The 57671-nt window shown below is 43.9% G+C and carries 55 protein-coding genes, 8 tRNA genes and 1 riboswitch (1 of these 64 running past the window's edge); of the genes, 22 read left to right on the plus strand and 41 right to left on the minus strand.

Translation table 11 applies throughout. The features are described from left to right. Window positions 1-353: 353 nt before the first annotated feature. Window positions 354-1301 (minus strand): Tsr25 family tyrosine-type DNA invertase, encoded by a 948-nt coding sequence (locus JZY04_RS09825; protein ID WP_122142172.1) that lies wholly within the window; start codon window positions 1299-1301, stop codon window positions 354-356. 206 nt (window positions 1302-1507) lie between these two features. Between JZY04_RS09825 and JZY04_RS09830 the strand changes: the two genes are divergently transcribed. Continuing rightward, window positions 1508-1882 (plus strand): hypothetical protein, encoded by a 375-nt coding sequence (locus JZY04_RS09830; RefSeq protein WP_122142173.1) that lies wholly within the window; start codon window positions 1508-1510, stop codon window positions 1880-1882. Between the two features lie 112 nt (window positions 1883-1994). Here JZY04_RS09830 and JZY04_RS09835 read toward each other — a convergent pair whose 3' ends face one another. The 4 genes from JZY04_RS09835 to JZY04_RS09850 form a co-directional block, all read right to left on the minus strand. Beyond that, a complete protein-coding gene (locus tag JZY04_RS09835; protein ID WP_032539245.1) occupies window positions 1995-2561 on the minus strand; it encodes a hypothetical protein in 567 nt (188 codons plus the stop codon). A gap of 257 nt (window positions 2562-2818) precedes the next feature. Then, window positions 2819-4402 (minus strand): ATP-binding protein, encoded by a 1584-nt coding sequence (locus JZY04_RS09840; protein WP_122142174.1) that lies wholly within the window; start codon window positions 4400-4402, stop codon window positions 2819-2821. Between the two features lie 154 nt (window positions 4403-4556). Then, window positions 4557-6110 carry an ATP-binding protein gene (locus JZY04_RS09845; RefSeq protein WP_005778021.1) on the minus strand — a complete coding sequence of 518 codons (1554 nt, stop codon included), beginning with the start codon at window positions 6108-6110 and terminating at the stop codon, window positions 4557-4559. A gap of 234 nt (window positions 6111-6344) precedes the next feature. Beyond that, on the minus strand, window positions 6345-7553 hold the full coding sequence (locus tag JZY04_RS09850) for a hexokinase (protein WP_122142176.1): 1209 nt from the start codon (window positions 7551-7553) through the stop codon (window positions 6345-6347). Between the two features lie 349 nt (window positions 7554-7902). Between JZY04_RS09850 and JZY04_RS09855 the strand changes: the two genes are divergently transcribed. The 5 genes from JZY04_RS09855 (at window position 7903) to JZY04_RS09875 (ending at window position 11958) form a co-directional block, all read left to right on the plus strand. Further along, window positions 7903-8214, plus strand: a complete 312-nt coding sequence (locus JZY04_RS09855; RefSeq protein WP_005778027.1) for a DUF4248 domain-containing protein — start codon at window positions 7903-7905, stop codon at window positions 8212-8214. A 364-nt stretch (window positions 8215-8578) separates the two neighbouring features. Then, window positions 8579-9199 (plus strand): hypothetical protein, encoded by a 621-nt coding sequence (locus JZY04_RS09860; RefSeq protein ID WP_122142178.1) that lies wholly within the window; start codon window positions 8579-8581, stop codon window positions 9197-9199. Between the two features lie 133 nt (window positions 9200-9332). After that, window positions 9333-10697 (plus strand): replicative DNA helicase, encoded by a 1365-nt coding sequence (dnaB, locus tag JZY04_RS09865; RefSeq protein ID WP_122142179.1) that lies wholly within the window; start codon window positions 9333-9335, stop codon window positions 10695-10697. 129 nt (window positions 10698-10826) lie between these two features. Then, a complete protein-coding gene (locus tag JZY04_RS09870) occupies window positions 10827-11306 on the plus strand; it encodes an HU family DNA-binding protein (protein WP_122142180.1) in 480 nt (159 codons plus the stop codon). 208 nt (window positions 11307-11514) lie between these two features. Beyond that, window positions 11515-11958, plus strand: a complete 444-nt coding sequence (locus tag JZY04_RS09875; RefSeq protein ID WP_122142181.1) for an N-acetylmuramoyl-L-alanine amidase — start codon at window positions 11515-11517, stop codon at window positions 11956-11958. Window positions 11959-12138: 180 nt separating this feature from the next. On the opposite strand, the gene JZY04_RS09880 is transcribed toward JZY04_RS09875, so the two are convergent. The 12 genes from JZY04_RS09880 to JZY04_RS09935 form a co-directional block, all read right to left on the minus strand. Further along, window positions 12139-12450 carry a helix-turn-helix domain-containing protein gene (locus tag JZY04_RS09880; protein WP_122142182.1) on the minus strand — a complete coding sequence of 104 codons (312 nt, stop codon included), beginning with the start codon at window positions 12448-12450 and terminating at the stop codon, window positions 12139-12141. After that, window positions 12447-12812 (minus strand): type II toxin-antitoxin system RelE/ParE family toxin, encoded by a 366-nt coding sequence (locus tag JZY04_RS09885; RefSeq protein ID WP_005778040.1) that lies wholly within the window; start codon window positions 12810-12812, stop codon window positions 12447-12449. The genes JZY04_RS09880 and JZY04_RS09885 overlap by 4 nt, the downstream gene beginning before the upstream one ends. Window positions 12813-12959: 147 nt before the next feature. After that, window positions 12960-13032 (minus strand) — tRNA-Gly (locus JZY04_RS09890). 7 nt (window positions 13033-13039) lie between these two features. Continuing rightward, window positions 13040-13121: transfer RNA gene (locus tag JZY04_RS09895), tRNA-Leu, on the minus strand. A gap of 25 nt (window positions 13122-13146) precedes the next feature. Next, window positions 13147-13219, minus strand: a tRNA-Gly gene (locus JZY04_RS09900). Window positions 13220-13226: 7 nt separating this feature from the next. Beyond that, a tRNA-Leu gene (locus tag JZY04_RS09905) sits at window positions 13227-13308 on the minus strand. Between the two features lie 61 nt (window positions 13309-13369). Beyond that, window positions 13370-13442, minus strand: a tRNA-Gly gene (locus tag JZY04_RS09910). Between the two features lie 22 nt (window positions 13443-13464). Further along, window positions 13465-13548: transfer RNA gene (locus tag JZY04_RS09915), tRNA-Leu, on the minus strand. A gap of 156 nt (window positions 13549-13704) precedes the next feature. Next, window positions 13705-13786: transfer RNA gene (locus tag JZY04_RS09920), tRNA-Leu, on the minus strand. 25 nt (window positions 13787-13811) lie between these two features. Next, a tRNA-Gly gene (locus JZY04_RS09925) sits at window positions 13812-13884 on the minus strand. 130 nt (window positions 13885-14014) lie between these two features. Further along, complete coding sequence (gene nspC, locus JZY04_RS09930) at window positions 14015-15154, minus strand: carboxynorspermidine decarboxylase (RefSeq protein ID WP_032537980.1); 1140 nt, start codon at window positions 15152-15154, stop codon at window positions 14015-14017. Between the two features lie 118 nt (window positions 15155-15272). Beyond that, complete coding sequence (locus JZY04_RS09935; protein WP_122142183.1) at window positions 15273-17633, minus strand: ATP-dependent helicase; 2361 nt, start codon at window positions 17631-17633, stop codon at window positions 15273-15275. A 121-nt stretch (window positions 17634-17754) separates the two neighbouring features. On the opposite strand from JZY04_RS09935, the gene JZY04_RS09940 reads away from it, so the two are divergent. The 9 genes from JZY04_RS09940 to JZY04_RS09980 all read left to right on the plus strand — a co-directional run bounded on the left by JZY04_RS09940 (window position 17755) and on the right by JZY04_RS09980 (window position 25228). Next, complete coding sequence (locus JZY04_RS09940; RefSeq protein WP_005778049.1) at window positions 17755-18372, plus strand: superoxide dismutase; 618 nt, start codon at window positions 17755-17757, stop codon at window positions 18370-18372. Between the two features lie 182 nt (window positions 18373-18554). Further along, window positions 18555-18647, plus strand: a riboswitch (TPP riboswitch). Between the two features lie 65 nt (window positions 18648-18712). Beyond that, a complete protein-coding gene (gene thiS, locus JZY04_RS09945; RefSeq protein WP_032530986.1) occupies window positions 18713-18910 on the plus strand; it encodes a sulfur carrier protein ThiS in 198 nt (65 codons plus the stop codon). 3 nt (window positions 18911-18913) lie between these two features. Continuing rightward, the gene (locus JZY04_RS09950) at window positions 18914-19528 is read left to right on the plus strand and encodes a thiamine phosphate synthase (RefSeq protein ID WP_122142184.1); all 615 of its coding nucleotides are present in this window, start codon (window positions 18914-18916) and stop codon (window positions 19526-19528) included. A 128-nt stretch (window positions 19529-19656) separates the two neighbouring features. Beyond that, window positions 19657-20433: a thiazole synthase gene (locus tag JZY04_RS09955; RefSeq protein ID WP_122142185.1), complete on the plus strand. Its 777-nt coding sequence runs from the start codon at window positions 19657-19659 to the stop codon at window positions 20431-20433. Window positions 20434-20463: 30 nt separating this feature from the next. After that, a complete protein-coding gene (thiC, locus tag JZY04_RS09960) occupies window positions 20464-22158 on the plus strand; it encodes a phosphomethylpyrimidine synthase ThiC (protein ID WP_032530984.1) in 1695 nt (564 codons plus the stop codon). An 11-nt stretch (window positions 22159-22169) separates the two neighbouring features. Beyond that, window positions 22170-22715, plus strand: coding sequence for a hypothetical protein (locus JZY04_RS09965; RefSeq protein WP_032530983.1), 546 nt, complete (start codon window positions 22170-22172; stop codon window positions 22713-22715). A 1-nt stretch (window position 22716) separates the two neighbouring features. Next, entirely contained in the window at window positions 22717-23841 is a 1125-nt protein-coding gene (gene thiH, locus JZY04_RS09970) for a 2-iminoacetate synthase ThiH (RefSeq protein ID WP_044300181.1), read from the plus strand. A 15-nt stretch (window positions 23842-23856) separates the two neighbouring features. Continuing rightward, the gene (locus JZY04_RS09975) at window positions 23857-24558 is read left to right on the plus strand and encodes a HesA/MoeB/ThiF family protein (protein ID WP_005806426.1); all 702 of its coding nucleotides are present in this window, start codon (window positions 23857-23859) and stop codon (window positions 24556-24558) included. A gap of 61 nt (window positions 24559-24619) precedes the next feature. Beyond that, a complete protein-coding gene (locus tag JZY04_RS09980; protein ID WP_005778065.1) occupies window positions 24620-25228 on the plus strand; it encodes a thiamine phosphate synthase in 609 nt (202 codons plus the stop codon). A gap of 80 nt (window positions 25229-25308) precedes the next feature. On the opposite strand, the gene JZY04_RS09985 is transcribed toward JZY04_RS09980, so the two are convergent. The 3 genes from JZY04_RS09985 to ppdK all read right to left on the minus strand — a co-directional run bounded on the left by JZY04_RS09985 (window position 25309) and on the right by ppdK (window position 29515). After that, window positions 25309-25824: an outer membrane beta-barrel protein gene (locus tag JZY04_RS09985; RefSeq protein ID WP_005778068.1), complete on the minus strand. Its 516-nt coding sequence runs from the start codon at window positions 25822-25824 to the stop codon at window positions 25309-25311. Window positions 25825-26023: 199 nt separating this feature from the next. Continuing rightward, the gene (locus JZY04_RS09990) at window positions 26024-26593 is read right to left on the minus strand and encodes a porin family protein (protein ID WP_022012391.1); all 570 of its coding nucleotides are present in this window, start codon (window positions 26591-26593) and stop codon (window positions 26024-26026) included. A gap of 201 nt (window positions 26594-26794) precedes the next feature. Further along, on the minus strand, window positions 26795-29515 hold the full coding sequence (gene ppdK, locus JZY04_RS09995; RefSeq protein ID WP_122142186.1) for a pyruvate, phosphate dikinase: 2721 nt from the start codon (window positions 29513-29515) through the stop codon (window positions 26795-26797). 266 nt (window positions 29516-29781) lie between these two features. Between ppdK and rlmD the strand changes: the two genes are divergently transcribed. Both rlmD and JZY04_RS10005 read left to right on the plus strand, forming a co-directional pair. After that, the gene (gene rlmD, locus JZY04_RS10000) at window positions 29782-31200 is read left to right on the plus strand and encodes a 23S rRNA (uracil(1939)-C(5))-methyltransferase RlmD (protein WP_005806432.1); all 1419 of its coding nucleotides are present in this window, start codon (window positions 29782-29784) and stop codon (window positions 31198-31200) included. A 10-nt stretch (window positions 31201-31210) separates the two neighbouring features. Continuing rightward, window positions 31211-32128: an RluA family pseudouridine synthase gene (locus JZY04_RS10005; protein ID WP_122142187.1), complete on the plus strand. Its 918-nt coding sequence runs from the start codon at window positions 31211-31213 to the stop codon at window positions 32126-32128. A 68-nt stretch (window positions 32129-32196) separates the two neighbouring features. Here the strand turns inward: JZY04_RS10005 and JZY04_RS10010 are convergent, their stop codons facing one another. Both JZY04_RS10010 and JZY04_RS10015 read right to left on the minus strand, forming a co-directional pair. Continuing rightward, on the minus strand, window positions 32197-32601 hold the full coding sequence (locus JZY04_RS10010) for a hypothetical protein (RefSeq protein WP_005778083.1): 405 nt from the start codon (window positions 32599-32601) through the stop codon (window positions 32197-32199). 21 nt (window positions 32602-32622) lie between these two features. Continuing rightward, window positions 32623-33066: a hypothetical protein gene (locus tag JZY04_RS10015; RefSeq protein ID WP_005806437.1), complete on the minus strand. Its 444-nt coding sequence runs from the start codon at window positions 33064-33066 to the stop codon at window positions 32623-32625. Window positions 33067-33896: 830 nt separating this feature from the next. Between JZY04_RS10015 and map the strand changes: the two genes are divergently transcribed. Genes map through JZY04_RS10030 form a run of 3 tightly spaced genes read left to right on the plus strand, consistent with a single transcriptional unit; the run spans window position 33897 to window position 36760 of the window. After that, on the plus strand, window positions 33897-34751 hold the full coding sequence (gene map / locus JZY04_RS10020; protein WP_005806458.1) for a type I methionyl aminopeptidase: 855 nt from the start codon (window positions 33897-33899) through the stop codon (window positions 34749-34751). Then, window positions 34752-35978 carry a DNA recombination protein RmuC gene (locus tag JZY04_RS10025; protein WP_122142188.1) on the plus strand — a complete coding sequence of 409 codons (1227 nt, stop codon included), beginning with the start codon at window positions 34752-34754 and terminating at the stop codon, window positions 35976-35978. It abuts the gene before it with no gap. 26 nt (window positions 35979-36004) lie between these two features. Next, complete coding sequence (locus JZY04_RS10030) at window positions 36005-36760, plus strand: DUF169 domain-containing protein (RefSeq protein ID WP_122142189.1); 756 nt, start codon at window positions 36005-36007, stop codon at window positions 36758-36760. Between the two features lie 70 nt (window positions 36761-36830). Here the strand turns inward: JZY04_RS10030 and JZY04_RS10035 are convergent, their stop codons facing one another. The 7 genes from JZY04_RS10035 to JZY04_RS10065 all read right to left on the minus strand — a co-directional run bounded on the left by JZY04_RS10035 (window position 36831) and on the right by JZY04_RS10065 (window position 44396). Beyond that, window positions 36831-38477, minus strand: coding sequence for a M56 family metallopeptidase (locus JZY04_RS10035; RefSeq protein ID WP_250706930.1), 1647 nt, complete (start codon window positions 38475-38477; stop codon window positions 36831-36833). Window positions 38478-38481: 4 nt separating this feature from the next. Beyond that, window positions 38482-38847, minus strand: a complete 366-nt coding sequence (locus JZY04_RS10040; protein WP_005778094.1) for a BlaI/MecI/CopY family transcriptional regulator — start codon at window positions 38845-38847, stop codon at window positions 38482-38484. Window positions 38848-38996: 149 nt separating this feature from the next. Next, window positions 38997-40310, minus strand: a complete 1314-nt coding sequence (gene nhaA / locus JZY04_RS10045; RefSeq protein ID WP_005820467.1) for a Na+/H+ antiporter NhaA — start codon at window positions 40308-40310, stop codon at window positions 38997-38999. A 44-nt stretch (window positions 40311-40354) separates the two neighbouring features. Further along, complete coding sequence (locus tag JZY04_RS10050; protein WP_005778097.1) at window positions 40355-41533, minus strand: sodium:proton antiporter; 1179 nt, start codon at window positions 41531-41533, stop codon at window positions 40355-40357. A gap of 144 nt (window positions 41534-41677) precedes the next feature. After that, window positions 41678-43459, minus strand: a complete 1782-nt coding sequence (gene lepA / locus JZY04_RS10055; RefSeq protein ID WP_005778101.1) for a translation elongation factor 4 — start codon at window positions 43457-43459, stop codon at window positions 41678-41680. Between the two features lie 125 nt (window positions 43460-43584). Continuing rightward, window positions 43585-43785 (minus strand): winged helix-turn-helix domain-containing protein, encoded by a 201-nt coding sequence (locus JZY04_RS10060; protein WP_005778103.1) that lies wholly within the window; start codon window positions 43783-43785, stop codon window positions 43585-43587. Window positions 43786-43931: 146 nt separating this feature from the next. After that, entirely contained in the window at window positions 43932-44396 is a 465-nt protein-coding gene (locus JZY04_RS10065; protein WP_122142190.1) for a C-GCAxxG-C-C family protein, read from the minus strand. A 70-nt stretch (window positions 44397-44466) separates the two neighbouring features. Here JZY04_RS10065 and JZY04_RS10070 point away from each other — a divergent pair, with 70 nt between their 5' ends. Next, window positions 44467-44877: a secondary thiamine-phosphate synthase enzyme YjbQ gene (locus JZY04_RS10070; protein WP_181996321.1), complete on the plus strand. Its 411-nt coding sequence runs from the start codon at window positions 44467-44469 to the stop codon at window positions 44875-44877. Window position 44878: 1 nt separating this feature from the next. On the opposite strand, the gene JZY04_RS10075 is transcribed toward JZY04_RS10070, so the two are convergent. Next, the gene (locus JZY04_RS10075) at window positions 44879-45640 is read right to left on the minus strand and encodes an exodeoxyribonuclease III (RefSeq protein WP_005778108.1); all 762 of its coding nucleotides are present in this window, start codon (window positions 45638-45640) and stop codon (window positions 44879-44881) included. Between the two features lie 10 nt (window positions 45641-45650). Further along, the gene (locus tag JZY04_RS10080) at window positions 45651-46904 is read right to left on the minus strand and encodes an Nramp family divalent metal transporter (protein ID WP_005778109.1); all 1254 of its coding nucleotides are present in this window, start codon (window positions 46902-46904) and stop codon (window positions 45651-45653) included. 142 nt (window positions 46905-47046) lie between these two features. On the opposite strand from JZY04_RS10080, the gene JZY04_RS10085 reads away from it, so the two are divergent. Then, window positions 47047-47439, plus strand: coding sequence for a hypothetical protein (locus JZY04_RS10085; RefSeq protein ID WP_005778111.1), 393 nt, complete (start codon window positions 47047-47049; stop codon window positions 47437-47439). Window positions 47440-47587: 148 nt separating this feature from the next. On the opposite strand, the gene JZY04_RS10090 is transcribed toward JZY04_RS10085, so the two are convergent. From JZY04_RS10090 to JZY04_RS10135, 10 genes are all read right to left on the minus strand, one after another. After that, the gene (locus tag JZY04_RS10090) at window positions 47588-47833 is read right to left on the minus strand and encodes a TIGR03905 family TSCPD domain-containing protein (protein ID WP_005778113.1); all 246 of its coding nucleotides are present in this window, start codon (window positions 47831-47833) and stop codon (window positions 47588-47590) included. Further along, window positions 47833-48570, minus strand: coding sequence for a YebC/PmpR family DNA-binding transcriptional regulator (locus tag JZY04_RS10095; protein ID WP_005778114.1), 738 nt, complete (start codon window positions 48568-48570; stop codon window positions 47833-47835). The genes JZY04_RS10090 and JZY04_RS10095 overlap by 1 nt, the downstream gene beginning before the upstream one ends. Window positions 48571-48668: 98 nt before the next feature. Then, window positions 48669-51131 carry a phenylalanine--tRNA ligase subunit beta gene (gene pheT / locus JZY04_RS10100; RefSeq protein WP_122142192.1) on the minus strand — a complete coding sequence of 821 codons (2463 nt, stop codon included), beginning with the start codon at window positions 51129-51131 and terminating at the stop codon, window positions 48669-48671. A 150-nt stretch (window positions 51132-51281) separates the two neighbouring features. Then, window positions 51282-52235 (minus strand): glycosyltransferase family 4 protein, encoded by a 954-nt coding sequence (locus tag JZY04_RS10105; protein ID WP_122142193.1) that lies wholly within the window; start codon window positions 52233-52235, stop codon window positions 51282-51284. A gap of 116 nt (window positions 52236-52351) precedes the next feature. Further along, a complete protein-coding gene (locus JZY04_RS10110; protein ID WP_122142194.1) occupies window positions 52352-53248 on the minus strand; it encodes an NAD(P)-dependent oxidoreductase in 897 nt (298 codons plus the stop codon). 8 nt (window positions 53249-53256) lie between these two features. Next, window positions 53257-54009: a glycosyltransferase family 2 protein gene (locus JZY04_RS10115; protein WP_122142209.1), complete on the minus strand. Its 753-nt coding sequence runs from the start codon at window positions 54007-54009 to the stop codon at window positions 53257-53259. Beyond that, window positions 54006-55079, minus strand: coding sequence for a glycosyltransferase family 1 protein (locus JZY04_RS10120; protein WP_122142195.1), 1074 nt, complete (start codon window positions 55077-55079; stop codon window positions 54006-54008). Before JZY04_RS10120 ends, JZY04_RS10115 begins: the two co-directional genes overlap by 4 nt. A 9-nt stretch (window positions 55080-55088) precedes the next feature. Beyond that, entirely contained in the window at window positions 55089-56219 is a 1131-nt protein-coding gene (locus tag JZY04_RS10125) for an O-antigen polymerase (protein WP_220575416.1), read from the minus strand. Window positions 56220-56350: 131 nt separating this feature from the next. After that, window positions 56351-57424: a glycosyltransferase gene (locus tag JZY04_RS10130; RefSeq protein ID WP_122143142.1), complete on the minus strand. Its 1074-nt coding sequence runs from the start codon at window positions 57422-57424 to the stop codon at window positions 56351-56353. Between the two features lie 8 nt (window positions 57425-57432). After that, window positions 57433-57671, minus strand: partial view of a lipopolysaccharide biosynthesis protein gene (locus tag JZY04_RS10135; RefSeq protein ID WP_014299012.1) — the 3' portion only. It continues 1180 nt past the right edge of the window; 239 of the gene's 1419 nt are visible here — the last part of the coding sequence; its start codon lies off the right edge, out of view; it ends in the stop codon at window positions 57433-57435.

The following is a 57671-nucleotide window of genomic DNA, read 5'->3' on the forward strand; positions in this document are numbered from 1 at the left end:
ACTTTTATCGCTATGTTCCTAATTTTCAAATAAATAATTCTAACCCTTATATCGAACTCACGTTAAATAATAAAAAACATCTGATGATGGCAATAGAATATTCATCCGCGTTAAATAACAGTAAACGTGGCCAACCCCTCTTATAGTTTTTTTAGGAGAAAATAGGGAAAACTAATGCAAAGCATGCATCTTTTTTAAAATTAATTGCCTTTTTTATAAAAAACTTGTCTTTTTATTTGTTTGTGTGAAAAATAATATCCAATTTTGCAGCAATAATTCATTGCCGTTACCTACAAAGTAACGGTCTATATACTTCTCTGATTACAAGCATAATACACTCTATTTTTCGTTTTTCAAACCGCATTCAGCACATACCGGATTATCTTCCTGTTTGTCCGATCTACTTCCCTATCCCCGAAAGGCTTCAGGTAAGTTTCGGTCACCTTCACCGAGGAGTGTCCCAACGCACGGCTGATAACTCCTACGGGAGTCTCCTGATGAAAAGCAACCGTGGCCCACGTATGGCGGGCCGAATATGAACTGAGCCTGCCTCCCAGTTTCAACTCCACCGAAACCCGTTCCAACTGCCGGTTCAGGTTACGCAGGGCACATTGATATTCCTGATAAGGAGTGGGATTTTTCTTTGTATGCCGCTTTCGGGTACGGGGTTGCCCCAGGATAGGCAGCAGATAGCTCGGATGGCAGTTCTCAGCCATCCTCCTGTTGATAATTTCCATCGCCTCATGCGGTACGGTGATGGTCACCTCCTGCCCCGTCTTGTGGCGGCAGTAGGTCAGCACTCCTTTATCGAGATTATTCCTGCGCAAGTGAGCCAGATCGACAAACGGGATTCCCCGAAGCATAAACATCAGCACAAACCAGTCGACGGCTTTCCCTGAAGCGTTTCCATTCGGATGTCCTGCCATCCGGATCATCCGCCCCACTGTCCCCGGACTGACAGCACGTTTCACGTCGGAGCGCGTACCGGTGTATACCTTATCGAAAAGCCCGGTCACATATCCCGGGCGGCCTTTCATCCCTCTGTTGTAGCCCGCACGCAAGGCACGCATGTAAGTCGATACCGTGTTCCAGCTCAACCGTTTTCCCAGCAGCCAATGTTCATACTTGTCCAGAAACACCGGACTCACCTCTTCGAATCCGATCTCCTCTTTTCCTGCACTCTCCCTAAGCGTACGCAGCATATTATGGTAGATACGCCGGGCCGGTTCACGCCCCTCTTCTTTGAGCCTTTCGATCTCCGAAATCATAAATACTGTTAATGTTTCATTCATCTTATCCATTGTTTTTAATTTACAAGTCTCCTTTAGATATAAATTGTGTAAATAGCCGGATAACAGAATCTATATCTTTACAAAAAACATCTAAAGAGACTTTGCAGAACAATCCCCGGGACGATATGCTATACTCTTTTTGTATATCTTTGCCGATCCTAACGTCGTTTTAACAAACATTGGCATCCGCCATCCCATACAAACCTCAAAGTAAAATGAAAAAGAGCATCCAGGACCTGAAAGAGTCATTAAGAAAGAAGGAAGAGAAACAACAGCGACTGCGTGAAAAAGAAGAATTGATAGAAAAAGACATCCGTGTGCTGCGCTACCTGATAGTTAGGGAGGAACAAGCCGCCTCACCACAAGCCCCCCGGAAACGAAAAATCACCCGAAAACAGGTAGGCAGCTTTTTCAGCCGGATCGCCCTATTTTATGAAGACCTGCAACGACGCCTGAACCTCCGCATCACTTACCGCTGCTTCTGCCGCTGGCTCTGCACCCGCTACGAGTTTGAGTCACGCTATCGCGACCGCCACAAGCTGTCGCCTTGCACGGTACTGGGATATTTTAAGAGAGAAAGGGGTGGATGAAGGGGAAGTAGCCTCTGCTCTTTAAAAGAGTAATGTGTTGTTGGGGAGTATATAAAAAAACGACCCGCCTATTTGAGCATTGTTACTTCTACACACGACGTATGAAAAGAGTTTATTTTTTAGGAAGGACATCAATATCTACTTTATCTTTCCCCTTTCCGGCCCATTGTCGACAATTTAAGCATCGAGTAAATGCATCTCCTACTTTTATTTTAGGACTATCCCAAGGATCTTTTCCTTTAACTATCGCTGGATATATGGTCGCTTGATTGATAAACCTAATGGCAGGCCCCATACGACTTATAGCTTTAGCCAATGCTTTAGGCTCAGCACAAGAATATGGAGTTCTAAATTTCTGATTTGTGTACTGATTAGTTACATTTTCAAAATTAGTACTAAACGGACTATTTTTAATTCTTCGTTCTGCCCAATGTGTAGCAGTATCTACATTAGTTGTTTCTGCATTTGCTCTATATTTATTGGATCTAACTTCTGCCTTACATGATAATTTAACAAACTGTAATATAGGATTATTACCTTTTCGTTGAACACTTTGCATAGACGCTATTAACTGAACCTGTGGATTTATACGATTATCCACCATATTCATAGTATGCGAAGTTCTTTTCACGCATGAACTATTATTCTGTTTTTGTATTTTTATTTGCTTTGCCTCCATAAATAATACGATTTTATTTTATAATTTCAGCATATCATTATTGTTTAGTCCATTGGTATTCGATATAAATATACAAAGAATTTTCAAAAGAAAAAATATTCATATAGAAAAAAACATCAATATACCCACCCTCCTATAGTTTATCCCTGCTTATCTTGCAGTTCACGAATCACTTCATCCACAACGTAAAGATCTCCATAAAGCCCGGTATCAGGATCATAAAAAGGTCCAAACCAATCATTTCCGGTAAAGAAGCATCATCCTCCTATCACCCACTCCCCAATATTCCGTTCTTCCTTCTCGAAGGCTACACCCACCTTCACTACTTTCCGCCCGTCCGCCTGATAGGGCAGCAGATATCCCTTTTCATCAATCTGCCTCAAGGCAGCCTCGGCGCTGTCGTTCAGCTTGAACTCAAACACGTAGATGTAGTCCAGTGTCTTCACCACCGCATCGGCACGCCCCCGGGCACTCCGGACCTCCGTCTCCGTAAACTGCCCCATAAGCTGGAAGACGAGGTAGAACACCGTCTGATAATGCCGCTCCGTGCGGTCGTTCAGGTCGTAGGGGATACCGGCAAAGAAGCAGCGCAGGCGCGTGAGGAAAGCGTCCACATCGCCGCTCTCCAACTCGCGGATGAACTTGCCGATATAGAACGAGGTGTCTGTCTGGGCTATAGGAGTGTAGAAGGGACTGACGAAGTTGAGGAAACCATATTTCACCTCCTCGTTGGGGAACCCCAGCGTGTACATCCGGAAGCGCTCGTCGTAGTCCTTAATCGTCAGATATCCGCTCTGATAAATCATGGGTATCGGATTGTTTATATCCGCGCGGTCGTCGCTCAGCGAAGCCTCATTCACCTCAATGCCCTCCATCTCCCTCAGGTCGAAATCGGTCTTCTGCAGCATCTCCACCAGGAAGGTGGGCGTGCCGCTCGCAAACCAGTAATTGCCATACGAACGCTTCTGCAAGGCACTCAACACGCTGAAGGGATTGTACATGGAGGTGAATTCCTCGTCTTTGGTGAACCGGTATCCGTCATATTGGCGAGTCAGCCGGTCCATCACCTGCCGGCAGGTCGCATTACTTTTCACTGCCAGGGCTTCCAATTCGGGAGGGAAGGTAGCTTCTATCTCCGCACGGGTCATGCCGCAGAGGGTGTTATAGTCGAGGTCGAAACTGATATCGTTCAGTTGGTTCAGATTACTGAAAATGCCCATTTGCGCGAATTTGGTCACTCCGGTGATGAAGACGAACTGCAACCAGGGGTCAGCACTTTTAAGCACGGTATAGAAAGCGGTCAGCGTCTCCCTGAAATCGTGTTGCAACTCCTGATTGTCGAACGAACGCAGCAAGGGTTTGTCATATTCGTCGATAAGCACCACCACGCGGCGCCCCGTCTGTTCGCAGGCGCGCCGGATGACGGTCATGAAACGTCCGGAGTGCGTAATGCCTTCCCCTCCCGTCCGGTATAACTCTTCCCACTGCCGCAACTGCCGCTCAAGTATATCGACCAGCCCCTCACGACTGTCATACTTCTCCGCATTGAGATCAAGATGCAGCACGGGATATTGCAGCCACTCTTTTTCCAATTTCTCGATAGCCAATCCGCGGAAGAGTTCCTTCTTACCTTGAAAGTACGCCTCGAAAGAAGAAAGCAACAGGCTCTTGCCAAAGCGGCGGGGACGGTTCAGGAAACAGGGATTGCCCGCTTGAGCCAGTCGGTAAATCAATGCGGTCTTATCTACATAAAGGAAATTTTCGGAGCGCAGTTTCTCAAAACTCTGTATCCCTATCGGGAGTTTTCTAAGCGGGGCATTGATCAGTGTATCATGGGGCATTGAAGTTAGTCTTTTGCAAATGTACACAATTATTTTTTAGATTCTCACACGTGGTTACAAGAATGTAAGGGATGCCACAATTGTCCCTTCTTTATTATCCTTATACCCATGAATACAAAGATAACATTTTCTTTTGTATTTTACGTATTGTGTCTTAAAATTCAACAATCCACTTTTCAATGTTGCGGGTTTTGGCACTGAAGTTTACACCAATCTTAAAAAGTTTACGGCTGTCTGCCGCAAAAGGTTGCGCATAATGTTTCTCGTTGATCTGGCGGAGAGCTTCTTCAGCGGTACCATCCAGTTTGAATTCCATCACATAAATAAATTTATCTGTTTGCAAAACGAGATCGATGCGCCCTTCACTTGTGCGATATTCCACATTGGTATAGAACCCCATTAACTTGAAGACAACGAAAAGCACATTCTGGTAATGGAGTTCCTGCTCGCGAATTATCTCGTAAGTGGTATCCGCAAAGAAACTTTGCAAACGGCGGAAGAAAGAGTCATAGTCTCCGGCGCGAATCTCACGGACAAACTTCTGAACTTCAAACGGAGCTTCTACCTTATCGGTATTCGCATAGTAGGGAAGCAGGAATTTCATGAACCCCTCCTCCACTTCACGGTTCGGGAATCCCAAACGGTAAATTCCAAATTCACGGTCATACCCCTTAATGGTAAGGTAACCGCTTTGATAAATCACAGGAATAGGATTGGTAGAGGAAGAGTCGATGCTGTTCAATACATCCGCATCGGTTTCCACATGCGCCATTTTATGAAGATCATAGTGATGCATCTGCAACAGTTCTACCAAATAGGTAGGAGTACCCGTTTCAAACCAATAATTTCCAAATTTCATTTTATAGAACGTATTCAGCAGGCTGAAAGGATTGTAAATGCCGATCGAATCTTCCACAAAATGATACCCGTCATAGCATTCCTTCAATTCACGGCACACCTCTTCATAACCCATCCTCTGCCTGTCGGCAAGTTCGTACAATTCTTGCTCCAGATTAGTCCGTATTTCCTCTTCAGTGATGCCGCACAATGCCACGTAACGTTCGTCCATCGACAAATCAATCAGATTGTTCAAAGCACTGAACACACTCACTTTACCAAACTTAGTGACACCGGTCAGAAAAGCAAACCGGATGTATCCATCCATTGTTTTGATGGCTCCATAAAAGGCTTGCAACGTCTTGCGAAACTCCTTTTGCAATTCTTCATCCCCGATGGATTGCAGCATAGGCTTATCATATTCGTCGACCAGAATGACTACACGATGCCCCGCCTGCTTGCAAGCACGCTCTATGACACCGGCAAAGCGCAGAGACAAAGAGCGCTCCGAAGGTTCAGCTCCATAGAGTTTCTCCCATGCCACAATTGCTTTCTCCAATATATCCTCAAGACTTTGCAGTGAGTCATATTTCTCTATATTCAAATCCAGATGCAATATCGGGTGTTTTATCCATTCTTTCTCGAGCTTTTCCATCGCCAGCCCTTCAAAGAGCTCCTTTTTTCCCTGAAAATAGGCTTCGAGGGTAGAAACAAGCAAACTTTTTCCAAAGCGACGGGGACGGCTCAGAAAATAATAACTCCCGGTCTTTACCATTTGATAAACCAATGCTGTTTTATCAATATAGAAAAGGCCCTCTTTACGGATTTTCTCAAAATTCTGTATCCCGATAGGATAGATTTTATTGCTCATATTCTTTTATTCCGGATAAATAACAGACAAACTTATAAATACAAAGATAACATTTTCTTTTGTATTTTACGTGTTGTGTCTTAAAAGAATGGTTTTGAGTTCACCACAGATTACACGGATTCTCACAGATTAATAATTTATTTTACTGAGAGTTAAATTAAAATATCTGTGTTAATCTGTGTAATCTGTGGTGAGTTATATTCATTTCTGTTCCGTAAAATAACCCAAATACAATCAAGTCAGTGCTGCAATACCGGTTCCTATCAGGTTGGCATTGCTCATGTTATTGATATGAACTTCCACATCTTCCAGTTGGAGTTCGCGAAGAAGTTCCTGCAATTTCTCCATCACAAGAATGTTGTAACTTTTATCTTTCCGGCTCCCACTCCAGAAGAGGCTTCCTTCGGCTATCAGACAAATCCGATGAATATCTTTGTTGTATGATTTCAGCAATGCGATCAGTCCGGCAAGGGACGCGGCAACCAGTTGGGCCGATCTGCTATAGATCCAACGAGCCACCTGCACATAGATATCTTTGTGGATATCCGGATAGTTCATGATGGCAGTCAGCTTCCGGGCATCGAACTTTTCTTCAAATTCATCCAACGGAAAGGCCGCTTTCAAGATATCCCCTAAATACATGCCGGACACCGCTTTCTCAAAACGCTGTTTGCCCATGCTGTCGGACATTGCATCCACCGTATCATCCACCGCTGTCAAGAATGGCGGATGAAAGTTGCCCGACTCCAGATTGACAGGAATCAAACCCTCTACGCTGTATGCCGGATCCAGTTTCTTTATCTTGTCAGCGGGAATAAAAGTGGCCATATTCGTACCGGTCCCGACAATCAGGCCGATATAGGCGTCGTAACTCTTGTCGGTAAGCCCGGCAAACAAACTGGCGATCGTGTCATTCAGAACTTTGATGCCTGTAAACTTTATTTCATTCTTTTCATTCAGATAGTCGAGTAAAGGTTTCCCCACAAACTGCCCGACCATTTTCCGGATATCCACTCCTTTGGTCCAACGAAGCAGCTTTGCATCTCCTCCGGGCACTGATTCGGCGGGATAAGAAAAACAATAGCCAATAGGCATTTCCTCTTCCCGTTTTATCTCCACAATCAGATCGGCCAGTTCTTTGAACAGTTCTTCGCGCGTATAGCCGGGCGACTTCATGACGGACATGTCTTTCTTCCAGCCATTATTCGGGTAGATGACCGGCTTTTCTTGCGTGAAATCGACAATCGCCACCCGGTAGTTGGTACCTCCCAGATCGAGGACTAAGGCCTTCCCTTTGACATCGGCCGCCTTGGGCAGAATAAAGGTAGGAATACATTGTATCTCTGCATTTTTTTTACTTAATCCTTCTTCCACTTTCTCCCGGAATGCATAGGCAATCCCTTTGAGTTGTTCGTTGTCCAGTTTGAAAATATTCTTTTCCATGGTGTTGGTTTTATGTATGGATGATCTTTATTTCTGTAAATAACAACTGAGGAGGATTTTTGCTCAAAACCGGGATAAAAACGATTTCACCACAGAGGTGCACAGAGTCTCACAGAGATTTTTTAGACAGATGAACAAAAGAACAGATGATTTCTTTATTGGTTCATCTGTTCTTTCGTCTGAAAACAAATAGGGCGCAGCTAATTAATCTCTGTGAGACTCTGTGTACCTCTGTGGTGAAAGAACAGAACAAAATCCATGCAAGCATTCAGTTCCGTTACATAGTAAAAAAGTCTTTCTCGATAAGCAGAGAATATGCTACTTTGCCACGTAAACAAAAACAACAAGAATGAAAGACTTAAATTTTGACTGGCTGCTGAGTGGAAGCTGCCTGCTGTCGGACGTGGCGATGGCGTATTTTACAACTTGTGTTTATCCCCGCTCGGCGGGCAGACAGATGCGTGAGCAGATAGAACGATATCCGGATTTGCATGCCGAACTACTGGAAGCAGGATACAAACGCTCCAATACACTGCTGACACCCCGGCAAATCTGTATCGTGATACAGCATTGGGGAATGCCCGACACGGTGTACCAATGGCTACGCGAACATCCGGAGGATCGGGTCCAAAAACTGTTCGCCGATCGCAAATTCGACTGATATATGTTAATATATCTTTTTGCTTATTATTTATTTATGTGCAGGTCTGCATGTTGGCGGCTTCCGGAACAGCCTCCGTAAACAGCTGACGGACAACGGACTACAAGCCTGAAAGCATGTTGGTGTCCGTGTTGGTGATTTGGAGGCTCTGAATGACGGCAACAGAGGGTCTGAAAGGGTGAAAACAAGGCTCGGTTTCACCCCGGCAGAGTGTGCGTAGGACGGCAATAGGGATCGCCGTACACTTTTGCACCAATCTGCACCAATCTGCACCAATCTTTTGCATCCTTGCCCTTCTATGCGTAGCTTTGTCATGCCGTTCGGGAAAGGACGGCACATTCAATAACCTTTAAAACGAAATTCCATGAACGCACCGACCGAGACAATTCTGAAAAAAGGATATATCCTGATTCCCAAATCCATGATCGAAGATTTCTTCAAAACCGGATCGCAAACCGAGGGCTATCTGGAAGCATGGATACAGGTATTGACGCGGGTCAACTACTCCGATACGGAGGTTTGTGTACAAGGCAACCGGATCGTTTGCCGGCGGGGTGAAACCGTATATACCTACAAACAGTGGGAAAAGACACTGGGATGGAGCCGATACCGCACCCGCCACTTCTTCGAAACGTTGTTCAAATCCGGAATCATGGAGGCGGTAGAGAATCCCGCCGGAATCACCCTGCTCCGGGTAACAGACTATGACCTCTGGACCGGACATAAAAAAGCCGCCACCACCCGGGACAGCCATGCGACGGAAGGCTTTGCCGGCTTCTGGGATCTTTATCACCGGGTCACCCAAAAAGATAAGATAAACATAGCCCGTGCCCGGAAAGAATGGAAAAAACTGACGGTAACGGAAAAGAAACTGGCACTGGAAAACATCGAGGAGTATTACACCCACCAAAAGGACATACGCTTCTGTAAACAGGCAGCCACATATCTGGAAGATAAGGCGTTTCTGAACGAATACGAATTTTAAGATTATTCACCACAGAGGGCACAGAGGGCACAGATTACAAAGTTATTCTGTTGATATTTAAAATTTAAAAATCTGTGAAAATCCGTGTAATCTGTGGTGAACTATACCCCAAACCATATACCATCCAAACATTATGTTACAACCCCAAGCACCCGAACTCGAGGAAACCATCCTCGGAGCCTGCCTGATTGAAAAAGAAGGCATGGCACTGATTGACGAACTGCTGAAACCGGAAATGTTCTATGTCACCCGTCATCAACTGATTTACGCCGCATTGCAGGCGATGTTCCACGCCGGTACGAACATCGACATCCTCACCGCCACCGAGGAACTTCGCAAACGTGGAAAGCTGGACGATGCCGGAGGGCCGTTCTACATCACCCAACTGAGCAGCCGGGTGGCAAGTTCGGCACACCTGGAATATCACGCACGCATCGTTCACCAAAAGTACATCCGAAGGGAAATGATCGTGGGATTCAGCAAACTGCTGACACTCTCCGGCGACGAAACCATCGACCTGACAGACACGTTAGTGGATGGACACAACCTGCTGGACAGGCTGGAAGGGGCATGTGGGCACAACAGGCAGTTGCGCGATATGGACACGCTGATGCAGGCAACCCTGACGGAAGCGGAAGGACGCATGCAGAAAAATAAGGACGGAGTGACCGGAATCCCCACCGGACTGGCCGAACTGGACAAGATGACAGGAGGATGGCAAAACAGCGATCTGATCACCATCGCTGCCCGTCCGGCAGTGGGAAAAACCGCTTTTGCACTCCATCTGGCAAAAGCTGCGGCAGCGGCCGGACACCACACGGTGGTGTACAGCCTCGAGATGCAAGCCGAGCGGTTGGGCGACCGCTGGCTCCTATCGGCAGGAGAAATGGACCCATACCTCTGGCGAAGCGGAAAGCTATCACAGGAAACATGGCTACAGGCCCGGCAAACGGCCGGAGAACTGGCAAGGCTCCCCATCTGCGTAAACGATAACCCGGATATGAGCATGGACCGTGTACGCTCGAGCGCCCGGTTGCTGCAAAGCAAAGGGAAGTGTGACTTTATCATTATCGACTACCTGCAACTGTGTGACATGCGCACCGAACAAACCAACCGGAACCGGGAACAAGAGGTGGCACAGGCAAGCCGTAAAGCAAAATTGCTGGCCAAAGAGCTGCACATCCCGGTCATCTTGCTAAGCCAACTCAACCGTGGCTCCGAAAACAGGGCGTACGGACGTCTGGAATTAGCCGACCTGCGTGAGAGTGGAGCCATCGAACAGGATTCCGACCTGGTGCTCCTCCTCTATCGTCCGGCACTGGCACATCTGGCAACAGACAAACAAAGCGGATATCCGACGGAGGGACTGGGAGTAGCCATCATCGCCAAACACCGCAACGGGGAAACGGGAAACGTATACTTCGGACACAACAAGAGCATGACAAAAATCGGCGACTACGTTCCGCCCATGGAATGGATAAAAAAGAATGCCAGATAGAGGCTCCGTTTTCTTAACCTACACATCGTTATTTTCATCATTTTACTTGACTTTACCTGTTTGATTTCGTATCTTTACGTAGTGATTGAGACAAGAAATTTATTAACCTAAACCTTAACTTTTTATTGTATGGAAGTATCAGTGGAGCGCTATCAGCGCAAGAAGTATGTCAATCAGGAGAACTCTCCCATGTTGTATTACATCCGCCAAAAAGCGGGAACAACCAAAGTTATGGATATCGATGCACTGGCGGAAGATATCCAGACCAATTGCGCCCTGACAACGGGCGATGTGAAACACACCATAGAGGCACTGGTGGAACAGCTGCGAAAGGTGCTGACGCAGGGAAACAAAGTGAAAATAGAAGGGCTGGGAACCTTCCACATGACGCTGACCTGCCTGCCGGGCGAAACCGAGAAGGAGTGCACGGTGAAGAATATCAAGCGGGTGAACGTGCGGTTCATACCCGATAAGGCAATGAAGCTGGTGAACGCCAGCCGGAGCATGACCCGAAGCCCGAACAACGTGACGTTTGCCATGGCTTCGGCAGGCGCTCCGGAAGGCGGAGGAAGCGGAGACGGGGGCATTGTGGACGACCCGACGGCATAAATCCGCACCACAGATTACTCAGATTTACACAGATTTAAATTTTAAGTTCGATTGCAGAGAAAATAAATCTTTATCTGTGAAATCTGTGGTGAAACAACGAAACTTAATACAGCAAAAACAATGAAGAAAATACAAAAAATACTGGAATGTCTACTGGCATTCCTGATGTTTCTCCGCGGGGGGAACACCGAAAAATAGAACCGGAACTATGAGAGAAATCAATCTGATTGTTATTCACTGCTCCGCAACCAGAGAAGACCGCTGCCTCACGGAGCATGACCTGGAGGAGTGTCACCGAAGACGGGGATTCGAAGGAGCGGGCTATCACTTCTACATACGCAAGGACGGGAAGATCATCACTACCCGACCGGTGGAACGGGCCGGGGCACATGCCAAGGGATTCAACGCACACTCCATAGGCATCTGCTACGAAGGAGGGCTGGACTGCAACGGACGACCCAAAGACACCCGGACAGAATGGCAAAAACATTCGATGCGGGTACTGGTGAGAGTATTGCTGAAGGAGTATCCCGGAAGCAGGGTATGCGGACACAGGGATCTGAGTCCGGACCTAAACGGAAACGGAGAGATAGAACCCGAAGAGTGGATCAAGGCATGCCCGTGCTTTGAGGTAAAAGAGGAAAGCTTTTAAATTCACCACAGAGATTCACAGAGTCTCACGGAGTTTTTAATGCTAATGACGAGGGCTCACCACAGATTACACGGATTAACACAGATTGAGAAATAGATAAATCCGTGATAATCTGAGTAATCTGTGGTGAAAAACATTAAAACTCTGTGTGACTCTGTACCCTCTGTGGTGAGCTCCCAATCATAAAAACGTAGGAGTAAACTCTATCCCAAGAGCACGAGCTATGCGGAAAAAACTTGAAATTTGAATATCCGTCTCTCCTTTTTCCACACGGGCAATATAACTTCTTGCAGTACCAACCTTTTCAGCCAGTTCCTGTTGAGTTATCTTTAATTGCTTTCGGCGATCACGTAATATCTCGCCGTAGTACCATGCTATTGACTTCTCATGAAAAGTTGTGCGAGACTCAGTTCCGACCTCCCCATATTTGTTGTCCAGTAGTTCACCTGCCGTATGCAATCTGGCTAATTTATTTTCATCTAACTTTCTCATAGCTCAAAGTCTTTTAATATTCGTTCTGCAATCTTTATTTGTTTACTATAATCCTTTGTGGACTTCTTTAAGAAACCATTCAGAAGTAGTACTTTTTTTGAAAGAATGATATTATCATTATCAACAGCAAAAAGAATAGTTCTGTATTCATTGGTATTTACAGACACCCGCATCTCGTATAAATTTTTATTTTCCAAGTGCTTCACAAACTTCGTGCTAAGTACATACTCAGTTCTAATAATATCCATCGTATGCTCAAATTTAACCTTTACTTTATCCTGTAACATACTATAGAATTCAACAAATTCATCCGAGAAATAAAGTTCACGTATATCGTTACCTTTCTTATCTGTTGCTTTCATACCACAAATGTAACCAATTAGATACAATTAAACAAGCAAAATATAAACTCTTGCGAATATTTAACGCTGACTGTTATCTTAAAGCAACGGTAAACGGTAAACAAAAAAAGGAAGCTGAATCAAATGATTCAACTTCCTTTTTCTTTGAGCGGAAAACGAGACTCGAACTCGCGACCCTAACCTTGGCAAGGTTATGCTCTACCAACTGAGCTATTTCCGCAATGTAGTGCCCAGAACAGGACTCGAACCTGCATGCCTCTCGACACACGCACCTGAAACGTGCGCGTCTACCAATTCCGCCACCTGGGCAAAAGGTTTCCAACATTTCCAAGAGAGCGGAAAACCAGACTCGAACTCGCGACCCTAACCTTGGCAAGGTTATGCTCTACCAACTGAGCTATTTCCGCAATGTAGTGCCCAGAACAGGACTCGAACCTGCATGCCTCTCGACACACGCACCTGAAACGTGCGCGTCTACCAATTCCGCCACCTGGGCATTGACTAATCAGGAATCTGCTGTTTAAATGGAGAGGAACAGATAACCGACGTTCTTGTTGAGCGGAAAACGAGACTCGAACTCGCGACCCTAACCTTGGCAAGGTTATGCTCTACCAACTGAGCTATTTCCGCAAAACAACTTTAATAAAGAATGTGAAGAGAAGGAGACTCGAACTCCCACGACAGTAATGTCACTACCCCCTCAAAGTAGCGCGTCTACCAATTCCGCCACCTCTCCAATCTCGATTAAAGCTTTGAACTATTCTCACCTTTTGTGCCCAGAACAGGACTCGAACCTGCATGCCTCTCGACACACGCACCTGAAACGTGCGCGTCTACCAATTCCGCCACCTCTCCAATCTCGATTAAAGCTTTGAACTATTCTCACCTTTTGTGCCCAGAACAGGACTCGAACCTGCATGCCTCTCGACACACGCACCTGAAACGTGCGCGTCTACCAATTCCGCCACCTGGGCAAAAGGTTTCCAACATTTCAAAGAGAGCGGAAAACGAGACTCGAACTCGCGACCCTAACCTTGGCAAGGTTATGCTCTACCAACTGAGCTATTTCCGCATTTGCAACCGTTGTTTCTCGATTGCGGTTGCAAAGGTAGGCATTTTCTTGATATCTGCAAGCATTCGGGATACTTTTTTCTCAGGAAAATGTGCATTTTGTTTTTGCCAAACGACAAATGTTTTGATTATCAACTCATTCTATTGCGATAATCTTCATAGGAAAATTGCTTGAAGATTTCAGCATTTCCACTCGCCGTCCACAAAGCGATGGCAGGATGGTGGATCCCGTTGAACATATTTGTTTTTACCATCGTATAATGTATCATATCTTCAAAAACAATACGTTCGCCGATCTGCAATTCATGATCGAAACTCCAGGAACCCATATAGTCTCCGCTCAGGCAGGAATTACCTCCGAGCCGATAGACAAACGGTCCCTCCTCTCCCATCACCGCCCCGCGAACGGCCGGTTGATAAGGCATTTCCAGACAGTCGGGCATGTGACAGGTAAAGCTGACGTTAAGAATGGCGGTACGGATACCACGGCTCTCGACAATATCTACCACCTCGGAAGTCAGTACCCCGGTTTGCCAGGTAAAAGCCGAACCGGGCTCAAGGATGATGCGCAAATGCGGATAACGTTTCTTTAAGCCCTGCAACAAGCCTATCAGGTGCCCGGTATCATAATCTTTACGGGTCATCAGATGTCCGCCTCCCAGGTTGAGCCACTTTATCTGAGAGAACCACGGGGAGAACTTCTCTTCAAGATGTTGCAAAGTACGCTCGAGTTCGAACGAAGATGATTCACAATGGCAATGGCAATGAAAACCCTCGATCCCCTGCGGCAACTGTTCGGGCAGCAGATCGGCAGTGATGCCGAAACGGGTGCCGGGAGCGCACGGATTATAGAGTTCGGTCTCCACTTCGGAATATTCGGGATTGATGCGAATGCCGCAAGAAATGTCACTGCCTCCGGCTACGGTCATCGGGTAGAACCGGTGGAACTGCGCCATGGAATTGAACGTGATATGACTGCTGCAACGCATGATTTCCGGAAAGTCGGCTTCGGTATAAGCCGGAGAATAAGTGTGTGCCTTACTGCCGAACTCTTCGAGTGCCAGGCGCGCCTCGTAGACGGAGCTTGCCGTGGAATGTCCGATGTATTCCCTGAAAATAGGGAATGAACGCCACATGGCAAAAGACTTGAAAGCAAGGATGATTTCAACTCCGGCCCGGTCGGCCACACTCTTTATCAGACTGAGGTTCTTTCTCAGCAATTCTTCCTCCATGATATAGCACGGAGAGGGAAATTGGGTAAAATCTATCATAGTCAACTACAAAGTTCACCACAGAGGACACAGAGGACACGGAGTTTTTATTTTCCAGGTTTATAGAAAGATCTTAAATTCTTCCTCTGTGAACTCTGTGTTACTCTGTGGTGAATAATTATTCTATTACTTTAAATCTCGCAAAACGCAGCAGCAACTGTTTATCGCCCGCATTACGGAAATGGATCGTTGCTTTGGCATTGTCGCCCGAACCTTCGACACGAATCACCTGACCTATGCCGAAACGCTCGTGTTCAATGGTCTGCCCGGGTTGTACACCTGTAATGCCGGCTCCGGGAGCTGCCGATGGGGATACCGTGGTACCGCTCACCCTCTTCAAGTTACGGGGGACGGTCGGGGCAATGATCTGCTCCTTCGGACGTTCACGCTGCGGACGGTCGGCAGACGGACGGGCAGAAAAACGCTCGGCAGACGGACGGCGGGAGTATCCCTCCTCCATTTCGCGGCGGAAACGGCCGGCTCCTTCGTCAACGCTACGGCCTAAAGCTGCCTCCTGCGGAAGTTGCAGGAAGCGGGTGTCGATATCCCTCAGGAACCGACTGGGACTGCCGAACTCCATCTTTCCGTAACGGAAACGGGTTTTGGCAAACGAGAGGAAACAGTGTTCCTCGGCACGGGTGATGGCGACGTAGAACAGGCGGCGTTCTTCTTCCATCGCGCGCGGTGAATCGCCCGCCATGCCACTGGGGAAGAGATTCTCTTCCAACCCTACCACAAATACATTGCGGAACTCCAGCCCTTTGGCAGAATGCACCGTCATCAAAGTCACCTTCTCACCATCTCCCTCCTTATCGGAATCCTGATCGGTGAGCAGGGATACTTCGGAGAGAAAGTCGATCAGTGAAACATTTGTGTTCCCCTCTTCCTGACGCATAGCACAGAAATCATTCATACCGTTCACCAGTTCCTCGATGTTCTCTTTGCGGCTCAGGTTTTCGGGCGAGTTGTCCTGACAGACGTCATTGATAATGCCGGACTGGCGGATGATTGCCGTACCTATTTCATAGGCATTCTTCTCCGCCACCTCGGTCATGAACTGTTCGATCAGTTCACGAAAGCCTTGCAACCTGGTGTGTGTATTTTTATTAATAGTAAGTCCGTAAGTGATGGGTTCGCACAGCACAGTCCACAGGCTGACATTGTTGTCGGTGGCGGCTTTGATAATCTTCCCCACCGTAGTATCACCGATGCCGCGTGCCGGATAATTGATAATCCGCTTGAACGCCTCTTCATCGTTGGGATTGACCACCAGACGGAAATAAGCTATGATGTCTTTTATTTCCTTACGCTGATAGAAAGAGAGGCCGCCGTAAATCTTATAAGGCATGCTCCGCTTACGCAAGGCCTCCTCGAAGACACGGCTCTGGGCATTGGTGCGGTAAAGGATCGCAAAATCAGAATAGCCATAATCGTGTTCGCGACGCAGCTGGGCGATTTTATTGGTCACGATATCACCCTCTTCCACATCGCTGTAGGCTTGGAATACACCGATGGCTTCCCCCCGTTCTTTCTCGGAGAAAACCTCTTTGGGGATCTGCCGCTCGTTCTTTTCGATCAAGCTGTTGGCTGCACGGACGATGGTCTGGGTAGAACGGTAATTCTGCTCCAGCTTGAAGACTTTTGTGTCGGGATATATCTTGGTGAAATACAAAATATTGTCGATGTCGGCTCCCCGGAAAGAGTAGATGCTCTGCGCATCGTCACCCACCACACAAACACGCTGATTCTCCTTAGTGAGCTGCAACACAATGCTGTGCTGCGCATAGTTGGTGTCCTGATACTCGTCGACAAGCACATAACGGAACTGCTCACGATAGCGCGCCAGCACTTCGGGAAAATCGCGGAAAAGAATATAGGTATAGACCAGCAAATCATCGAAATCCATTGCTCCGGCTTGCCGGCAACGCTCCCAGTAACGGCTGTAAATGTCGCGTATGGCAGGCATCTTGGCCGCAGCATCTGCCTCGTAAGCCTCCTTGTTGGCAGCATAGCCCGAAGGAGACACCAAATGGTTCTTAGCATTGGAAATGCGAGCCTGTACACTGCCGGGTTTATAGGTCTTTTCGTCAAGCCCCATCTCCTTGATGATGGAACGGAGCAGGCTCTTGCTGTCCGCCGAGTCGTAGATGGTGAACTGTGACGTAAACCCGATGTGGGATGCCTCGGCACGAAGAATACGGGAGAACACCGAATGGAATGTACCCATCCAGAGATACCGTGCACGCTGTTCGCCCACCTGCCGGGCAATGCGCTCTTTCATCTCACGGGCGGCTTTGTTGGTAAAAGTCAGTGCCAGGATGTTCCAAGGATTGTAACCGTTCTCGAGCAGATAGGCTATCTTATAAGTAAGTACGCGTGTCTTTCCGGAACCGGCACCGGCAATGACCAGTGAAGGACCATCACCGTAGAGCACCGCTGCACGCTGGCTTTCATTAAGTTCTTCGATATAGTCGGGCATAAAATTTATCTGTTAAATCTCTATTCACTGGCAAAGATAGAGGAAAGTTTGGACAACTCCGAACATTTAGGCCCTATATCCCGTTATATATTTATAGAAATGAAATAAAAGATTTGAATTTATGAATACATTATTAATGTCTTTAATATTTACAACCATGACTTACGAAATGCCTAAACTTCCGTACGCAAACAATGCGCTGGAACCTGTAATCAGTCAGCAGACCATTGATTACCATTATGGTAAACATCTTCAAACATATGTAAACAATCTCAATAGCCTCGTTCCAGGCACCGAATTTGAAGGAAAAACAGTAGAAGCCATCGTAGCTTCGGCTCCCGACGGAGCCATCTTCAACAATGCCGGACAGGTGCTGAACCACACACTCTACTTCCTGCAATTCGCACCGAAACCGGCGAAAAACGAACCGGAAGGTAAGTTGGGAGAAGCCATCAAACGCGACTTTGGAAGCTTTGAGAACTTCAAGAAAGAATTTAATGCGGCTGCCGTAGGATTGTTCGGTTCGGGATGGGCCTGGCTGTCTGTGGATAAAAACGGGAAACTGCATATCACCAAAGAAGCCAATGGAAGCAACCCGGTGCGTGCCGGACTAAAACCGCTACTGGGATTCGATGTGTGGGAACACGCTTATTATCTCGACTATCAGAACCGGCGGGCCGACCACGTAAATAAACTGTGGGAGATCATCGACTGGGATGTAGTGGAAAAACGACTGTAATTCAGAAGTATTCACCACAGAGGACGCAGAGGACACAGAGTTTCAAATTCGGGAAAAGAACGAATTTGACTCTGGTGTCCTCTGCGTCCTCTGTTTCCTCTGCACCACTCTCTGCCTACTCCGTGGTGAAATAATCCCTGATTTACTTTTTTCTTATCTCCTTTTTCACTTACTTTGCTCCTGTAAAGACAAAGGGGTGCCACCCGGTGGCTGAGATCATACCCTAAGAACCTGATGCAGTTAGTACTGCCGAAGGGATTGTGTATTTCTTCTTATCGTTTCTCTCCGCATGCACTCTCTTTGTATTTACTTTCATTTATCTATAAATACATATACGAATATGAAAGTACAAGTGAACAACAAAGAAGTGGAAACTACCGCAAGCACCATCACCGGGCTTGCCACGCAATTGCAACTTCCCGAAAACGGCATTGCCATCGCTGTGAACAACCAAATGATCCCACGTCCGCAATGGGACGAATTCAGCCTGCACGAGAATGACAACCTGATTGTGATTAAAGCAGCCTGTGGAGGATAAATCATGCTGAGCCTGCAATTTATCACTCACCAGACCGGGAAATACTCTTATTTCGAATCGGCATGTATAGCCCTCGAAGGAGGATGCAAATGGATACAACTGCGCATGAAAGAGGCATCTCCGGAAGAGGTGGAAACAGTAGCCCGGCAGCTGAAACCTCTTTGCAAGACACACGGAGCCATCCTGATTCTTGACGATCATGTGGAACTCGCCCAAAAACTGGAAGTAGACGGAGTGCATCTGGGCAAAAAAGACATGCCTGTCAGCGAAGCCAGAAAAATCCTGGGCGAAGCATTCATCATCGGAGGTACAGCCAATACTTTTGAAGACGTGAAAATGCACTTCAGCGCCGGTGCCGACTATCTGGGCATCGGCCCGTTCCGGTTTACTACAACCAAGAAGAACCTCAGCCCCGTACTGGGACTCGAAGGATATACCTCTATTTTATCGCAAATGGATGAATGCGGCATCCGGATTCCGGTAGTCGCCATCGGAGGCATCGTAACGGAAGATATCCCTGCCATCATGAAAACAGGCGTAAACGGCATCGCCCTCTCAGGAGCCATCCTGCAAGCGCCGAACCCGGTAGAAGAAACAAGAAGGATTCTAAACATATAAGGAAATGAATCGAACTCACCACAGAGTACACGGATTTTCACAGATTCTTTAATTTAACTCTCAGTAAAATAAATTATTAATCTGTGAAAATCTGTGTAATCTGTGGTGAGCTCAAAACAAAATCAGAAATGGAAAAGCTAATTATTGCGGGACGTGAATTCAACTCCCGCCTCTTCCTGGGAACAGGAAAGTTCAACTCAAACGAATTGATGGAACAATCGATACTGGCCTCGGGCACCGAAATGGTAACAGTGGCCATGAAACGTATCGACATGGAGAATTCGGAAGACGACATGCTGAAACATATCGTGCATCCACACATCCAACTGCTGCCCAATACCTCGGGAGTGCGCAACGCGGAAGAAGCGGTGTTTGCCGGACAAATGGCACGCGAAGCCTTCGGGACCAACTGGCTGAAGCTGGAGATACACCCGGATCCGCGCTATCTGCTGCCCGACTCGGTAGAGACTCTGAAAGCAACCGAACGACTCGTGAAACTCGGATTTGTGGTACTGCCTTATTGCCAGGCCGACCCGGTACTCTGCAAACAACTGGAAGAGGCGGGAGCGGCCACAGTGATGCCGTTGGGAGCACCGATCGGAACCAACAAAGGTTTGCAGACCAAAGAATTCATCCACATCATTATCGAACAGGCGGGTATCCCGGTAATAGTGGATGCCGGAATCGGTGCGCCGAGCCATGCGGCAGAAGCGATGGAGATAGGAGCATCGGCGTGTCTGGTAAATACTGCCATTGCCGTAGCCGGCAACCCGGTAGAAATGGCAAAGGCTTTCAAGCAGGCAGTCGAAGCAGGACGAATGGCCTATGAAGCAGGACTCAGCATGCAGACTACCGGATTGGTGGCAGAAGCAAGTTCACCGCTGACGGCATTTTTAAACGAATAAAAAAACAGTCCCATCTCTAATAACGAATTTATGGAACAAAGAATAAAATTCCCCCGCTCCGAGAAAGTGTACCTGTCCGGAAAACTTTTCCCCGAAATCCGCGTAGGTATGCGGAGAGTAGAGCAAGTGCCCAGCACCACTTTCGAAGGAGAGAAAAAAATCATAACTCCCAACCCACACGTATATATCTATGATACAAGCGGACCTTTCAGTGACCCGGACATAGAGATTGACCTGAAAAAAGGTCTCCCCCGGCTACGGGAAGAATGGATACTGAAAAGGGGGGATGTAGAGCAACTTCCGGAGATCAGTTCGGAATACGGACGGATGCGGCGGGACGACAAAAGCCTCGACCCTCTCCGCTTTGAGCACATCGCACTGCCCTACCGGGCCAAATCCGGGAAACATATCACCCAAATGGCATATGCCAAACAAGGTATCATCACTCCGGAAATGGAATATGTGGCTATCCGCGAAAACATGAACTGTGAGGAACTGGGTATCGATACTCACATTACTCCTGAATTTGTACGCCGGGAGATAGCCGAAGGACGGGCGGTTCTGCCTGCCAACATCAATCATCCCGAAGCCGAACCGATGATTATCGGCCGTAACTTTCTGGTAAAGATCAATACCAACATCGGTAACTCCGCAACCACGTCGAGCATCGACGAAGAGGTGGAGAAAGCGATGTGGAGCTGCAAATGGGGAGGTGACACGCTGATGGATCTTTCAACGGGAGAAAACATACACGAAACACGGGAATGGATCATACGCAACTGCCCGGTTCCGGTGGGTACGGTACCCATCTATCAGGCACTGGAAAAGGTAAACGGCAAAGTAGAGGACCTGTCCTGGGAACTGTATCGCGACACACTGATAGAACAGTGCGAGCAGGGAGTGGACTACTTCACCATTCATGCGGGAATCCGCCGGCACAATGTGCACCTGGCCGAAAAGAGGCTTTGCGGAATCGTATCCCGCGGCGGGAGCATCATGAGTAAATGGTGCCTGGTGCACGACCGCGAGAGTTTCCTTTACGAACACTTTGACGACATCTGTGATATTCTGGCACAATATGACGTAGCGGTATCATTGGGAGACGGTTTGCGACCGGGTTCCACCCACGATGCCAATGACGAGGCACAGTTTGCCGAACTTGATACCATGGGCGAACTGGTGGTACGCGCCTGGGAAAAGAACGTACAAGCCTTCATCGAAGGGCCCGGACACGTGCCGATGCACAAAATCCGCGAGAACATGGAACGCCAGATCGAGAAGTGCCACAATGCCCCGTTCTATACGCTCGGCCCGTTAGTGACGGATATTGCACCGGGATACGACCACATCACCTCTGCAATCGGTGCGGCACAAATAGGCTGGCTCGGAACAGCCATGCTCTGCTACGTGACGCCCAAGGAGCACCTGGCATTGCCCGATAAAGAAGATGTACGCGTCGGAGTGATCACCTATAAGATTGCCGCCCATGCAGCCGACCTGGCCAAGGGGCATCCGGGAGCCCAGGTACGGGACAATGCGTTGAGCAAAGCACGCTATGAATTCCGCTGGAAAGACCAGTTCGACTTGTCACTCGACCCGGAACGCGCATTCTCTTATTTCCATGCCGGACGACACACGGACGGAGAATATTGCACCATGTGCGGACCGAACTTCTGCGCAATGCGACTGAGCCGGGACTTGAAGAAAACTAAAAAACAAGAATAAGACCAACTGTCATGGAAAGAACAGACGAATACCGGAAAGCATTGGATGTACCCATCTCCGAACTATCCATAGACCGGATCATTGAGGAGATCCGCCGGCAGCCGGAGAACTTTGAGGCCCTCTATCATCTGACGACAGACGAGAAGCTATTGGTCTCCTGGCGGGCACTGTGGGTATGCGATAAACTTTGCAGGCAATACCCCGATTGGTTCGCCCCGCTCCGGGAAGAACTGACCGGAAGGCTGGTGACCTGCAAACACGATGGTTCCAAGCGCCTGCTTCTCTCCATACTCTACCATGCTCCCGCCGAAGAAATCCCATCGGTTGAATTGCTTAACTTCTGTCTGGATTGCATGCTGTCTCGCCGCGAAAGCATAGGCGTGCAATCCTTAGCCGTCCGAATGGCCTACCACCTGTGCAAGCACGAACCCGAACTGCTCAATGAACTGCGGACCATACTGGAAAGCACAGATACGGAACTGTATTCGACCGCTGTAAAAACGACTGTGCGGAACACATTGAAGAAAATAAATCAGAAGAATAAAAAGAAAAAATAAAATGTTTTCAGATGAATTAGAAAAGATTTCCTGGGAAGAGACGACTAAAATCATCTATTCCAAAACCGACGCCGATGTGCGCCGCGCATTGTCAAAGGAACATTGCGATGTAAACGATTTTATGGCATTGATTTCGCCGGCTGCCGCCCCCTATCTGGAGACTATGGCGCGTCTCAGCCGGAAATATACGCTGGAACGCTTCGGAAAGACAATTTCGATGTTCGTTCCACTCTATATTACAAATTCTTGTACAAACTCGTGTGTATACTGTGGCTTTAACCACAATAATCCGATGAAACGGACCATCCTTACGGAAGAGGAAATGGTAAACGAGTACAAAGCGATCAAGAAACTGGCTCCGTTCGAAAATCTGCTGTTAGTAACAGGCGAAAATCCTGCCAAAGCAGGAGTAGATTACATTGAACGGGCCCTCCTGCTGGCAAAGCCTTATTTCTCTAATCTGCAAATTGAGGTAATGCCACTTAAAGCAGAAGAATATGAACGGCTTACGTATGCCGGACTGAATGGAGTCATCTGCTTTCAGGAGACTTACAACAAAACCAATTATAATGTGTATCATCCCCGTGGCATGAAATCGAAATTTGAGTGGCGTGTCAATGGTTTTGACCGTATGGGACAAGCAGGTGTACACAAAATAGGCATGGGGGTACTGATCGGTCTGGAAGAATGGCGCACGGATGTCACAATGATGGCCTACCATCTGCGCTATCTGCAAAAGCACTACTGGAAAACGAAATATAGCGTCAACTTCCCCCGGATGCGCCCCTCGGAGAACGGAGGTTTCCAACCTAATGTTGTGATGAACGACCGGGAACTGGCACAGGTGACTTTTGCCATGCGCATCTTCGACCACGATGTGGATATCTCCTACTCTACCCGCGAAAGCGCAGAGTTCCGTAACCACATGGCTACGCTCGGGGTGACTACCATGAGCGCCGAAAGTAAAACGGAACCGGGAGGCTACTTTACCTATCCGCAGGCACTGGAGCAGTTTCATGTCAGCGACGAACGGAAAGCCGTGGAAGTGGATGCCGCACTGCGTTCACTGGGACGAATACCCGTTTACAAAGACTGGGACACGGCACTGACCCTGACTCAATGCTAACGATCAAGACGAATCATGGAAAGATACAACAGGCAAATCATGCTTCCGGAAATAGGAGAAGCAGGACAAGCAAAACTCAAAGCTGCCAAAGTATTGATTGTGGGCGTAGGAGGACTGGGTTCTCCCATCGCCCTCTATCTGGCGGGTGCAGGAGTAGGTACCATCGGACTGGTGGATAACGATGAAGTAAGCCTCAGCAATCTGCAAAGGCAGGTGCTCTATACGGAAGAAGAGGTAGGAGACCTGAAAGCGATTTGCGCTTCACTGCGACTCAGTGCCCTGAACCGGGAAATAGAGGTAAATGCCTGTCCGGGACGGCTCAGCAAAGACAATGCCCGTGAATTGATAAGGCAGTACGACATCGTAGTGGACGGATGCGATAACTTTATCACCCGATATCTGATAAATGACGTCTGTGTAGAGTTGGGAAAACCTTATGTGTACGGTGCCATCTGTGGTTTCGAGGGACAGGTTTCTGTCTTTAACTACGGGAGCGGGGCACAACGGAAAACATACCGTGACCTCTATCCGGATGAAGAAGAGATGTTGCGTATGCCTCCCCCTCCCAAAGGGGTAGTCGGAGTAACACCGGCAGTGACGGGCAGTGTGGAAGCAACCGAAGTCCTGAAGATTATCTGCGGATTCGGCGAGGTTCTGGCAGGCAAACTATGGACAATTGACTTACGGACATTGCAATCTAACATATTTTCACTATAAAGGTTGGTTTCTGAGTAAGTTAATTACTAACTTTGCTAAACTTAACAGTTTAACAACAGAAATGAAACTTATCGTAGTAACGACGCCTACTTTCTTTGTAGAAGAAGATAAGATTATCACTGCTCTCTTTGAAGAGGGATTGGATATTCTGCATCTCAGGAAACCGGAAACGCCGGCTATGTATTCGGAACGCTTGCTCACACTGATTCCGGAAAAATATCATAAACGCATTGTCACCCATGAACACTTCTACCTGAAAGAAGAATTCAACCTGATGGGAATTCACCTGAATGCCCGCAACCCGAAAGAGCCGCATGACTACTCCGGGCATATCAGTTGTTCCTGCCACTCGGTGGAGGAAGTGAAAAACAAAAAACACTTTTACGACTATGTGTTTATGAGCCCGATTTACGACAGTATCTCAAAAGAAGGATATAACTCGCCTTACACGGCTGAAGAATTGCGTCAGGCAGGTAAAGACAAAATCATCGATGGCAAAGTAATGGCTTTGGGAGGCATCACGCCGGAGAATATACTGGAAGTAAAGGATTTCGGATTCGGAGGTGCAGTGGTTTTAGGAGACTTGTGGGGTAAATTCGATGCCTGTTCCGACAGAGATTATCTGGCAGTGATAGAACACTTCAAGAAACTGAAAAAGATGGCGGACTGAGTCAAAGAACAACGGACTAAATAAAATAGGGTGACTTCCTAATGAAGGGAAGCCACCCTATTTCGTTGAAACCTATTTGATTAAAATTCGTAATGGAATCCGAATGTTAAGTCTTCGCTACTTGCGCTAAAGCCGAATCCGCTGTTATTCATATAGTCGTCCTTATAACCCAAGAAACCACATTTGGCAACCAAACTGAAATGTTGGTTCAGTTTTATGGCAATACCCGGTTTCAGACCGATCTCAAAACCGTTTATTGCATCTCCACCATCTTTCACCTTAGTGGTAGCAAAGCCAAACCCACCATCGATAAACAGACGTACAATCTTGTTCTCGTAATAAGAAAAGCGTGCATAAGGAGCAATAGCAAAAGAATTAATCGTTTTATGACTTATATAATCATGGTTAAACTGGAGTTCAACGCCCAGTGCCCATTGTTCACTCAGGTTGTATCCGATTTCCGGAGCGAGCTTGAAAGAAGTAGTATTAGCGTCATCATTACGCCACAAACCTACGGTACCTCCCATGTAAATGTCCTGAGCTTTGACAGATAAAGTTGCAATAGCAACAAATAAAAACAATACAATCTTTTTCATCTTCTTAGTAGTTTTAATTAAATGTACCTATTTTGAAAACAAACAAAAGAATTATTTCACTTTTGTTTCGGGGCGCAAAAGTATAGTATATTCATTAATTAAACAACTATTTCCGCCATTATTCGCTGAGTGAATATAAAAGAAAAGCCGCTTGTAATTGATTTACAGCGGCTTCTCTATTTTAATATTTATCGGTTTCTCAGAACTTATAACCTACACTGATCGAAACATTCAGATTTTTACCATTTACGTCGTCCATTACATCGACAAATCCGAACTGGCCGTCAAGCCCTGCGATGATCTTGCCAAACTCCGCGGCAACACCGATACCCAAACCTACATCGCCACGTTTCAGCAGACCGTCGTCGCCAAAGGTATCAACTTCCAAACGTCCTTTACCTAAATCGACTTTAGAATTACCCCCGATACCGCAAGCAAAATAAGGACCGGCACTCAACACAATATTGGTATTATCGGCCACTTTGAAACGCGCCGCAGCCATAACCGGCAGTTCCAGATAAACAGCATTCACACTCAGTTCATCCTTCTTGACACCTTTGGAAGATACGAACAAAGAGGGTTGCAAAGACCAGATTTCATTAAATCCATACTCCATACCACCGCCTATCTTGAATCCTACTTTGGCATTCATGTCAAAATCACCGGTATAATTACTGATATTCATTCCCACCTTGGCATTCCAGCTCACTTGAGAAAAGCCCACAACCGAAACAAGGGCAAACAATACAAATACAAGATTTCTTTTCATAATTCTGTAATTTTAGTTTGTTAAAATATATAATAAGTAAGGTTTCATAAGATAAAGGAAATATTTTTATTTGAATTATACAAATATTCACTCTACATTTTATCCACTCCCCCTGCTTCTGCTTTCTCTTATTCTGTTTCCATAAAAAACGAGGCTACCCTTTCACGGGTAGCCTCGCCTAACCAGTTATCTGAAATCTATTTAGTCTTCAATAGCAGCTTGTGCCGCTGCCAGACGTGCAATAGGCACACGGAACGGAGAACAACTAACGTAATTCAAACCTACTTTATGGCAGAACTTCACAGATGAAGGCTCACCGCCATGTTCACCGCAGATACCGCATTTCAAATCCGGACGGATAGCACGCCCTTTTTCGGTTGCCATACGTACCAACTGGCCTACACCATTCTGGTCGAGTACCTGGAACGGGTCTACCTTTAGGATCTTCTTCTCCAGATAAACCGGAAGGAAAGAAGCGATATCGTCACGAGAGTAACCGAAAGTCATCTGAGTCAAGTCGTTGGTTCCGAACGAGAAGAACTCGGCAGACGAAGCGATACGGTCGGCAGTCAGAGCTGCACGAGGAATCTCGATCATGGTTCCAACCTTGAAGTCGATGCGGTCTCCCACCTCTTCGAAAAGCTTTTCTGCTTCGGCACGGATCACACTTTCCTGCTGCTGGAACTCGTAAAGAATACCTGTCAGCGGCACCATGATTTCGGGATGTGTTTCTATTCCTTCTTTCTTCAGTTCAAGAGCGGCACCCAAAATGGCACGAGTCTGCATCTGTGTGATTTCGGGATACGTATTTCCCAAACGGCAACCGCGGTGGCCCAACATCGGGTTGTGTTCGCAAAGTGATTCTACACGCTGCTGGATATATTGCAGGCTTACCCCCATCGTATCGGCCATTTCTTGCTGTCCTTTCAGATCGTGAGGAACGAATTCATGCAAAGGAGGATCAAGCAGGCGTACGGTCACCGGACAACCGGCCATAGCCTTAAAGATTCCTTTGAAGTCGGCTTGCTGATATGGAAGTATCTTAGCCAGTGCTTTGCGGCGCCCTTCAGCATTTTCTGCCAGAATCATTTCACGCATAGCCTTAATTTTTTCACCTTCAAAGAACATGTGTTCCGTACGGCAAAGGCCTATACCTACCGCACCGAAGTTACGGGCAACCTCAGCATCATGCGGAGTGTCGGCATTAGTACGTACTTGCAGGCGGGTATATTTATCGGCCAACTTCATCAAATCGGAAAAATCACCCGATAACTCAGCAGCCTTCGTTTCTACTTTACCTTGGTAAACTTCACCCGTACTACCGTTCAAAGAGATGAAATCACCCTCTTTCAGCAACACGCCGTCCACTTCTACTGTACGGGCTTTATAGTCGATGTTCAGTGCACCGGCTCCCGAAACACAACATTTACCCATACCGCGGGCAACCACGGCTGCATGTGAAGTCATACCTCCGCGTGCGGTCAAAATACCTTCAGCAACTGCCATACCGGCCAAATCTTCCGGTGATGTTTCAATACGAACCATTACGACACGTTTTCCGGCAGCATGCCATTCGGCAGCGTCGTCAGCAAAGAATACAATCTGACCGGTAGCAGCACCCGGAGAAGCCGGCAAACCGCGAGTCAACACTTTAGCCTGTTTCAAAGCAGACTTATCGAATACCGGGTGGAGTAATTCATCCAGCTTATTGGGTTCTACACGCATCAGGGCAGTCTTTTCATCAATCATTCCCTGACGGAACAGATCCATTGCGATTTTTACCATGGCAGCACCGGTACGTTTACCGTTACGTGTCTGAAGGAACCAAAGTTTGCCTTCCTGAACGGTGAACTCCATGTCCTGCATATCTTTATAGTGATTTTCGAGCTTAGTCTGCAATTCGTCCAGTTGTTTATATATTTCCGGCATTGCTTCTTCCATAGAAGGGTATTTCGAAGCACGCTCTTCTTCGCTCACACCGGCCAACTGGGCCCAACGCTGAGAACCGATCTTCGTGATCTGTTGCGGAGTACGGATTCCGGCAACAACGTCCTCGCCCTGTGCATTGATCAGGTATTCACCATTGAAAAGGTCCTCACCTGTGGCAGCATCGCGTGAGAAGCAAACACCTGTAGCAGAACCATCGCCCATATTACCGAATACCATTGCCTGAACACTTACGGCAGTACCCCATTCGTCAGGAATTCCCTCCATCTTACGGTACAGGATGGCACGTTCATTCATCCATGAATTAAATACGGCGCAAATTGCTCCCCAAAGCTGTTCATATGCACAAGTAGGGAAATCCTTGCCGGTCTGTGCTTTTACAGCAGCTTTAAATTTCTTCACGAGTTCTTTCAAGTCTTCTACCTCAAGCTCGTTATCCAATTTCACGCCTTTGGCATGTTTCACCTCTTCGATGATGGCTTCAAACGGATCCTGGTCTTCTTTGTTAACAGGCTTCATACCTAATACTACATCACCATACATCTGTACGAAACGGCGGTAAGAATCCCATGCAAAACGGGCATTTCCTGTTTTACGGGTCAAGCCTTCAACCACTTCATCGTTCAAACCCAGATTCAGGATCGTATCCATCATGCCCGGCATGGATGCACGTGCACCCGAACGCACAGAAACCAGCAACGGATTCTCTACGTCACCAAATTTTGAACGCATCAGGTTCTCTATATTTGCAATGGCTTTTTCTACTTCTTCTTTCAGGAGAGATACGACCTTTTCCTGTCCCATCTCGTAATATTCGGTACAAACGTCAGTTGTAATTGTGAAGCCCGGAGGTACGGGGACACCGATCAGATTCATTTCGGCAAGGTTCGCACCTTTACCCCCAAGTAAGTTTCGCATACCGGCTTTTCCTTCTGCCAGTCCATTACCAAAGGTATAAACTCTTTTTTTGTCCATAATACGATTTTAAAGTTATTAGTTGTGATTCTTTTCTGTTCGCAAATCTAAGGATATTTCGCAAACCAGAAAACTTTTATATGAAAAACTTTCTATCAAAATGCAATTTCGACATTGCAATCTGCATTATTTCACTTCATATAGAGAAATACGAAAAAAAATACCTACTTTTGCGAAAGATTTTATTAATATGGCGTAGAATGGTGATTTTATATATTCACGCTTTATACATAAAGAAATCATTTTAATATAATTCAAGGAGTATTGTGGCTAGAAAGAAAAAAGAACTTCCCCTGCTGGAGAAGGTGACAATAACGGATGTGGCTGCCGAAGGAAAAGCCATCGCAAAAGTAAATGACCTGGTAGTTTTTGTGCCTTACGTAGTGCCGGGCGATGTGGTGGATCTGCAAGTCAAAAGAAAAAAGAATAAATATGCCGAGGCCGAAGCGGTGAAGTTTCACGAACTCTCGCCGATACGTGCCGTTCCTTTTTGCCAACACTATGGCGTATGCGGCGGATGCAAATGGCAGGTATTGCCTTACGCCGAACAAATCAAATACAAACAGAAACAGGTGGAAGATAACCTCCGTCGCATCGGCAAGATCGAATTACCGGAGATCTCTCCTATCCTGGGATCTGCCAAAACCGAATTTTATCGGAACAAACTGGAATTTACCTTCTCAAACAAACGCTGGCTGACAGCAGAAGAAGTGAAACAGGATGTAAAGTACGACCAGATGAATGCAGTAGGATTCCATATCCCGGGAGCATTCGACAAAGTGCTGGCTATCGAAAAGTGTTGGTTACAAGACGATATTTCCAATCGCATCCGAAACACAATCCGTGATTATGCTTACGAGCACAATTACTCTTTCATCAACCTTCGTTCACAGGAAGGAATGCTCCGCAACATGATTGTGCGTACTTCAAGTACCGGCGAACTGATGGTAATTCTGATTTGTAAAATTACCGAAGAGCATGAAATGGATCTCTTCAAACAGTTATTGCAGTATGTGGCCGACCAATTTCCGGAAATAACCTCTCTCCTATACATTATTAATAATAAATGCAACGACACCATCAATGATCTCGATGTACACGTATTCCGTGGCAACGACCATATCTTTGAAGAGATGGAGGGCCTGCGTTTCAAAGTGGGACCGAAATCGTTCTATCAGACCAATTCGGGGCAGGCATACAACCTCTATAAGGTAGCGCGCGACTTTGCCGGATTAACGGGTGGCGAACTGGTGTATGACCTGTATACCGGAACAGGAACCATTGCTAACTTTGTATCGCGACAGGCACGGCAAGTGATCGGCATCGAATACGTGCCCGAAGCCATTGAAGATGCGAAAGTAAATGCGGAAATTAACGGAATAGAGAATACGTTGTTCTTTGCCGGAGACATGAAGGATATCCTGACTCAGGACTTCATCAATCAGTATGGACGTCCAGACGTAATTATCACCGATCCTCCCCGGGCAGGAATGCATCAGGATGTGGTAGACGTAATCTTGTTTGCCGAACCAAAACGAATTGTATATGTTAGTTGTAATCCGGCAACGCAAGCCCGTGATCTTCAGTTGCTCGACGTTAAATACCGTGTGAAAGCAGTGCAACCGGTAGATATGTTCCCACATACCCATCACGTGGAAAACGTAGTGCTGCTCGAACTTAAATAAGGAAACAAATATGAAAAGAATGAAACGAACTCCGGCCGAAAAGGCACGTGCGCAATATACAGGTTATCTGGTGAAAGAGCCTATGGAACTAATGGACTTCCTCGCAGCGAAAATGCCTGATGCCAGCCGTACCAAATTAAAGTCACTACTCAGCAAACGAATCGTACTGGTTGACAATGTGATTACGACACAATTCAACTTCCCTCTGCAACCGGGCATGAAAGTGCTTATCAGCAAAGATAAGAATAAAAAGGAATTCCGTCATCCGCTGCTGAAAATCGTCTATGAAGACACTTATATCATCGTAGTAGAGAAAAAAGAAGGCTTACTCTCTGTTGGCACCGACCGGCAGAAGGAACGCACAGCACAGCATATCTTAAGTGAATATGTGGGGCGTTCGGGGCGTGGAAACCGTATTTTTGTAGTTCATCGTCTGGATCGTGACACCTCAGGATTGATGATGTTTGCCAAAGATGAAAAGACACAACGTACACTGCGTGACCACTGGCATGACATCGTGACGGACCGTCGTTATGTAGCAGTAGTTACCGGCGAGATGGAAAAGGACAGCGACACCGTCGTATCCTGGTTGACAGACCGTACCTTATATGTCAGTTCAAGCAGCTACGATGACGGTGGTTCCAAATCAATCACCCACTATCGCACTATCAAACGCGCCAATGGATATTCATTGGTAGAACTGCGACTGGAAACCGGACGTAAAAATCAGATACGTGTACATATGCAGGATTTAGGGCATCCTCTGATCGGAGACGGGCGTTACGGTATCGACGGCGGTCCCAATCCTCTCGGGCGTCTGGCGTTGCATGCTTTCAAACTTTGTTTCTATCATCCGGTAACAGATCAGCTGATGGAATTTGAAACTCCTTATCCCCCGGCATTCAAGAAATTGTTTCTCAGAAAATGATACTAAAATGGGCGTGAAACAACTATTTCACGCCCATTTTGATATATCTCACCTGTCAAATATAAGTATTATTCCATCCTAAGCTCAAAATTAAAACCCGGTGCATTGTCCGAAAGATAAAAGATACCGCTCAGCCGATCTCCGTATACTCTTACGTCATCCATAAAAGAAATACCGTTAGTTCCGTAATCCAACACTAAATTACGATTATAAGAGTCGCCCCAATACCACCGGAAACGATACTGATCATACAAAGCGCCATCAGAAGCATAAAACTGGGTTTCCACCCCAAAACCGTCAAGCCCGAATTCAAAGGTACTAAACAAGGCTTCACCGTTATCGGCATTCATCCCCACATCGCCTGTCCATGCCCGTCCGGCAATGACATATTCAATCTCTCCCTGATCGTCTTCACAAGATGCCAGTCCGACAGCCAGCAGCAGTACCAGCAGAATCTTTAAATAGCCTTTCATCTTTCTATCTCCTTTTCTAAATTAGTTTCTGTTGTATTTTGAATCAACAAATACAACGACCTTTCCGTTCAGCTTTCCGGAAAGATTATGTTCGCGCACCCACACATTATCAAAATAAGTCATCCCGTTTACGCCATAGTCAAAAACAATTCCTTCCATCGAATCGTCTATCCAGGACCAAGTCAGATTATTTGTTTCTGTCCGGTAAGGTTGGTTTTCATTCAAATGATAATAAGCATAAGTTTCTGCCAGCCGTCCGCTATCATCAAACTTCAATGTATGGCGCACCCATTCATCCGCATCATTTTTATCAGAATCATTCACCCAAGTCTTTCCGCATAACTTTGCATTACTGTTTCGCAAATAATCATCTGAATAATACTTGTCGCCACAAGAGCTCAAGCCTACTATAGCTACCAATAAAAGCAGCGTCTTCATAAAATTCAATGTCTTCATAAGTGTCATTTGTCATTAAATTAATAATACAAGGGACAAATATAAGGATTGTTTTCTAATAAAAAGGAAATAGGATTAATAAAAACATTTCAAACAAATAAAAACCACATTGTTCGCTTCGGAGGCATTCTGTTTACCTTACCTGAATTTTCAAAAAGAAACCTTTAAGAGGAAGTAAGCTACAGATTGCTTCATTTATAGAAGAATCGCTAACTCTATATAGAAACAAAAGTCCTCAGATAGAACTTATATTTAATAGAAAACGGATAAAAAAAAGAAATAACATACACTTTTATCACTAATCTAATGATAAATATGCAAAAACACTTAGACCTTTATTAATATCCTCTAAGTCTTTTGTTAACTTCATCCAAGTCTTTTATTAACTTCGTCTAAGTATTTTGCTAACTTCATCCGAGTATTTGCTAATTTCATAATCCCCAAAGACGTTTCCCACTGTATAAGACCACTTTTTTTATTTATTAGCACTCGCAGAAGCAATCATACAAAAATAACATATATGTGCATAAACATAGGAATTCATAACACAATAAACGATATTAGAACTATCAATAAACGATATCACAGTAAAACAATGGAATAACATTCTTTTTGAATTATACAAATTCCGCTATTTCGCGTTCTTTTCCACAAGGATTGATATAGGACCTGAAAAATCAAATCTGAGCAGCATTAAAATACAAAATGACAAAATGAGTTATTGAGTATTAATTGCTGCTTTTCACCTCCGACTCGCAGAAATAATCTTTCCCGATACACAGCATTTCCCCTTTTTATTCCCTACATTTGTGCTACGAATAAAAAATCAAGATAGTAAAATGAAAAAGTTTATTAAAGGAGTCCGGTTTACTCCTTCCAATTATCCGGATGAAATAGAAGATAAGATACAGAAATACAGAAAACAAGGCTATAAACTTCCCCCACGCAAAGTGCTCCGTACGCCGGAACAGATTGAAGGTATCCGTGAAAGTGCCAAAATCAATACGGCGCTGCTTGACCACATCGCGGAAAACATTCGTGAAGGAATGCCTACAGAAGAGATCGACCGATTGGTTTATGATTTCACAACAGCTCACGGTGCTATTCCCGCCCCTCTCAATTATGAAGGATTCCCTAAAAGCGTCTGTACCAGTATCAATGATGTGGTATGCCACGGAATACCCAGTCCGACCGAATTTCTGCAAAGCGGAGATATAGTCAACGTGGACGTATCGACTATTTACAAAGGCTATTTCTCCGATGCATCACGTATGTTCATGATCGGTGAAGTCAGTCCGGAAAAACAAAGACTGGTGCAAGTTACCAGAGAGTGTATGGAAATCGGTATAGCAGCCGCACAGCCTTGGGCACGGTTAGGAGATGTGGGTGCCGCTATTCAGGAACATGCCGAGAAGAACGGTTATAGCGTGGTCCGTGACTTATGCGGGCACGGAGTAGGTATCAAATTCCATGAAGAACCCGACGTAGAACACTTCGGACGCCGGGGAACAGGAATGTTAATTCTTCCGGGCATGACTTTCACCATCGAACCGATGATCAATATGGGAACGTATGAGGTCTTTGTCGACTCTGCTGATGACTGGACAGTCTGCACAGACGACGGATTGCCGTCTGCACAATGGGAAAATATGATTCTGATTACTGAAACCGGAAACGAAATATTGACTTATTAAATGGAACTGACTCTCCTCTTGATTATTGCAGCCTTGCTGGTTGTCCAGCTTGTATTGACACTAACCCGCAACAATCGCTCGCAAAGCGAAGAGATGCAACGGGCATTGCGTCAACAAATGCAGGAAAACCGGGAAGAGTTGAATCGCAGCATTCGTGAGTTGCGCATGGAAATGACGCAAACCCTGAATCAGGGTTTACAACAGTTGCAGGACGCCATGCATAAGAACATGATGACCACCGGAGAACTGCAACGCCAGAAGTTCGACGCAATGGCACGTCAGCAGGAAACGCTGATACAGTCTACTGAGAAGCGTCTGGATGACATGCGCGTGATGGTTGAAGAGAAATTACAAAAGACTCTTAACGAACGTATCGGACAGTCCTTCGAGATAGTCCGTTCGCAACTTGAAAACGTGCAAAAAGGCCTGGGAGAAATGAAGTCTCTCGCACAAGATGTGGGTGGTCTCAAGAAAGTTCTGAGCAACGTGAAAATGCGCGGGACTTTTGGAGAAGTCCAGTTAGGTGCTCTTCTGGAGCAGATGATGAGTCCCGAACAGTATGAAGCAAATGTCAAGACCAAGAAGAGCGGAACCGAATTTGTAGAGTTCGCCATCAAACTTCCCGGGAAAGACGATGCAAACAGTACCATTTATCTGCCAATCGATGCAAAATTTCCAAAAGATGTTTACGAGCAATATTATGATGCCTTTGAGGCAGGTGACGCTGTACTGATGGAATCATGCGGGCGTCAACTGGAAACAACCATAAAAAAGATGGCAAAGGATATTCATGACAAGTATGTCGACCCACCGTTTACAACGGACTTCGCCATCCTGTTCCTCCCCTTTGAAAGCATTTATGCAGAAGTAATCCGCCGCACAACTTTAGTGGAAACACTACAAAAGGATTTCAAGATTGTCGTAACCGGGCCAACTACTTTGGGAGCTATACTGAACAGCCTGCAAATGGGATTCCGGACACTTGCCATACAGAAACGTACTGGTGAAGTATGGACTGTACTGGGAGCCGTAAAAACTGAATTCGGAAAATTCGGAGGACTGCTCGAGAAGGTGCAGAAGAATCTGCAAAGTGCAGGTGACCAATTGGAAGAAGTAATGGGAAAACGCACCCGCGCCATCGAACGCAAGCTCCGGCAGGTCGAAGAGCTCCCACACGAAGAAAGCCGGAAAATCTTACCGATTGACGATGGCGGAGAAGATGATTAATTGATAAAACAACGAGATATAAGGTCATGGAAACAACACTTAAGGATCAGTTCATTACCTTGTGGGATACTTATTTTCCACAAGCCGGACTCCCCATAACATTTGAATACTCGGCAGATACACAGAATCTTCCGGTAGTGGAAGCTCCGAAAGGACATCGGTGTATCATTGCCCAACTGACACAAGTACAACGAGGAAAAACTCTCTGTATACAGGCAGATTCTGTGGGATGCCGGGGTGGAAAACGGTATACAAGCTTTACGGACAAGATGTTCCCCGGGTTTGAATGTTTCCTTTCACACAATGGGCAAGGAGAAGGAGAACGATACAAACAAACGCCGGAATTGGCTGCGGAGGCTCTGGCACAGTTACCCGTACTTCCTATCAAGGGGGAAAACCTGATTTTCAAGCGTTGGGACAAACTGGAAGCAGAAGACACACCGGAAGTGGTTATTTTCTTTGCATCTGCCGATGTTCTCTCCGGATTGTTCACACTGGCTTGTTTTGACAATGCAGATCCTGATGCAGTAATTGCTCCTTTCGGTGCAGGCTGTGCCTCCATTATCTATCATCCGTACCGGGAACAACTGAACGGAACCAATCGGGCAGTGTTAGGATCATTCGACCCTTCGGCACGCAAATGTATGAAATCCGATCTTTTGTCTTTTGCCATTCCATTTAACAAATTCAAAAAAATGGTGTTGCAAATGGAAGAAAGCTTCCTGAAGACAGCTACGTGGGAAACTATTAAAAAGAGAATGAACAAATCCAATCAGTCTTAAATAAAAGAGCTATTCCGGAGAGTTGTTTCACCGGAATAGCTCTTATCAAAGTAACCGAAACCGGTTCTTCTTACCAGTTCTCTCTGAGTATCTGTTTCATTTTCAACACTGTCCCCATATTACATTCACGATCAACCTTGACCCTCACACTAAGTTTCCGACCATCTTTCAGTTTCTCCCGATAATCGGTTACTGCCTGTTGTAACTCCTCTGCCGTAGGATTCTTCAATTCTTTAAGCAAATCCTTACCGGACATAAAATTCAACTCGATCCCACTCAGACAATCTCCACTTTGGGAGCCAAACTTCTTCAAATTCTCATATTGCGAAACAACGATGGGGAATTCCTTGTCAAGGAAATCTTTACTATCATTACCCGAAGCAATAGCAATGCTGTCACGTATTTCGGTATATGCATCGTAAACCGCCTGCAATGCCTGCCTTGCTTCATCCACGTTGGTTCCTCTGTCACACCAGAACCCAACAATCTGTTCGTCTTTACGACCAGACTTTTCTTTCTCTCTCCGTTGTTTATACAAAAGCTTTTCCTTAACTTTATCCTTCAGATTTTCTTTGAGAACATAATCTCCATCGAACAGCATCACATTCCTGGCATTCATTAGCAATTGATTCATCCGGTTCTCAGGGGTAGTAGGGGCAACCTTCTTTCCAAATTTCCGAAGGTTGTAGGCCTCCTCTTCATTCCTCAACAGTTTCGACAGAGTTTGATAATCCATTGCTTGTTTCTGGTGCAGTCCGGGCACTGTCTGTACAAATGTCTCCTTCACTTCGGGCCGGGCGAACGCATAAAACGTTCCGGCCATCACGGGCACAAAAAGCAACAGCTTCAAACGTGCCCACCCATTGGTTCTTTCTTTCAACATCATGGTGATTCGGTTTTTAAGTTTACTGTGATTGAAACCGTTGGCCATAGAGTAGAGCCTTGTACCAACGGCCTTTTTCACTAACAAAAGTTGATATCTCGTTGCATCGATGCCATTATTTATCACTCCGTCGTCTGCCTCAAATTCGTGAACTTCCTGTAACTCACGTTTCAACAGCCACATGGCCGGATTAAACCAGAATAGAATGAGAAGAAGTTGAATCCACAATAAATCCAGCGTATGCCAACTACGCAAATGCATCACTTCATGCAGCAGAATTTCTTGTGAATGACCATAATCCGCTTCAGAAATCACAATAACCCTCCCCCAGCTAAAAGAACCTACCGTTTGAGAAGTCAATGCCAATGTATACTTTCCGTATCTGCTCCTCCTGGCATGTAATATCAGACCCCACATACGAATCGCAGACAGTACAAAGCCTAAGAACACTACGACGCTCCCTATCAAATAGACAACTCCCCCTACTCTTATTAATTCATGCCGGAATGTGATATCAGGAGAAGTATGTCGTACCCTTTCAGGCGAGTTTGCCAACCGCCCCATTCCTCCTTCCTGAACCAACTCCAACGAAGAATCGGAATAACCTTCTTCCACCAATACACGATGGATGACCTGAAAAGGAGTATGGAAGAGATGCTCTTCCTCAGTAGTAAACTCCATCAAAGGGAGGACGACACATACCGACATCCCCACCAGCAATGTCAATCGGTTAAAGCGAAAGAAAGTGCTGCGGCTCAGCAACGCCCGATAAAACACATAAAATAATATCAGGCAGAAAGCTGACTTGAACAGGTAAAACAAGAAAGCTCCCATAAGATTATTTTTTACGTCCTTGTTCTATCTGGCGAATCAAAGCTTTCAGGTCTTCAACAGATAACCCTTCTTCCTCAATAAATGCCGATACAACATTGGTGTAGGAATTATCATAATATTGGGAAACAACTTCATGAAGAGCGGAGCGCTTATACTGCTTCTCTGAGATCAAGGCAAAATACTGATAGGTATTGCCATAAGCTTTATATCCGACAAACCCTTTCTCTTCAAGACCCCGTACGATAGTAGATACTGTATTATAATGGGGTTTGGGCTCGTCATAATACTTCAGAAGTTCACGGACAAACATTGCACCTTCTTTCCAGAATATGCGCATGATCTCTTCTTCTTTGGCAGTAAGTCTTTTCATCGTAATTAAGAATTAAAAGGTTCTGATACCACAAAGATAATAAATCATTCAGAACAAACAACTACAACCATTAGTTATTCAACTAATGCCATAAGTTATTTAACTAATCTTAGCAGGAGATTAGAAGTCTACCTTATTATATAAGAAAATTATCTTTTCCGGGGCAAGACCCAATGCAAAACCAGATATCCCAATATACCTGCTATTACCGTACCGGACAAAACACCGAGTTTAGCTTGGTTCAACAATACGGGGTGAGTGGAGCCAAACGAAAGATTGGCAATAAAAAGTGATACCGTAAAACCAATGCCTCCCAATAATGCCACTCCGGATATGTTCTTCCAGTTCATCCCTAAAGGCATTGGAGTGAGTCCACTCTTGATGGCCAACCAGGTAAAAGAATAAATCCCAAGAAACTTGCCAGCCAACAGCCCCAGAGCAACCGCATAGGTAACTCCGCCAATGACCTCGCCTTCACCACTGAACATAACACCGGCATTGACAAAAGCAAATAATGGAAGAACAAGGTAATTCACCGCACCATGAAGATTATCTTCAAGTGATTGAAGCGGACTGATGACTCTGTCGGAAGCCGACTCAACCTCCTTCAGCTTAGCTATCTGCTGGTTGGTCAATACGATATTGTTTGCTCCCATTTCGGGAAATGTACTGATAATACGCCGGATACGCTCAATATAAGTACCGACATTCAACTGAGGTTTAGCGGGAATGACAAAAGCCAGAATGACACCGGAAATCGTACTATGGATACCCGATTGCAGGAAAAGATACCAGATAACCACCCCAACGACTAAGAAGAAAATCTTATTAGTGGCTCCTTTCTTACCTATAAAATATAACAGTACGTAAAGTAATGCCGCCCATAACAAATACTCATAAGCCACATGTGAACTGTAAAAGATAGCAATCACCAAAATACCGCCTATATCATCGACTACCGCAAAAGCTGTAAGGAAGATTTTCAAACTTAGCGGCACACGCTTGCCCAACAGACTGAGTACTCCCAAGGAAAAGGCAATATCGGTCGCCATGGGGATAGCCAACCCTTGTCCTCCTTCAGTGCCCGGAGCACAAATCATGGAATAGATTACAACAGGCACTACCATTCCGCCACATGCGGCTATGAATGGCAGTGCAGCTTTACGAAACGAAGAAAGCTCACCTACCAGCAACTCCCTCTTAATCTCCAACCCGACCATCAGGAAAAAAATCGTCATCAATCCGTCATTGATGAACTCAATCATTGTCAGATTGTGTCCCGCATGCGAAAGTAAATTAAAGCCTCCGATACGGAAATGAAGTTCGTGCGACAAAAATTCCTGATACACCGGTGCCACAGGAGAGTTAGCAATTACCGCAGCAGCAATCGCTGTTACAAATAATAAAATACTCGCCGTAATATTCATCGACGAGAAATCCTTCATCGAACGTAAAACTGTCATAATATGTATTTATAGAATTAGGTTTAAGTAACTTTATGCCTTTGCTAAGTTGTATAACTCCGCAATGCCAACTTCTTCACCCATAGAACAAAGATGCCGGTCAGAATCAGGTTTAACACGATCGTAAGCACTGAGATCACTAAAGCAGGGCCACCCAGATTGTATCCAAGGGCAATAAAAATAATTCCGGCTCCTACTTCACCACGGGTAAACATACCGATAGAAAGTGCCAGTCGTTCGCTGAACTTCCGGTCCCGGTAAAAGAATACGGGGAATAACTTACCTATGTTTGAAAGCAGTGAAACAATCAACACATGCAACGTTATCATTCCCCATGACATCATTTCCTGTGAGCCTGTCACCGAATGGGTTCCGGCATGCGTCTCTGCAAAGTTCACCCCAATAAAATGCGGCATACTGAGTCCGACTAAAAACATAAACAGGAACGAGACTCCCGTCGAAACTTTGTGCTCCACCGGAGTATCTATCTCTTTATGTTTCATGATCATACCCAGCACAAAAGCCGGCAACAGCACTTCGATATGAATGCTGCCCTCTTCGCCATACAACTGCTTGCTGAAGTAATAAACAGCCTGTGTAGCAACGAAAACAAGTACCGAATAGCCCATTATCGCTTTCCAGTCCTGACGCCAGTTATATTTGCCCAACTGTTTCCAACCTAATGAAAGCAGCAAAAAGACGATAAAGATAACCACAATCAGTTGCCAGCGCATACCGATCATCATTATCTGCAGAGGAATCATCAATAAAATCGTATCAAGGTCATCGAAGATAGCCAGCACCTGAATCTTTTTATAAATCCAACTTGACTTAAGTCCGATAGCAGCGAGCATTGTGAAAAGGATACCTGCCGACGTAGGAGCGGCAAAACGGCTTAACAGCAAATTCTCTTTCCACGCCTCCCAACTATTCCAAAACTCAGGAGGAAGAAGTACAAACACATAATAAAGGGCAATCAGGAACCAAGGCATAGCGGCAGTAGCCATCGCAATAAAATAATCTTCAGCGTAACTTCGCCAACGGGTCTTATCTACTTCAAACTCACGCCCGACATTAATCATAATAAAACTCAGGCAGACATAAAGAAGAATACTAGATACAGTTTTTACAGCAGCATATCCTTCACCTGCCAATGATGGCAGGAATTGTGATAGTAAAAGGCCAATAATCAAAAAGGCCGAAAAAGACAGAACTTTTCTCATTTTTATTGTTTATCGTTGTTTTAAAGGCAATTGCCAGGGAAAGCTCTGCGGACAGATGGCAATTACCTGGTATATTAGAAACTGGCTGCAACGAAATTTGTTCAGAAAGATTTCTGCTTTTTATCACGTTGCAGCCCTTATTTCCTAATCCAGTTTAAGCACGGCAAGGAACGCCTTCTGCGGCACTTCCACGTTGCCGATCTGCTTCATACGTTTTTTTCCTTTTTTCTGCTTCTCAAGCAATTTACGTTTACGGCTGATATCACCTCCGTAACATTTCGCCGTAACATCTTTACGCACAGCCTTGATCGTCTCACGTGCTATGATTTTGGCACCGATGGCAGCTTGGATGGCAATCTCAAACTGCTGTCTCGGAATCAGTTCTTTCAATTTTTCACACATCCGGCGTCCCATATCGTAGGCATTATCGAAGTGAGTCAAGGTGGAAAGCGCGTCAACCGATTCGCCATTCAACAGAATATCCAGTTTCACCAACTTAGACGGACGGAAACCATCCGGATGATAATCAAACGAAGCATAACCTTTCGAGATACTCTTCAATCTGTCATAGAAGTCGATCACAATCTCGCCCAAAGGCATATTGTAAAACAGCTCGACGCGGTTTCCAGATATATATTCCTGCTTCAACAGCTCTCCCCGCTTGCCAAGGCAAAGCGTCATGATAGGTCCGATATAATCGGTAGTTGTAATAATGGAAGCTTTGATATAAGGCTCTTCTATGTGGTCAATCATTGTCGGATCGGGCATACCGCCGGGATTATGAACTTCCGTCATATTGCCTTGCTTATCGTAGATATGATAAGATACGTTAGGAACCGTAGTAATGACGTTCATATCGAACTCACGATCCAGACGCTCCTGTACAATTTCCATGTGAAGCAACCCCAGGAAACCGCAACGGAAACCGAATCCCAGCGCCAAAGAAGATTCCGGCTGGAAAGTCAACGAAGCATCGTTCAACTGCAACTTCTCAAGCGAAGCCCGCAGATCTTCAAATTCTTCGGCCTCAATAGGATAAACTCCGGCAAACACCATCGGCTTCACCTCTTCAAATCCGGCAATCGCTTTATCACAAGGACGGGCTACATGGGTAATCGTATCTCCCACTTTCACCTCTTTCGAGGTCTTAATACCGGAAATGATATATCCAACATCCCCCGTCCGTAATTCTTTACGGGGAACCATTTCCATCTTTAACACTCCAATTTCATCGGCGACGTATTCCTTTCCGGTATTGAAGAACTTCACTTTGTCCCCCGCACGGATAACTCCGTTCGTGATTTTGAAATAAGCTATAATTCCACGGAAGGAGTTGAATACAGAGTCGAAGATCAAAGCTTGCAACGGTGCGTCTTCATCACCTTTCGGATGAGGTATACGCTCTATTACTGCTGCCAGTATTTCTTCAACACCCATACCCGTCTTACCGGATGCACGGATAATTTCATTCCTCTTGCATCCCAGCAACTCTACAATCTCGTCTTCCACCTCTTCGGGCATGGCACTCGCCATATCGCATTTATTAATGATCGGAATGATTTCAAGATCGTGCTCAATAGCCATATAAAGATTTGAGATGGTCTGTGCCTGGACCCCTTGTGATGCATCTACAATAAGCAACGCACCTTCACAGGCAGCTATCGAGCGGGACACTTCATACGAAAAGTCAACATGCCCCGGAGTATCAATCAGGTTCAAAATATACTTTTCCCCCCTGTATGTATACTCCATCTGTATGGCGTGACTTTTAATTGTAATCCCCCTCTCCTTCTCCAGGTCCATATCATCAAGCATCTGCCCTTCTGTCACTTGAATGGTATTAGTGAACTCCAACAAGCGGTCCGCTAATGTTGATTTACCATGGTCGATATGAGCTATGATGCAAAAATTTCTGATTTTATCCATCTGATACTATTATCTTAATTTAATTTGGTGCGCAAATATACACAAATGCCAGAACATAAAAAAATGCGCTGATAACATATCATAATGTATCAACGCATTTTTTTATTGGGGAAGTAGCCCACTCCTTAGTTCAATGTAACGAAGATTTCACCTTCGATTTCCTGAGTAGAGATCTTGTCTTCTCTCAACAGCCATCCGAGGCCAAGGAACAAATCTTTATCTACCAACTTAGTCGCTTTCTTAATCTGCTTGGCAGTCAGTCCTTCTGTTCCATTCAGTGCATTCCAGATTTTACCTGCAATTTCACCTGCTTTTTCTTTCAACATTTGCTTTAGAAATTTTAGTTAGACATGAGTTAAAACCTGAACAAATCAGATTTTATTTCGGCTGCAAAGATAGTTATAATTATGTTATATAACAGATTATTAGTAAGTTTTTTCTCTTCTTTGTAATGAAAACATCAATTTAACAGCTATTTTTTCTGTTTTTCGAGATATTCAGCCCATATTCTGGCTGCTTCTTCTACCATTTTCGAACAAGGTCTTTTGGCATAGTACTGTTCTGTCCGGACCTCCGGTTCGGATGAAACCGGCGCTTTCTTCTTTAAACCAAGCAGTTCGCCACAATTCAACGAACCATTTCGTTTCTTGAATTCGGCTGCAAGCTCTTGTACCAAAGCATAATTGGCAGCCTTCCCTTCACGATCGGCTCCGTCGACAGCTCCCTTCTCCAATCCGGCAAGCAGAAACATGCCACAAGCCGCTCCGCACGTTTCACGCATGCGTCCGATACCTCCACCGAACGAAGCAGCCATACGCAGTGCCTGTTCTTCAGTAAATCCATACATATCGGCAAAAGCAGCTACTACAGACTGCGAACAATTATAACCGCTCTTAAAAAGCTCAGAGGCCCGGTTTATTCTATCTTCCAGTGTCATTTTATATCTTTTTAATTTCTTGCAAATTTATTAAAAAAGTATCTTTGCCGGCAACTAACCAATGATTTTTATGGCAACAACCTTCGACATACGACTGCCGCACTATCCGCGCGGCTTTCATCTGATCACTCATGACGTCCTCTCCCTTATCCCTGAATTACCGGAAAACGGACTGTTGGTCGTGTTCATCAAACACACCTCGGCAGGCATCACCATCAACGAGAATGCAGATCCGGACGTGCGCCATGATTTTAATACGTTTTTCAACAAACTGGTACTCGATGGGGCACCTTACTTCATCCATACCGAAGAAGGACCGGACGATATGAGCGCACACATTAAGGCGTCATTAATAGGAACATCGGTCACCATTCCCATCCGAAACCACCGGCTCAACCTCGGAACCTGGCAGGGCATTTACCTGTGTGAGTTCCGTGACGGAGGAGACAGACGCAAACTGAGTATCACCATTCTCGAATAATTCAGCCAACTTCCAATGCCATCGGACAATGGTCGGAATGAACGGCATTGTTCAGGATAACGGCCTCTTTCAATAAAGAGCGCACCGGTTCGCTTACCATACAATAATCAATTCTCCACCCCTTATTCTTGGCGCGTGAGTTGAAACGATAACTCCACCAGGTGTACTCTTGCTTTTCGGGATAAAGCGTGCGGAAGGAGTCGATAAACCCTGCGGACAGGAAGCGGGTCATCCATTCCCGTTCTTCAGGCAAGAAACCACTGTTGGTGGCATTACGTACAGGGTCATGAATATCGATGGGTTCATGACAAATATTATAATCCCCGCAAAGAATCAGATTCGGACGGGATTTTCGCAGTTCGGTCACATACTTTTGGAACGCTTCAAGCCAAACCATCTTAAAAGCCTGACGTTCATCTCCGCTCGTACCCGAAGGATGATAAACACTTACCACCGACAAGTCGCCAAAATCCGCACGGATAAAACGCCCTTCATTATCATACTCTTCGATACCCATCCCATATTCGATGTGGTCAGGCTCGATTTTGGTCAATATGGCCACTCCGCTATACCCTTTCTTCTGTGCAGAGTAAAGATATGCTTTATATCCAAGCGCCTCGAATGCCTCTGCCGGATATTGGTCGGGTTGCAATTTGGTTTCCTGCAAACAAAGCACATCGGGATTCTCTTCTGCCAACCATTCGGGCAACCCTTTATTCACCGCGGCACGAAGTCCGTTCACGTTATAAGTTATAATTTTCATCGTCTATATTTTATGAGAACAACAACATGATATTCAATACAGTCACTATCGCAGCAATGGCATAAAGCACAAACGTGCTCCATCTGCTGTTTACATAATCTCCCATCACCTTACGCGAAGAGGTCAGACCTACTTGTAAGAAAACGGTAAACGGAAGCTGGATACTCAGCACCATCTGGGAAATGATCAACCCCTTAAACGGATCACCAATAAAGAAGATCAACAGCAACGCAATGCCCAACGATAAAATGACTCCTACCTGAGAGTGGCTGTCCTTGATGTGATAAGATTCACCAAAGATACCGGCAAAAATAGATCCGGCTGCCATCCCGCTGGTGATTGTAGACGAGATACCTGCCATAAGTAATGCCAGAGCAAAGACAATGGCTGCATTGCTACCAAGCAAGGGTTCAAGCAATGACTTTGCCTGTTGCAATTCTTCCACCTGGATACCGCTTTTAAAGAAAGTAGCGGCTGCCAGCAGAATCATAGCACTGTTGATGGCCCATCCCACAATCATGGAAAAGAGGGTATCAAACAGTTCATACTTTAATACCTTTTTTATAGATGCATCATCTTGCTTGTTATATTCGTGGCTTTGAATCACCTCCGAATGGAGGAAAAGATTATGAGGCATCACCACCGCTCCCAATACACTCATAATGATAAGCATACTTCCTTTGGGTATAGACGGTGTCACCCAACCTTCGATTGCCATAGGCCAGTCAATGTCTACCAGAAAAAGTTCATAAATGAACGACAGCCCGATCACCGATACAAAAGCGATAATAGAGCGTTCGATTTTCTTATATGAATTTGTAAAAAGCATAATGGATACAAAAACAGTTGTCAGCACCGCTCCCCAGATAATGGGAATATCAAGCAGCATCTCCAGAGCGATAGCCCCTCCCAGTATTTCGGCCAGCGATGTGGAGATGGAAGCGAGTACGGCTGTACCCAGAATAGGGCGTGATACCCACTTAGGAGTATACCGTGTGGCAGCCTCCGAAAGGCAAAGTCCAGTCACAATCCCCAAGTGGGCAACATTATGCTGCAATACGATCAGCATGATGGTGGACAGCGTGACCACCCACAACAGTGAGTAACCAAATTCTGAACCTGCTGCAAAATTAGAAGCCCAGTTGCCCGGATCAATAAAACCTACAGTAACCAATAAACCGGGACCAATATATCTGAAGACGTCCAAACCTCCCAGATAGCGTTTGTGGTCTTTACTTCTCAAATCTTTAAAAATATTTTTCATAAGGATGTCATGTCTCTTGTTTTTCCTCTAATTTACAGAATGTATCTACAAAGATAGCTATTAATAACAAGCAAGAACCTTGTTCGGTTCACTTTTAACAACTATCTTTGTTCCATATTCACACATTAAAAAGATTAAGCAAATGAAAAAAATCATTCTCGGAGCTTGCGCTGTTCTTTTCACGCTGGCTTCTTGCCAACAAGCTAAACAAAAGGTTTTCGAACTGGCTTCTGAACAAGTAAACAAACAGTGCCCTATCACTGTAGATGAAATGACAAGAATGGACAGTACCACTTATTCGGGCAAAGACAATACATTTACCTATTTCTATACCCTGAGCGGACAGGCTGACGATCCTACCATGTCGGAACAATTAAAGAAATCACTTGAAGAAACGCTCCCGGAAACTATAAAGAACACTGAAGAGATGAAAGTGTACAGAGAATCAGATGTGACGATTAAATATATTTATCTGTCAGGTAAAACGCAAGAAGAGCTGATGCAGGTAACAGTTACTCCCGAGATGTATAAATAAGAAGCTGTATTCTATTTAAAATAAGGGAGGCGATGAACTGACAGTTCATCGCCTCCCTTATTTTAAATAGAGCCTTTAAATGGTGCAAACAGAAGCTACGTTCGTAGTTGACAGAGGCCCTGTTTACCCCGAATACAGACTTTGTTTTTTAGAAACCCATCTCGTGCAAAGCACGGCATAGTTGGTCGGGACATGAAGTAGAACGAGTCCCGCAACGGACCCCTTCAAGTCTCGTGATCACCTCTGACACAGGCATTCCCGTCACCAAACGTGAAATGCCCTGCAGGTTGCCGTTACATCCACCCCAAAAAGCAATTTCCTTCACGATGCCATTCTCAACATCCAGTTCAATGTTCGTGCTGCAAGTGCCCTTGGTTTTATAAACGTATTTCATTATTCTTCGCCTTCGTCCTCAGCAGGTTTCATGTTTGTGTACACATTCTGTACATCTTCATCTTCTTCCAGACGCTCTACCATCTTATCGATCGTGGCACGTTGTTCCGGAGTCAGATCCTTTTCATCATTCGGAATACGGGTAAACTCAGCACCCTTCACTTCGAAACCATTCTCTTCAAGATATTTCTGAATTTGGGCAAATGACTTCGGATCACCGTAAAGTGTGATTTCATCACCATCTTCATCATATTCTTCTTCTACTCCGTAATCAATCAGTTCCAGAATCAGATCATCCATGTCCACACCTTCTTTCTTTGTGATAGTGAACATTGACTTCCAGCTGAACATAAAATCAAGGCTACCCGAAGTACCCAATGTTCCGCCAAACTTATTGAAGACACTGCGAACATTAGCCACAGTACGGGTCGTATTGTCTGTAGCAGTTTCTACAAATACTGCAATACCAAACGGACCGTAACCTTCATAATTCATCTCTTTGTAGTCCTTCTGGTCCTTGCCCATTGCATTCTTGATAGCGCGTTCCACGTTATCCTTCGGCATATTCTCACGTTTGGCAGTGGCAACTACTGCACGCAGATGCGGGTTGTTTTCAGGATCGGGACCACCGGCTTTTACAGCGATAGCAATTTGTTTACCGATTCTCGTAAATGTACGGGCCATGTTGCCCCATCTTTTCAGCTTGGTAGCTTTTCTATATTCGAACGCTCTTCCCATTGGTTTAAAATATTTGCCTCACCCCGCCTCCCCTATCCCGATAGAAGAAGCGAGCGTGAGTTTTATTAATTATTTAATTGTTATTTTTATGTTCCGTATTATCTGAGCTTTGCTCCCAGTTTATCTTCAAGGTTCTTCACCAGTTTCGACATGATTTTATCAATCATTTTATCGTTCAGAGTCTGACTCTCGTCCTGAAGCAGGAAGCTGACAGCATACGATTTCTTACCGGCTTCAAGATTCTTGCCTTCATAAACATCGAATAAAGAAACTTCTTTCAGAAGCTTTTTCTCCGTTTCATAAGCTATCTTCTCGATCTCGGCAAACTGTACTTTCTTGTCCAGTAACAGAGCAAGGTCACGTTTTACGGCCGGGAACTTAGAGATCTCTTTATAGCTTACTTTCACTGAACGGATGGCTTTCATCAACTCTTTCCAGTTCAGGTCTGCATAATAAACTTCATTATCGATATCAAAAGCTTTCAGCAGTTTCCTGGTAATTACACCGAACGTAGCCAGTCTCTTGCCACCTTTGGTGTTCACAGTCAAGGCTGTAGAATAAATATCGTCACTCAGGTTACCCACCACCAGTGTATGCAATTCCAGTCCCAAACGTTTGAGAATATTCTCTACGTAGGCTTTCAGTTCATACACAGAACTGTTTTCATCTGCATGTGCCCAAGAGTTTGATACCATCTTACCGGTTACCCACAAGCCCAAATGGTAGTCTTCTGAATAAGGAGCCAATACCTTTTCCGGATTCTTCTTTTCTGCATCAAAATGGTAACAATTACCGAATTCAAAGAATTTCAAGTCGGCATTCTTACGATTTGCATTGTGAGCAATGCTTTCCAAGCCACCGAACAACAATGTCTGACGCATGCAATTCAAGTCTGCACTCAAAGGATTCAACAGCATCACCAGATTCTTGGCAGCATAAGTTTCCATACCATCGTAATAGGCTGCCCGAGTCAAAGAGTTATTCAGTATTTCGTTGAAACCGCAACCAACCAGTTGTTCGGCTACCAGATTCTGTAACTTATTCGACTTGTCACAATCCCCTTTAGTAGTCAGACTCGACTTCAAAGTCGATGGAATTTCCACATTATTGTATCCGTAGATACGCAGGATATCTTCGATTACATCACAATCACGCTGTACATCTACCCGATAAGGAGGTACTGCCAATGTCAGTCCTTCGGCTGTCTCGTTCATGATTTTCATTTCAAGACTGGCAACAATGCTCTTAATCGTCTCTACCGGAATCACTTTACCAATCAGGCTGTGTACCTTTTCGTAAGTCAACTCGACAATAAAATCCTGTGCAGGAGCAGCACAGATATCTTTAATCTCCGAAGAAATGGTACCTCCGGCGAGTTCTTTCACCATCATGGCTGCCAGTTTCAGACAGTAGATAGTGATATTCGGATCAATACCTCTTTCGAAACGGAAAGAAGCATCTGTATTCAGACCATGGCGACGGGCAGTCTTACGTACCCATGTCGGATGAAAATAAGCACTTTCGATAAACACATCCGTTGTGGCCTCTGTAGAACCGGAATCAAGACCTCCGAAAACACCTGCAATACACATGGCGTCTTCTTTGTTGCAAATCATCAGGTCACGTTCATTCAACTTACGTTCTACTCCGTCCAGTGTAACAAACGGTGTACCCTCCGGCATTGTTTTCACAATCACTTCGCCACCTTTTATTTTGTCTGCATCAAAGCAGTGAAGCGGCTGTCCAAAAGCATGAACAATGTAGTTAGTAATATCCACTACATTATTAATAGGCCGCAATCCGATGATACGTAACTTATTCTGCAACCATTCCGGGCTCTCTTTTACTGTAACGCCCTTCACGGTAACGCCTGCATAACGAGGACATGCTTCACTGTTTTCCACAGTTACCTTGATATCCAGATCATGATTTTCGACAGCAAAAGCATCGACAGACGGATTGGTTAATACAGCTTGTTTACCATTCTGTATCAGATAAGCATACAAGTCACGCGCCACTCCATAGTGTGAACAAGCATCCGCACGGTTCGGAGTAATATCTACTTCAAGTACATAGTCGCTCTTTACATTATAATAATCTTTGGCAAGTGTTCCCGGCACTGCGTCTTCCGGCAATACAATGATGCCGTCATGTGATGTTCCGATACCAATTTCGTCCTCAGCACAAATCATACCAATAGACTCTACACCACGAATCTTCGACTTCTTGATCGTAAAACATTCGTCACCATCATAAAGCTTCGTGCCCAGAGTGGCAACAACTACTTTTTGTCCGGCAGCGACATTAGGTGCTCCGCACACAATCTGAGTAGGTTCGCCGTTACCCAAATTTACGGTTGTGATGTGTAAATGGTCTGAATTCGGATGTTCAACGCAAGTCAGCACTTCGCCAATCACGAGGCCTTCCAGTCCGCCTTTAATCGTTTGAACTTCTTCCACTCCACCTGTTTCCAGTCCGATAGAAGTCAGCGCAGCCGCCACTTCATCGGGCGTCAGATCGAAATTGACATACTCTTTCAGCCAATTATAAGAGATATTCATATCATTAAGTTTTTTATGTTTTCAAAAGTGACCCGCAAAGTTAATAAGATTTTTTGGTTGACAGGGAATGAATGCTTATAAAAAAACTCCCGGTCACCTTTAAAAAAGGATGACCGGGAGGCTTTTTTCATCAGACTTGCCACCGAAGCATCATTCTGTCATCTGATGCAGGTGGAAATATTTCTTCATAAACAAGACATACACTACACTTAATACGATGATTGCTCCCATCAAATAGCAATAACCATTGCCGGGAATTAACAGATAGCCAACTATAATTACAGCTTGTGACATCATATAAATCAATGAAACCACCACATGTGGAATTTTCAATTCATTTGCCATCAACTGGTATAGATGCTTGCGATGCGGCAAACCAATATTTTCATGTAACATAAGCCGATGGATAATAGTCAGTACACTGTCTACTCCATACACCGCAAGCAAAACGATCCAGCTAAAATCCCCTGTCCGGATTATTAATTTGCCTATCAAAAAAAGAACAACGAAAGCAATACTGACCGATCCGACATCTCCGGCAAAGCATTTTGCTCTCTTGCGAAAATTGAAAAAATTAAATACCAATACCGCACAAAGCATAGTGTATATAAGATCCCCTTCCACAAAATGAACCATTTGCATATTGACAAAGGCTAAAGCAAGTAATACAATTAAAGAATAACCTCCTGTTATGCCATTAATCCCGTCCATAAAGTTATAAGCATTAATAATTCCCGTACAAACAATCAGGGCAACAAAGACCGTCCACCAAGGCAAACTGAACAATCCCCATTGATAGAACATTAAAGCCATTGCCGTAAAATGAAAGACTAAACGCAATCCTTGTGAGGTAGAACGGATATCATCCACAAAACTGATAAAAGTAATCAAGGTCAAGGCCAATATGAACCAGGGATATTCAAAATGGTTTGTCAGAAAATAAACCAACGCCCCCAAATAAAAGATAATTCCCCCACCCCGCAGCGTGATCCGGGTGTGCGAACTACGCTCGTTAGGTTTATCGATAATGTTACATTTATCAGCGATACGAAAATAAAGAAGTTCTACTAAGAATAGCAGAACTAAAATCATCAAATAATACATAAATTATTCATTCTTGTCTATTAAATGAAACCAAAACTGAAGCCCTAAAAAGACTAAAGCTGCCAATCCCATCAAAAGCCCTATTATCCAAAGAAGAATATCCACCACACTTTCTTCTATTCTATTCGAAAATTCTCTAAAACATTCATAGGTTTCCATCCAAGTTCTCGTACTGCCTTTTCATTACTAAAAGTCAAAGAGCTTGTGATTTTACAAAGTTTCAAAGAATTAATCGGAGCTTTTGCTCCCAGACAGTCGCCCATTACAGCCATACTTTTAGCCAACCAATAAGGAATAGATATTGGTGTTTTTTTATTCAATTGCTTACATATCACCATCTCTAATTCACGAAAACTCGGCTGGTAACTGTCACAAACATTATATATTCCACCCTTTTCTATTAACATAGGAAGAAGATTTGCAATATCCTGAACCATCAGAACACTCTTTCTTGCTTTTCCTCCTGCAATACTCAGATACTTATTAGTTTTAATCCCATGAATCATCGCTCCTAAATTTCCCGGAGGATTAGGTCCGGCAATCAAAGAAGGCCGCAGTATGCTCAATTTTACATTATGCATAGCACACCACCCTTCCAAATATTTCTCAGCCTTAATCTTACTCAAAGCATAAGGAGTCGTTCCATTCAAAGGATGCTCTTCCGTGATATTCTCACCCGAATCACAACCATAAACAGCAACGGTACTAATAAAAATGAAAGCTTTAGGAATGCTACTATTCTCTAAAGCAGTGCATAAGTTCTTAGTACCCTGAAGATTTACATCAAAAAAGGCTTGTTTTTCCTGTTCATTTTCAGGTATCGTATGAGCTTTTCCTGCAGCATGGAGTACAACATCGTACTTGATGTTCAGTTTAGGAATATCCGACACTAAATTTATAGTATAATTATCCAGAAGAGTTAAGCCAATAGTTTCTAAGTTGTACTTTTCTTTTAGTAAAGGATAGATATTGTGCCCCAAAAAACCGGAAGCGCCAGTAAAAAGAAGATTCATTGATTATATTATTGAAAATATTGCTTGATTTTGGGTAATAAACGATATAAAGGATATAGCATACTCACTTTTATCCCGTTCTTTTTAAAAGCATTTATGCATTCAAGATTTCCTTTTCTAATATTAGATAGATTCTTACTTGTAGTTCCCCCTAATCGCATCCTGACTAAAGGTTCAGGAAGATAATATAATTTGATATGCTCTTTATCAATCAAACGAAGCATCAACTCAAAATCTGCTGCGAACTTAAAATCTAAATCGAACAACCCATATCTCTGATATACTTCTCTCTTCACATAAAATGTAGGATGAGCTGGATGCCACCCTTTACTGAAAGGACGTTGGCTTCCTGATTTCCAATACCGAACTATTTTAGATATATCGTTTTGAGCAACATAATATAAATCAGCATAAACAGCATCAATAGAATTATCTGCTTCAAAGCATTTTATCACTTTTTCAATTGCATTAGGATCAGATATTAAATCGTCAGAATTAATAATCCCAATCACATCTCCTGTTGCCATTTGAAAACCTTTATTCATCGCATCATACAAGCCATTGTCCTTTTCACTAATCCACTTCAGGCGTCCATTAAACAATGGCTCATACTCTTTTATAATCGCCACAGTGTTATCTTTCGAAAAACCATCTATTATTATGTACTCTATAGCTTGATGAGTTTGTGATAATACGGAAGTTATAGTATCACGCAGTGTCTGTGCACTATTATAAGTTACTGTAACTAATGAGAAACTTATTTTTTTGTTTTCTCCCATACTTCCTTATATAAAGCGATTACTTGCTCATACATTTTGTCCCATGTAAAGCGTTTTGCATTCTCTATTCCTTTATAAATAAGATCTTCACGTTCCTTTTTTATCTTCAATACATTAAAACATTTTGTTATAGATTCTATTGACAATACATCAAGCAATAACGGAGTATCACCTATTATTTCAGGAATAGATGAAGCATTGTATGCAATAACAGGACAACCTGCCCTCTGTGCCTCTAATACAGGGATTCCAAAGCCTTCGTATTCCGAAGGATACAAAAGAGCCATTGCTCCATTATACAGACAATTAAGTTCTTCATTAGAAACACGTCCCATTTCCATGAAATTGGACTGTCCCAATTCTGTTTGTAAAAAGTCCAACTCTTCAGCAAGTAGAGGTGCACCAACTATCACTAATTTTAATCTATTACATGCTACCGCCTTTACTGCTAATTCAAAGTTTTTATACTTTTCACGAGAGCCTACAAATAGCATATAGGTTTCTAATTCAAAAGGTAATTCAAGTTCTTCTCTTTCTTTAATTGGAAAATAATCATCAGAAACTCCATTATGAATAACACGTATTTTAGTTTCATTGATATCCGGTAGAAACTTCAATAAATCACGTTTTGTATTCTCTGATATACATATTATAAAATTTGATTTGGATATAGCACGATGTTTTTGCCATAAATGAATCCTTTTTTTTAAACCCTTATAATAGTATTCATATGTAAAATCATGAACAGTTGTGATATTAATGGCATTAGGATTACTGCAAGTACGATAATAAGAAGAATGAAAGATAAATTTCTCATTCTTGACAACCCTAGGTGAGAAATATCTAGTAATACTTAGAAACCTTTTCTTTCTAACTTGAACACTTTTAGAATTAAGATTCAACTGCCTACGATTTATATTACTCATAACATCATACTCTAAGCACTCAAAATTCAAATTGCCAAGTTGCAATCTTTTCAATAATTCAGACCAAACAACAGAAATACCTCCGGACCTTTGCAATGAAAAAATTATATTATCAAGAACTAACATATGTATTATTTAGCTGGTTCTAATTACTACGCGATTAATAAAAGAGATGAGCTTTACTAAAAAATAAAATATAAAAACAGAGAGTGGAAATGGGAAAAATTGCAAAAAATTAGGAGCAAATAATATCAATACCGCATATATATATAATGGATTTGATATTATACGTTCCAACCTTCTATCTACAAAAATTATATAGTAACAAAATACCTGAAACCATAATTGAAAGTTAAAAAAAGAATATACAATAACTCCTATTAAACCAAAATCTGCAAAATAAGGAACTGGCCCACCAAAAGCCGGAGTATGAGTCGCCTCTGCAGCACCTGGAAAAAAATGTTCATTAACTAATAAGAAGCCATAAACGTACGGTTTATCAGGAAACAAACTTCTTGGAACAAGTGCCCAATAATCAGTTAAGCCTATTTGACCATAAAATAAGTTTATTCCATTTGAGAAATACTCTTTATAATACATTGCACTATTAACATAATAATCAAAATATGTAGCAATTTCGCTCAAATCAAAACTTCCAAAATTAAGAAGCATTGGAATAAATATGATTGGAGTGGCATACCCTATAATTTTGCCCAGATTATCTACATTTCTAAACCAGAGAACACTAATCGTATAAATGCAGAAATTTAACATAATATGTTTTGAACCTAAGAACCAAGCAAAAAAGATATATACAATTGAAAAAAGATAGATACTTCTATTCTTTCTCAAAAAAAGTAACAATATGGAAAATGAAGTGGAAAGGAATAGTAAAGCGAAAGCATAATATTCTCCAGCACCAACCCGGTGATATTGATAACCGGTTCTAGGAGATAAAATCCAATTTATAAAACCGAAAGTTGAAGATAATAAATAAAAAGAAATAAGAAACAAGAGTAAAAAAACAAATGAGACTAAAAACATCTTAGTTCTTTTTATTCTCCATTTCGGTGTAATTTTATACAAAAAATTAGTTATACTATAGTGATATGATCTAAATATTTTAAATAATATTATTGTAACATACAGAGTTATTATTAACTGAATATTTGCCATCAGAATAGCAAAGTTATAATACTTATCAAAGAGTCCATCACTAAGTAAATATGCTGGTCCAAAAAAAGCTTTAAACAAAGCTATTGGCATAGTAACTACGACTAATATAGTAATTGGGTTTAATAACTTTAATTTTAGAGATTTAGATATATATATTGGATAATATATAGTCAAAAACACGAAAAAAAACAAATTAATTAAACATAGGAAGTCCATCATTATTAAAAGCTATCCTTTAACTGTTTTATAATATAACCAATATCAAATACGAGTGCTCGCTCTTTCAAAAACTCAGAATTAAGAGGATTATTAATGGCCTTCATAATAAACGACGCAAATTTATTGGGATTTTCAAATTCATCATAAATAAAACCATATTTTCCATTTTCTAATATTTCCATAGGTCCTAAAGTTGGAGTAGACACTATATTTGTACCTAAAGCTAAAGCTTCTGCCACGACCAATGAAAAACTTTCAGAGAAAGATGATAAGACAATTAACTCAGCTTTGCTTATATATGGATAAGGATTAGATAATGCTCCTAAAAAAAATACATTTTGATTTGTTTTTTTATTTTGATACTCTCTATTCAACTCACCAGAGCCAATAATCACCAAATTCAAGTCAGTATATGATGCTGAAATTAATTCAAAAGCATCTAATAATAATGATAAATTTTTAACAGGGCACAACCTTCCAACAAAAAGAATGTACTTTGAAGGTAGTTCAAATTCTGTTGTTTCCTGTGCTCTCAAATTTATTAATTTAATATCAATAGGATTATATATACGAGTAATTTTTTCCATTGGTACATTATGACAACATAAAAAACCAGTAATACCATCAGATACAGAAATTACTCTATCACTAAAACGATAGAAAAACCTTATAAACAAAGGTAATAATTTGCCATACCACCCTAATGATATAGACTCTATATTATAGTAATTATGTTGAGTGATTAACAATTTTATTTTTAACCTGAATAAACGAACTAATATCAAAGCAACTATATTGGGAAAATCTGGTCCTGCAATTAAGACATCAGGAGAATATGCTTTAAGATTATACAATAAAGGTAACCAACAAAGTCCAAGACGCTTATTTAGTGAGACAACTATAATACTAGTATTCACCAAAGATAATAGTTCACCTTCTTTTTTACAAACAAAAATTAGAACTTCATAATAATCATCCTCAATCAGTTTATTGGCATATGTTATAAATACCTTTTCCACTCCTCCAACATGAAAACTAGGGAAAAAGAAAGCAATTTTCTTTTTATGAGATAGCATATATAGTATTATCTATTTTTAATATATTTCAAAAAATATAGTAATTCTTTATTTTTCAAGAAAAAAAGAATTGAAAAATAACCCATACAAAACGACAATGAAATAGCTATCACCTGAATATATGGGTTATCAATTACCAAATAAAACAAAGAAGAAAATGCAGCTACAATCATACCAGAAATAAATAATGATATTGAATCCTTTATTTGTGATAAGATACCGTAATTAATATAGCGTCCCGTAAAAT

It is taken from the genome of Bacteroides sp. 11BF, from assembly GCF_019633765.1.
Classification (GTDB): domain Bacteria; phylum Bacteroidota; class Bacteroidia; order Bacteroidales; family Bacteroidaceae; genus Bacteroides; species Bacteroides hominis.

Excerpts from the sequence above, each read along its gene's own strand:
- JZY04_RS09825 (WP_122142172.1), bottom strand. The coding sequence starts at position 1,301 with ATGGATAAGATGAATGAAACATTAACAGTATTTATGATTTCGGAGATC.
- JZY04_RS09830 (WP_122142173.1), top strand. The coding sequence starts at position 1,508 with ATGAAAAAGAGCATCCAGGACCTGAAAGAGTCATTAAGAAAGAAGGAA.
- JZY04_RS09835 (WP_032539245.1), bottom strand. The coding sequence starts at position 2,561 with ATGGAGGCAAAGCAAATAAAAATACAAAAACAGAATAATAGTTCATGC.
- JZY04_RS09840 (WP_122142174.1), bottom strand. The coding sequence starts at position 4,402 with ATGCCCCATGATACACTGATCAATGCCCCGCTTAGAAAACTCCCGATA.
- JZY04_RS09845 (WP_005778021.1), bottom strand. The coding sequence starts at position 6,110 with ATGAGCAATAAAATCTATCCTATCGGGATACAGAATTTTGAGAAAATC.
- JZY04_RS09850 (WP_122142176.1), bottom strand. The coding sequence starts at position 7,553 with ATGGAAAAGAATATTTTCAAACTGGACAACGAACAACTCAAAGGGATT.
- JZY04_RS09855 (WP_005778027.1), top strand. The coding sequence starts at position 7,903 with ATGAAAGACTTAAATTTTGACTGGCTGCTGAGTGGAAGCTGCCTGCTG.
- JZY04_RS09860 (WP_122142178.1), top strand. The coding sequence starts at position 8,579 with ATGAACGCACCGACCGAGACAATTCTGAAAAAAGGATATATCCTGATT.
- dnaB (WP_122142179.1), top strand. The coding sequence starts at position 9,333 with ATGTTACAACCCCAAGCACCCGAACTCGAGGAAACCATCCTCGGAGCC.
- JZY04_RS09870 (WP_122142180.1), top strand. The coding sequence starts at position 10,827 with ATGGAAGTATCAGTGGAGCGCTATCAGCGCAAGAAGTATGTCAATCAG.
- JZY04_RS09875 (WP_122142181.1), top strand. The coding sequence starts at position 11,515 with ATGAGAGAAATCAATCTGATTGTTATTCACTGCTCCGCAACCAGAGAA.
- JZY04_RS09880 (WP_122142182.1), bottom strand. The coding sequence starts at position 12,450 with ATGAGAAAGTTAGATGAAAATAAATTAGCCAGATTGCATACGGCAGGT.
- JZY04_RS09885 (WP_005778040.1), bottom strand. The coding sequence starts at position 12,812 with ATGAAAGCAACAGATAAGAAAGGTAACGATATACGTGAACTTTATTTC.
- nspC (WP_032537980.1), bottom strand. The coding sequence starts at position 15,154 with ATGATAGATTTTACCCAATTTCCCTCTCCGTGCTATATCATGGAGGAA.
- JZY04_RS09935 (WP_122142183.1), bottom strand. The coding sequence starts at position 17,633 with ATGCCCGACTATATCGAAGAACTTAATGAAAGCCAGCGTGCAGCGGTG.
- JZY04_RS09940 (WP_005778049.1), top strand. The coding sequence starts at position 17,755 with ATGAATACATTATTAATGTCTTTAATATTTACAACCATGACTTACGAA.
- thiS (WP_032530986.1), top strand. The coding sequence starts at position 18,713 with ATGAAAGTACAAGTGAACAACAAAGAAGTGGAAACTACCGCAAGCACC.
- JZY04_RS09950 (WP_122142184.1), top strand. The coding sequence starts at position 18,914 with ATGCTGAGCCTGCAATTTATCACTCACCAGACCGGGAAATACTCTTAT.
- JZY04_RS09955 (WP_122142185.1), top strand. The coding sequence starts at position 19,657 with ATGGAAAAGCTAATTATTGCGGGACGTGAATTCAACTCCCGCCTCTTC.
- thiC (WP_032530984.1), top strand. The coding sequence starts at position 20,464 with ATGGAACAAAGAATAAAATTCCCCCGCTCCGAGAAAGTGTACCTGTCC.
- JZY04_RS09965 (WP_032530983.1), top strand. The coding sequence starts at position 22,170 with ATGGAAAGAACAGACGAATACCGGAAAGCATTGGATGTACCCATCTCC.
- thiH (WP_044300181.1), top strand. The coding sequence starts at position 22,717 with ATGTTTTCAGATGAATTAGAAAAGATTTCCTGGGAAGAGACGACTAAA.
- JZY04_RS09975 (WP_005806426.1), top strand. The coding sequence starts at position 23,857 with ATGGAAAGATACAACAGGCAAATCATGCTTCCGGAAATAGGAGAAGCA.
- JZY04_RS09980 (WP_005778065.1), top strand. The coding sequence starts at position 24,620 with ATGAAACTTATCGTAGTAACGACGCCTACTTTCTTTGTAGAAGAAGAT.
- JZY04_RS09985 (WP_005778068.1), bottom strand. The coding sequence starts at position 25,824 with ATGAAAAAGATTGTATTGTTTTTATTTGTTGCTATTGCAACTTTATCT.
- JZY04_RS09990 (WP_022012391.1), bottom strand. The coding sequence starts at position 26,593 with ATGAAAAGAAATCTTGTATTTGTATTGTTTGCCCTTGTTTCGGTTGTG.
- ppdK (WP_122142186.1), bottom strand. The coding sequence starts at position 29,515 with ATGGACAAAAAAAGAGTTTATACCTTTGGTAATGGACTGGCAGAAGGA.
- JZY04_RS10005 (WP_122142187.1), top strand. The coding sequence starts at position 31,211 with ATGAAAAGAATGAAACGAACTCCGGCCGAAAAGGCACGTGCGCAATAT.
- JZY04_RS10010 (WP_005778083.1), bottom strand. The coding sequence starts at position 32,601 with ATGAAAGGCTATTTAAAGATTCTGCTGGTACTGCTGCTGGCTGTCGGA.
- JZY04_RS10015 (WP_005806437.1), bottom strand. The coding sequence starts at position 33,066 with ATGACACTTATGAAGACATTGAATTTTATGAAGACGCTGCTTTTATTG.
- map (WP_005806458.1), top strand. The coding sequence starts at position 33,897 with ATGAAAAAGTTTATTAAAGGAGTCCGGTTTACTCCTTCCAATTATCCG.
- JZY04_RS10025 (WP_122142188.1), top strand. The coding sequence starts at position 34,752 with ATGGAACTGACTCTCCTCTTGATTATTGCAGCCTTGCTGGTTGTCCAG.
- JZY04_RS10030 (WP_122142189.1), top strand. The coding sequence starts at position 36,005 with ATGGAAACAACACTTAAGGATCAGTTCATTACCTTGTGGGATACTTAT.
- JZY04_RS10035 (WP_250706930.1), bottom strand. The coding sequence starts at position 38,477 with ATGGGAGCTTTCTTGTTTTACCTGTTCAAGTCAGCTTTCTGCCTGATA.
- JZY04_RS10040 (WP_005778094.1), bottom strand. The coding sequence starts at position 38,847 with ATGAAAAGACTTACTGCCAAAGAAGAAGAGATCATGCGCATATTCTGG.
- nhaA (WP_005820467.1), bottom strand. The coding sequence starts at position 40,310 with ATGACAGTTTTACGTTCGATGAAGGATTTCTCGTCGATGAATATTACG.
- JZY04_RS10050 (WP_005778097.1), bottom strand. The coding sequence starts at position 41,533 with ATGAGAAAAGTTCTGTCTTTTTCGGCCTTTTTGATTATTGGCCTTTTA.
- lepA (WP_005778101.1), bottom strand. The coding sequence starts at position 43,459 with ATGGATAAAATCAGAAATTTTTGCATCATAGCTCATATCGACCATGGT.
- JZY04_RS10060 (WP_005778103.1), bottom strand. The coding sequence starts at position 43,785 with ATGTTGAAAGAAAAAGCAGGTGAAATTGCAGGTAAAATCTGGAATGCA.
- JZY04_RS10065 (WP_122142190.1), bottom strand. The coding sequence starts at position 44,396 with ATGACACTGGAAGATAGAATAAACCGGGCCTCTGAGCTTTTTAAGAGC.
- JZY04_RS10070 (WP_181996321.1), top strand. The coding sequence starts at position 44,467 with ATGGCAACAACCTTCGACATACGACTGCCGCACTATCCGCGCGGCTTT.
- JZY04_RS10075 (WP_005778108.1), bottom strand. The coding sequence starts at position 45,640 with ATGAAAATTATAACTTATAACGTGAACGGACTTCGTGCCGCGGTGAAT.
- JZY04_RS10080 (WP_005778109.1), bottom strand. The coding sequence starts at position 46,904 with ATGAAAAATATTTTTAAAGATTTGAGAAGTAAAGACCACAAACGCTAT.
- JZY04_RS10085 (WP_005778111.1), top strand. The coding sequence starts at position 47,047 with ATGAAAAAAATCATTCTCGGAGCTTGCGCTGTTCTTTTCACGCTGGCT.
- JZY04_RS10090 (WP_005778113.1), bottom strand. The coding sequence starts at position 47,833 with ATGAAATACGTTTATAAAACCAAGGGCACTTGCAGCACGAACATTGAA.
- JZY04_RS10095 (WP_005778114.1), bottom strand. The coding sequence starts at position 48,570 with ATGGGAAGAGCGTTCGAATATAGAAAAGCTACCAAGCTGAAAAGATGG.
- pheT (WP_122142192.1), bottom strand. The coding sequence starts at position 51,131 with ATGAATATCTCTTATAATTGGCTGAAAGAGTATGTCAATTTCGATCTG.
- JZY04_RS10105 (WP_122142193.1), bottom strand. The coding sequence starts at position 52,235 with ATGTATTATTTGATGATTTTAGTTCTGCTATTCTTAGTAGAACTTCTT.
- JZY04_RS10110 (WP_122142194.1), bottom strand. The coding sequence starts at position 53,248 with ATGAATCTTCTTTTTACTGGCGCTTCCGGTTTTTTGGGGCACAATATC.
- JZY04_RS10120 (WP_122142195.1), bottom strand. The coding sequence starts at position 55,079 with ATGTTAGTTCTTGATAATATAATTTTTTCATTGCAAAGGTCCGGAGGT.
- JZY04_RS10125 (WP_220575416.1), bottom strand. The coding sequence starts at position 56,219 with ATGCCAATAGCTTTGTTTAAAGCTTTTTTTGGACCAGCATATTTACTT.
- JZY04_RS10130 (WP_122143142.1), bottom strand. The coding sequence starts at position 57,424 with ATGCTATCTCATAAAAAGAAAATTGCTTTCTTTTTCCCTAGTTTTCAT.